The sequence below is a fragment of the Thermococcus sp. EP1 genome, assembly GCF_001317345.1.
Lineage (GTDB): Archaea > Methanobacteriota_B > Thermococci > Thermococcales > Thermococcaceae > Thermococcus_A.
This window is the reverse complement of the sequence record NZ_JXCG01000007.1, coordinates 1-55639: the sequence shown is the minus strand read 5'-3', so window position 1 is coordinate 55639 and position 55639 is coordinate 1. Positions and strand designations below refer to the sequence as shown.

At 40.2% G+C, this 55639-nt stretch carries 62 protein-coding genes (1 of these 62 cut by a window edge); 20 read left to right on the top strand and 42 right to left on the bottom strand.

What is annotated here, in order from left to right; genetic code table 11:
• Positions 1-306, top strand: the final stretch of a protein-coding gene (locus tag EP1X_RS06920) for a VIT1/CCC1 transporter family protein (RefSeq protein ID WP_055283013.1). Its footprint begins 783 nt before the window's first position; only the last 306 of its 1089 coding nucleotides appear in the window; its start codon lies beyond the left edge, outside the window; it ends in the stop codon at positions 304-306.
• Between the two features lie 7 nt (positions 307-313).
• On the opposite strand, the gene EP1X_RS06915 is transcribed toward EP1X_RS06920, so the two are convergent.
• The 4 genes from EP1X_RS06915 to EP1X_RS06900 are packed head-to-tail and all read right to left on the bottom strand — an operon-like array spanning position 314 to position 3948.
• Positions 314-1078, bottom strand: a complete 765-nt coding sequence (locus EP1X_RS06915; protein WP_055283011.1) for an ABC transporter ATP-binding protein — start codon at positions 1076-1078, stop codon at positions 314-316.
• On the bottom strand, positions 1075-2109 hold the full coding sequence (locus EP1X_RS06910; RefSeq protein ID WP_055283009.1) for an iron ABC transporter permease: 1035 nt from the start codon (positions 2107-2109) through the stop codon (positions 1075-1077). The genes EP1X_RS06915 and EP1X_RS06910 overlap by 4 nt, the downstream gene beginning before the upstream one ends.
• A gap of 5 nt (positions 2110-2114) precedes the next feature.
• Complete coding sequence (locus tag EP1X_RS06905) at positions 2115-3248, bottom strand: iron ABC transporter substrate-binding protein (protein ID WP_055283150.1); 1134 nt, start codon at positions 3246-3248, stop codon at positions 2115-2117.
• A gap of 4 nt (positions 3249-3252) precedes the next feature.
• Positions 3253-3948, bottom strand: a complete 696-nt coding sequence (locus EP1X_RS06900) for an FmdE family protein (RefSeq protein WP_055283007.1) — start codon at positions 3946-3948, stop codon at positions 3253-3255.
• Between the two features lie 137 nt (positions 3949-4085).
• Between EP1X_RS06900 and EP1X_RS06895 the strand changes: the two genes are divergently transcribed.
• Positions 4086-4487, top strand: a complete 402-nt coding sequence (locus EP1X_RS06895) for a NifB/NifX family molybdenum-iron cluster-binding protein (RefSeq protein WP_055283005.1) — start codon at positions 4086-4088, stop codon at positions 4485-4487.
• A 92-nt stretch (positions 4488-4579) separates the two neighbouring features.
• Here EP1X_RS06895 and EP1X_RS06890 read toward each other — a convergent pair whose 3' ends face one another.
• The gene (locus EP1X_RS06890) at positions 4580-6496 is read right to left on the bottom strand and encodes a PD40 domain-containing protein (protein WP_055283002.1); all 1917 of its coding nucleotides are present in this window, start codon (positions 6494-6496) and stop codon (positions 4580-4582) included.
• 64 nt (positions 6497-6560) lie between these two features.
• Between EP1X_RS06890 and EP1X_RS06885 the strand changes: the two genes are divergently transcribed.
• Positions 6561-7472, top strand: a complete 912-nt coding sequence (locus EP1X_RS06885; RefSeq protein WP_156300723.1) for a hypothetical protein — start codon at positions 6561-6563, stop codon at positions 7470-7472.
• Positions 7473-7502: 30 nt separating this feature from the next.
• Here the strand turns inward: EP1X_RS06885 and EP1X_RS06880 are convergent, their stop codons facing one another.
• The 3 genes from EP1X_RS06880 to EP1X_RS06870 all read right to left on the bottom strand — a co-directional run bounded on the left by EP1X_RS06880 (position 7503) and on the right by EP1X_RS06870 (position 10662).
• Positions 7503-7865, bottom strand: coding sequence for a hypothetical protein (locus EP1X_RS06880; protein WP_055282998.1), 363 nt, complete (start codon positions 7863-7865; stop codon positions 7503-7505).
• A 68-nt stretch (positions 7866-7933) separates the two neighbouring features.
• A complete protein-coding gene (locus EP1X_RS06875) occupies positions 7934-8245 on the bottom strand; it encodes a thioredoxin family protein (RefSeq protein ID WP_055282996.1) in 312 nt (103 codons plus the stop codon).
• An 11-nt stretch (positions 8246-8256) separates the two neighbouring features.
• Positions 8257-10662, bottom strand: a complete 2406-nt coding sequence (locus EP1X_RS06870) for a heavy metal translocating P-type ATPase (protein ID WP_055282994.1) — start codon at positions 10660-10662, stop codon at positions 8257-8259.
• A gap of 132 nt (positions 10663-10794) precedes the next feature.
• On the opposite strand from EP1X_RS06870, the gene EP1X_RS06865 reads away from it, so the two are divergent.
• A complete protein-coding gene (locus EP1X_RS06865; protein WP_055282992.1) occupies positions 10795-11415 on the top strand; it encodes a TRASH domain-containing protein in 621 nt (206 codons plus the stop codon).
• Here EP1X_RS06865 and EP1X_RS06860 read toward each other — a convergent pair.
• Genes EP1X_RS06860 through EP1X_RS06850 form a run of 3 tightly spaced genes read right to left on the bottom strand, consistent with a single transcriptional unit; the run spans position 11356 to position 12880 of the window.
• Positions 11356-12099: a cytochrome C biogenesis protein gene (locus tag EP1X_RS06860; protein ID WP_253276555.1), complete on the bottom strand. Its 744-nt coding sequence runs from the start codon at positions 12097-12099 to the stop codon at positions 11356-11358. The two genes, EP1X_RS06865 and EP1X_RS06860, sit on opposite strands and share 60 nt — an antisense overlap.
• Positions 12100-12143: 44 nt before the next feature.
• Positions 12144-12497: a hypothetical protein gene (locus tag EP1X_RS06855; RefSeq protein ID WP_055282990.1), complete on the bottom strand. Its 354-nt coding sequence runs from the start codon at positions 12495-12497 to the stop codon at positions 12144-12146.
• 47 nt (positions 12498-12544) lie between these two features.
• The gene (locus EP1X_RS06850; protein ID WP_055282988.1) at positions 12545-12880 is read right to left on the bottom strand and encodes a hypothetical protein; all 336 of its coding nucleotides are present in this window, start codon (positions 12878-12880) and stop codon (positions 12545-12547) included.
• A gap of 154 nt (positions 12881-13034) precedes the next feature.
• Here EP1X_RS06850 and EP1X_RS06845 point away from each other — a divergent pair, with 154 nt between their 5' ends.
• The 4 genes from EP1X_RS06845 (at position 13035) to EP1X_RS06830 (ending at position 16912) form a co-directional block, all read left to right on the top strand.
• Entirely contained in the window at positions 13035-13652 is a 618-nt protein-coding gene (locus EP1X_RS06845) for a class I SAM-dependent methyltransferase (protein ID WP_055282986.1), read from the top strand.
• 193 nt (positions 13653-13845) lie between these two features.
• Complete coding sequence (locus EP1X_RS06840) at positions 13846-15030, top strand: PLP-dependent cysteine synthase family protein (protein WP_253276554.1); 1185 nt, start codon at positions 13846-13848, stop codon at positions 15028-15030.
• Complete coding sequence (locus EP1X_RS06835; RefSeq protein ID WP_055282982.1) at positions 15027-16184, top strand: cystathionine gamma-synthase; 1158 nt, start codon at positions 15027-15029, stop codon at positions 16182-16184. Before EP1X_RS06840 ends, EP1X_RS06835 begins: the two co-directional genes overlap by 4 nt.
• The gene (locus tag EP1X_RS06830) at positions 16181-16912 is read left to right on the top strand and encodes a class I SAM-dependent methyltransferase (RefSeq protein WP_055282980.1); all 732 of its coding nucleotides are present in this window, start codon (positions 16181-16183) and stop codon (positions 16910-16912) included. Before EP1X_RS06835 ends, EP1X_RS06830 begins: the two co-directional genes overlap by 4 nt.
• On the opposite strand, the gene EP1X_RS06825 is transcribed toward EP1X_RS06830, so the two are convergent.
• From EP1X_RS06825 to EP1X_RS06770, 12 genes are all read right to left on the bottom strand, one after another.
• Positions 16913-17461, bottom strand: a complete 549-nt coding sequence (locus EP1X_RS06825; RefSeq protein ID WP_055282978.1) for an SRPBCC family protein — start codon at positions 17459-17461, stop codon at positions 16913-16915.
• Positions 17462-17558: 97 nt separating this feature from the next.
• A complete protein-coding gene (locus tag EP1X_RS06820) occupies positions 17559-17858 on the bottom strand; it encodes an SHOCT domain-containing protein (RefSeq protein ID WP_055282976.1) in 300 nt (99 codons plus the stop codon).
• 190 nt (positions 17859-18048) lie between these two features.
• The gene (locus EP1X_RS06815) at positions 18049-18612 is read right to left on the bottom strand and encodes a TetR/AcrR family transcriptional regulator (RefSeq protein WP_055282974.1); all 564 of its coding nucleotides are present in this window, start codon (positions 18610-18612) and stop codon (positions 18049-18051) included.
• A gap of 90 nt (positions 18613-18702) precedes the next feature.
• The gene (locus tag EP1X_RS06810) at positions 18703-21108 is read right to left on the bottom strand and encodes an RND family transporter (protein ID WP_055282972.1); all 2406 of its coding nucleotides are present in this window, start codon (positions 21106-21108) and stop codon (positions 18703-18705) included.
• Between the two features lie 107 nt (positions 21109-21215).
• Positions 21216-23264 (bottom strand): heavy metal translocating P-type ATPase, encoded by a 2049-nt coding sequence (locus EP1X_RS06805; RefSeq protein WP_055283147.1) that lies wholly within the window; start codon positions 23262-23264, stop codon positions 21216-21218.
• A 161-nt stretch (positions 23265-23425) separates the two neighbouring features.
• Positions 23426-23884 carry a DUF302 domain-containing protein gene (locus tag EP1X_RS06800; protein WP_253276552.1) on the bottom strand — a complete coding sequence of 153 codons (459 nt, stop codon included), beginning with the start codon at positions 23882-23884 and terminating at the stop codon, positions 23426-23428.
• 109 nt (positions 23885-23993) lie between these two features.
• On the bottom strand, positions 23994-24836 hold the full coding sequence (locus EP1X_RS06795) for a hypothetical protein (protein WP_055282970.1): 843 nt from the start codon (positions 24834-24836) through the stop codon (positions 23994-23996).
• A 181-nt stretch (positions 24837-25017) separates the two neighbouring features.
• Positions 25018-26160, bottom strand: coding sequence for an HgcAB-like fusion protein (locus tag EP1X_RS06790; RefSeq protein ID WP_055282969.1), 1143 nt, complete (start codon positions 26158-26160; stop codon positions 25018-25020).
• Positions 26161-26164: 4 nt separating this feature from the next.
• Positions 26165-26824: a corrinoid protein-associated methyltransferase CpaM gene (gene cpaM / locus EP1X_RS06785; protein WP_253276550.1), complete on the bottom strand. Its 660-nt coding sequence runs from the start codon at positions 26822-26824 to the stop codon at positions 26165-26167.
• 53 nt (positions 26825-26877) lie between these two features.
• Entirely contained in the window at positions 26878-27438 is a 561-nt protein-coding gene (locus EP1X_RS06780) for an isoprenylcysteine carboxylmethyltransferase family protein (RefSeq protein ID WP_055282967.1), read from the bottom strand.
• A 5-nt stretch (positions 27439-27443) separates the two neighbouring features.
• Positions 27444-29534, bottom strand: a complete 2091-nt coding sequence (locus tag EP1X_RS06775) for a heavy metal translocating P-type ATPase (protein ID WP_055282966.1) — start codon at positions 29532-29534, stop codon at positions 27444-27446.
• Between the two features lie 2 nt (positions 29535-29536).
• Positions 29537-29884: a helix-turn-helix transcriptional regulator gene (locus tag EP1X_RS06770; protein ID WP_055282965.1), complete on the bottom strand. Its 348-nt coding sequence runs from the start codon at positions 29882-29884 to the stop codon at positions 29537-29539.
• Positions 29885-30121: 237 nt separating this feature from the next.
• Between EP1X_RS06770 and EP1X_RS06765 the strand changes: the two genes are divergently transcribed.
• Both EP1X_RS06765 and EP1X_RS06760 read left to right on the top strand, forming a co-directional pair.
• Positions 30122-31483 carry a hypothetical protein gene (locus EP1X_RS06765; protein WP_055282963.1) on the top strand — a complete coding sequence of 454 codons (1362 nt, stop codon included), beginning with the start codon at positions 30122-30124 and terminating at the stop codon, positions 31481-31483.
• Between the two features lie 21 nt (positions 31484-31504).
• Positions 31505-32401: a MarR family transcriptional regulator gene (locus tag EP1X_RS06760; RefSeq protein WP_055282961.1), complete on the top strand. Its 897-nt coding sequence runs from the start codon at positions 31505-31507 to the stop codon at positions 32399-32401.
• A 19-nt stretch (positions 32402-32420) separates the two neighbouring features.
• Here EP1X_RS06760 and EP1X_RS06755 read toward each other — a convergent pair whose 3' ends face one another.
• The 8 genes from EP1X_RS06755 to EP1X_RS06720 form a co-directional block, all read right to left on the bottom strand.
• Positions 32421-33011 (bottom strand): SagB/ThcOx family dehydrogenase, encoded by a 591-nt coding sequence (locus tag EP1X_RS06755; RefSeq protein ID WP_055282959.1) that lies wholly within the window; start codon positions 33009-33011, stop codon positions 32421-32423.
• 48 nt (positions 33012-33059) lie between these two features.
• Complete coding sequence (locus tag EP1X_RS06750; RefSeq protein ID WP_055282957.1) at positions 33060-33962, bottom strand: DMT family transporter; 903 nt, start codon at positions 33960-33962, stop codon at positions 33060-33062.
• A gap of 179 nt (positions 33963-34141) precedes the next feature.
• Positions 34142-34360, bottom strand: coding sequence for a YHS domain-containing protein (locus EP1X_RS06745; protein WP_055282956.1), 219 nt, complete (start codon positions 34358-34360; stop codon positions 34142-34144).
• A 1-nt stretch (position 34361) separates the two neighbouring features.
• Entirely contained in the window at positions 34362-34568 is a 207-nt protein-coding gene (locus EP1X_RS06740) for a heavy-metal-associated domain-containing protein (RefSeq protein WP_055282953.1), read from the bottom strand.
• Between the two features lie 140 nt (positions 34569-34708).
• Positions 34709-35083 carry a DUF302 domain-containing protein gene (locus EP1X_RS06735; RefSeq protein WP_055282951.1) on the bottom strand — a complete coding sequence of 125 codons (375 nt, stop codon included), beginning with the start codon at positions 35081-35083 and terminating at the stop codon, positions 34709-34711.
• A gap of 2 nt (positions 35084-35085) precedes the next feature.
• Positions 35086-35478, bottom strand: coding sequence for a CoA-binding protein (locus EP1X_RS06730; protein WP_055282949.1), 393 nt, complete (start codon positions 35476-35478; stop codon positions 35086-35088).
• Positions 35479-35549: 71 nt separating this feature from the next.
• Positions 35550-36404 carry an FTR1 family protein gene (locus EP1X_RS06725; RefSeq protein ID WP_055282948.1) on the bottom strand — a complete coding sequence of 285 codons (855 nt, stop codon included), beginning with the start codon at positions 36402-36404 and terminating at the stop codon, positions 35550-35552.
• Positions 36405-36673: 269 nt separating this feature from the next.
• Positions 36674-37243, bottom strand: a complete 570-nt coding sequence (locus EP1X_RS06720; RefSeq protein WP_055282947.1) for a peroxiredoxin — start codon at positions 37241-37243, stop codon at positions 36674-36676.
• A gap of 138 nt (positions 37244-37381) precedes the next feature.
• On the opposite strand from EP1X_RS06720, the gene EP1X_RS06715 reads away from it, so the two are divergent.
• The gene (locus tag EP1X_RS06715; protein ID WP_055282945.1) at positions 37382-37579 is read left to right on the top strand and encodes a hypothetical protein; all 198 of its coding nucleotides are present in this window, start codon (positions 37382-37384) and stop codon (positions 37577-37579) included.
• A 112-nt stretch (positions 37580-37691) separates the two neighbouring features.
• Here the strand turns inward: EP1X_RS06715 and EP1X_RS06710 are convergent, their stop codons facing one another.
• The 4 genes from EP1X_RS06710 to EP1X_RS06695 form a co-directional block, all read right to left on the bottom strand.
• Positions 37692-38807, bottom strand: coding sequence for a SufD family Fe-S cluster assembly protein (locus EP1X_RS06710; RefSeq protein ID WP_055282943.1), 1116 nt, complete (start codon positions 38805-38807; stop codon positions 37692-37694).
• Positions 38807-40234 (bottom strand): Fe-S cluster assembly protein SufB, encoded by a 1428-nt coding sequence (sufB, locus tag EP1X_RS06705; RefSeq protein WP_055282941.1) that lies wholly within the window; start codon positions 40232-40234, stop codon positions 38807-38809. The genes EP1X_RS06710 and sufB overlap by 1 nt, the downstream gene beginning before the upstream one ends.
• Positions 40231-40956, bottom strand: a complete 726-nt coding sequence (gene sufC / locus EP1X_RS06700) for a Fe-S cluster assembly ATPase SufC (protein ID WP_055282939.1) — start codon at positions 40954-40956, stop codon at positions 40231-40233. The genes sufB and sufC overlap by 4 nt, the downstream gene beginning before the upstream one ends.
• 152 nt (positions 40957-41108) lie before the next feature.
• Positions 41109-41633: a ferritin gene (locus tag EP1X_RS06695; protein WP_055282937.1), complete on the bottom strand. Its 525-nt coding sequence runs from the start codon at positions 41631-41633 to the stop codon at positions 41109-41111.
• Positions 41634-41792: 159 nt separating this feature from the next.
• Between EP1X_RS06695 and EP1X_RS06690 the strand changes: the two genes are divergently transcribed.
• Entirely contained in the window at positions 41793-43103 is a 1311-nt protein-coding gene (locus tag EP1X_RS06690) for an RNA-guided endonuclease InsQ/TnpB family protein (RefSeq protein ID WP_371180446.1), read from the top strand.
• Positions 43104-43145: 42 nt separating this feature from the next.
• On the opposite strand, the gene thiI is transcribed toward EP1X_RS06690, so the two are convergent.
• Positions 43146-44237, bottom strand: a complete 1092-nt coding sequence (gene thiI / locus EP1X_RS06685) for a tRNA uracil 4-sulfurtransferase ThiI (RefSeq protein WP_055282935.1) — start codon at positions 44235-44237, stop codon at positions 43146-43148.
• A gap of 1 nt (position 44238) precedes the next feature.
• Complete coding sequence (locus tag EP1X_RS06680) at positions 44239-45198, bottom strand: ThiF family adenylyltransferase (RefSeq protein ID WP_055282933.1); 960 nt, start codon at positions 45196-45198, stop codon at positions 44239-44241.
• Positions 45199-45483: 285 nt separating this feature from the next.
• On the opposite strand from EP1X_RS06680, the gene EP1X_RS06675 reads away from it, so the two are divergent.
• Genes EP1X_RS06675 through EP1X_RS06655 form a run of 5 tightly spaced genes read left to right on the top strand, consistent with a single transcriptional unit; the run spans position 45484 to position 48586 of the window.
• Positions 45484-45690 (top strand): hypothetical protein, encoded by a 207-nt coding sequence (locus tag EP1X_RS06675; protein WP_055282930.1) that lies wholly within the window; start codon positions 45484-45486, stop codon positions 45688-45690.
• Positions 45691-45692: 2 nt separating this feature from the next.
• A complete protein-coding gene (locus EP1X_RS06670; RefSeq protein ID WP_055282929.1) occupies positions 45693-46022 on the top strand; it encodes a hypothetical protein in 330 nt (109 codons plus the stop codon).
• Positions 46023-46082: 60 nt separating this feature from the next.
• Positions 46083-47348, top strand: a complete 1266-nt coding sequence (locus EP1X_RS06665; RefSeq protein ID WP_055282927.1) for a cytochrome c biogenesis protein CcdA — start codon at positions 46083-46085, stop codon at positions 47346-47348.
• Between the two features lie 12 nt (positions 47349-47360).
• Positions 47361-47714, top strand: a complete 354-nt coding sequence (locus tag EP1X_RS06660) for a DUF302 domain-containing protein (protein ID WP_055282925.1) — start codon at positions 47361-47363, stop codon at positions 47712-47714.
• 56 nt (positions 47715-47770) lie between these two features.
• Positions 47771-48586, top strand: a complete 816-nt coding sequence (locus tag EP1X_RS06655; RefSeq protein WP_055282923.1) for a hypothetical protein — start codon at positions 47771-47773, stop codon at positions 48584-48586.
• 3 nt (positions 48587-48589) lie between these two features.
• On the opposite strand, the gene EP1X_RS06650 is transcribed toward EP1X_RS06655, so the two are convergent.
• The 4 genes from EP1X_RS06650 to hcp all read right to left on the bottom strand — a co-directional run bounded on the left by EP1X_RS06650 (position 48590) and on the right by hcp (position 52978).
• Positions 48590-49660 carry a Xaa-Pro peptidase family protein gene (locus EP1X_RS06650; RefSeq protein WP_253276549.1) on the bottom strand — a complete coding sequence of 357 codons (1071 nt, stop codon included), beginning with the start codon at positions 49658-49660 and terminating at the stop codon, positions 48590-48592.
• Positions 49661-49852: 192 nt separating this feature from the next.
• Positions 49853-50161, bottom strand: a complete 309-nt coding sequence (locus EP1X_RS06645) for a cupin domain-containing protein (RefSeq protein WP_371180447.1) — start codon at positions 50159-50161, stop codon at positions 49853-49855.
• Between the two features lie 4 nt (positions 50162-50165).
• Positions 50166-51500: a DUF438 domain-containing protein gene (locus EP1X_RS06640; protein WP_055282917.1), complete on the bottom strand. Its 1335-nt coding sequence runs from the start codon at positions 51498-51500 to the stop codon at positions 50166-50168.
• A 107-nt stretch (positions 51501-51607) separates the two neighbouring features.
• Positions 51608-52978 carry a hydroxylamine reductase gene (gene hcp / locus EP1X_RS06635; RefSeq protein ID WP_055282915.1) on the bottom strand — a complete coding sequence of 457 codons (1371 nt, stop codon included), beginning with the start codon at positions 52976-52978 and terminating at the stop codon, positions 51608-51610.
• A gap of 336 nt (positions 52979-53314) precedes the next feature.
• Here hcp and EP1X_RS06630 point away from each other — a divergent pair, with 336 nt between their 5' ends.
• The 3 genes from EP1X_RS06630 (at position 53315) to EP1X_RS06620 (ending at position 55066) form a co-directional block, all read left to right on the top strand.
• Complete coding sequence (locus EP1X_RS06630) at positions 53315-53701, top strand: transcriptional regulator (RefSeq protein ID WP_055282913.1); 387 nt, start codon at positions 53315-53317, stop codon at positions 53699-53701.
• Positions 53702-53894: 193 nt separating this feature from the next.
• Entirely contained in the window at positions 53895-54251 is a 357-nt protein-coding gene (locus EP1X_RS06625) for a thioredoxin family protein (RefSeq protein WP_055282911.1), read from the top strand.
• Between the two features lie 221 nt (positions 54252-54472).
• Entirely contained in the window at positions 54473-55066 is a 594-nt protein-coding gene (locus tag EP1X_RS06620) for a hypothetical protein (RefSeq protein ID WP_055282909.1), read from the top strand.
• A 10-nt stretch (positions 55067-55076) separates the two neighbouring features.
• On the opposite strand, the gene EP1X_RS06615 is transcribed toward EP1X_RS06620, so the two are convergent.
• On the bottom strand, positions 55077-55639 hold a 563-nt coding region (locus EP1X_RS06615; RefSeq protein ID WP_305809543.1), incomplete at its 5' end, for a TCP-1/cpn60 chaperonin family protein.

Here is a 55639-nt window from a genome sequence, read left to right as displayed (position 1 = left end):
CTTGTGCAGGGAGGAGAAGAAAATGAAATCCGTTCCGCCATTTATACGGGTTTAGCATATCTAACCGGGGTTGCTTTCCCAGTACTTCCTTATTTTCTCGCTTCATCCTCTCTCATGGCATTGCCATTCTCAATCCTATTAGCTGGTACAGCGTTAGCTCTTGTTGCAACTGCAATCTCAATACTTTCAGGAATTTCAATAAGAAAAAAGATAGGAGAGATGGTAACAACTGGATTGGGAGCAGCGTTTTTGAGTTATCTCTTCGGAAGATTAATGGAGAGCATGTTCCACATCTCAACCCTTTAAATCTTTCCTATGGCAGAGAATGTTTATGAAGTGGAACAACCACTGGGACACCAGAGACTTCGTGAATAACCACCTTTACTTCATAAACTTCTTCAAAGAGTCTTGGTTTGAGAATCTCTTTACCCCCATCGGCTACTATTTCCCCATTTTTCATAAAAATAAATCTCTCAGCAAAACGAAGAGCTAGGTTTACATCATGCATAACGATTATTGATGTTCCACCAGATGACACAAAATTTTTTGCTATTTCCATGACATCTAATTGGCTTTTTAAGTCAAGATTGTTAGTTGGTTCATCCATTAGAAGGATTTTCGGTTCTTGAGCCAAGGCCCTCGCTATACTTACTTTTTGGAGCTCTCCACCACTTAACCTATTGCTATGTTTTAAAGCAAGATGTGAGATGTCGAGCTTTTTGAGGGTTCTATTCACCACCTCTATATCTCTTCTAGAAGGTCTAAGACCCATATATGGTCTTCTACCTAGAAGAACCATATCAAAAACTGTCATAAACCCAGGAATAGTCCTCTGTGGGACGTATGCAAGAAGTTTTGCCAGCTCATCTCTAGAATATTCTTGAATAGGTCTCTCCAAGACTTCAACTCCAGAACAGTGAAGAAGCCCTGCAATGCACTTTAATAGAGTACTTTTTCCAGCACCATTAGGCCCAAGGATAGCAACAAATTCTCCTTCCTCAACCTCAAGAGTTATCCCCTTTAACACCTCAGAACCATTGTATGTGAAATAAAGTCCCTCAACTTTCACGGCTTTCATCGCCGTCCCTCCATCCTTATAAGAAGATAAATGAACGTGGGGGCACCAAGAAAAGACGTTACAACACCAACAGGCAAAGTCATTGGTGAAAAGACTAATCTTGCAACAGTATCAGCCACAAGGAGAAGAAGACCTCCTGCTAGAGCCGATAATGGAATTAAAAAGCGATAATCCCCTCCGACTAATAGTCTAATAGCATGTGGGGCTATCAATCCCACAAATCCTATAACTCCCACAAAAGCCACACTCACTGCCGTAATCAGAGCTGCAAGGAAGGTAGAGATTAATCTAACTCTCTCAACATCAACACCGACTGATTTGGCCACATCATCCCCCACAGCAGAGGCATTTAAATCCCAACGTTTGATAATGAAGTACATGAATACGGGAATAAAAACAGCTAAAAGTATCATATCTTCTTGCCATGTTGCTCTACCAAGGTCCCCAAAGCTCCAATAAACCATGGCAGCAAGTTGCAACTCATTAGCAAAGTACTGGACAAGTGTTGTCAGGGCAATAAAAAGGGAACTCATAGCAACCCCGGCTAGAATTATTGCCTCAGGACTAAGATCTTTTAGCTTAGCAAGAGCTAGAATAACTATTGTAGCACTTATTGCCCCAAAGAAAGCAAAGAGAACAACTGTATAAGGGTTATCTAGAATTATCCTGCCTGAACTCTCCGCATAACCTGCCCCCAATAATATAGCAAAGGATGCGCCAAACATAGCCCCATGAGAAACTCCCATTGTGAATGGAGTCGCCAAAGGGTTTCTAAGAAAGCCCTGCATAACTGCTCCTGCTATGGCTAGAGAGGCTCCTACAATAATTCCTGCGATCACCCTAGGAAGACGAATATTCCAAATGACAAGATGGGCACTTTCACTCCCTACTCCAACGAGTGCATTGAAAACCTCTTCTAAGGAAAGTCTATAACCACCACGCGCTATGGAATAAAGACTAACCAAAACAAGAAGAAGAGAAAGAAAAATACCAAGCAACACTTTTCTAGCAATGTAATGCTCGTAGTCCATATGCATCACGGTGAAGTGGGTAGAGAATATTCAACAGTCCCATTTGCCAATTCAATTCTACCAAATCCGCCAAATTGAGTGGCCATTTCTTTGTAGACTGGTTTTCCAACTAGGAATGTATATATCTCATCAGCCTTTTTTACTGGGTCTACATCCTCAAAACGCTCCGGGTATAGGATTTTCCCAATGAAATACGTGTCTGCTAGAGCGGTCCCTATATTGGTTGTGTAAAAGTTGTATGGTAGGATACCATAGATGTTACCCTCTTTTACAGCAGTTAATGAGTTATAGAATTCTGGATTCTTGTTGTAGTCATCAAGCACGAGGCTTAAGCCCCCTTCATCAAGAAATAGATAGTCTGGGTCCCACTCAAGAAGCTTTTCTTTGTCGATAAACTTATGACCTTCACCAAGCTCATCGGCAACATTATTGGCATGCAATACAACGAAAGGCGGGTATTTGGCTTCGGTGCTCTCTATCCCATGTGCTCCCTTATAACCTATACCCCCAATGTAGACACTGGGGCTTTTAGCGTTCTCAGTACGCTTTATGAGGTCTTCCTGTATAGCCCTAATAAAGTTCAGAACGTCTTCAGCACGCTTCTCATTTTCAAGGATCTTACCTGCCAATTCAATAGATCTAAATAGCTCTTCATCTTCAAATGTGGTCAATTGGCCATAACTAAGGACAATGACTGGGATACCGGTCTTCTCCTGTATTTCATCGGCTGTTTTGCTATCAACATAGGTTATGAATATAACATCTGGTTTGAGACTAATCAATGCTTCAAGATCAGGAAGCTTCCCTGGTCCCCCTGGTCCTATAATGGGAAGCTCCTTAAGCTCTGGATGAGCCATTATATAGGGCCTCCCATAAGAATAACGCTTCTCAAACTCTTCGACACCTACCACCTTATCAGTAGCATTTAGGTAAACCACCAGTCTTAAAGCACCAGGTCCTGTCGCAACAACCTTAGTGACCTCTGATGGAACCTCAACGCTTCTTCCCAGCAAATCAGTGACAGTGATGTATTGAGTGCTTGTAGAAGTGCTGCTAGTTATTGAGCTTTGTGAGCTATTTATACATCCACTGATTAAAAGAATCAGCAGCACACCGAGCAAAAATGGAATCTTCTTCATTTTACTACCTCCTAAAGCCATTAACCTCCACTATCCCCCTTCCGATTACAGCATAGTATCTTTCTCCCGCGCATCTCAAACAAACTTGCTCACCATCAAAAGATACTGTCCTTGTGGACATTACGAGCTCATTGCACTTAGCACAGCGAACGCTTTCAAATATTGGAGCTTGTTCCACTGGCGAAACCCTAACTTTTTCAATTTTAAATTCATCTTTTGGAAGTTTTAACATGGTCCTTGCCGCCTCTTCCCAAAGTTCCCAAAGGCGTTTTCTTTCCTCAGGTGTTCCTTTCCTTTCTCTAACAACTTTAGTGAAGAGTTCCACAGCGTCCGAGGGATAGTGCTTTCTCAATTTTTCTGCGTCAGCATAAACTCTAACTCCTTCCCAGGTTGAGCGTTTGACAAGCGTGAGAGCAGTTTTTCCGAGATCCCAGTATATAAGAGAATTGTTTCCCAATGTACAACCTGTTGTCACTTGAACACCATCTGTGAAGCAACTATTAATCTCAACTATTGCCAAGATGCTTTCATCAACACTTTCAGAATGATCAACTCTTCCAACGCCAAGCTCTTCCATAGCTATTAATGAAGCCCTAATGCCAAGAGCAAGATACGGGCAGACATGTCCATGAAATTGTCTAGCATATTCAAGGATTTCTTCAACTTTTCCTTCCTTAATAAGTTGATTGATCATAAGCATGGTATCACCAAGAGCCATTATAGTAACACATTTTTAATATTTTTTAAATATTAGTGTTACTAACCAAAGGTTCACAAAAAATGTGCATATGCACAAAGTTTATATTTGAAACCTCTTTCATTATTTTGGTGATGGAAATGAGAATAGCAATACCTGCTGAGGATGACAAAGGTCTAGAAAGCAACGTAAGTGCGCATTTTGGAAGAGCTAAATACTTTGTTTTTATTGATGTTGAAAATGGTAAAATTAAAAATACTGAAGTTGTGGAGGTGCCTTTTGATAAACATGGACCTGGAGACTTGCCAAATTTCATCAAAGAGCACGACAGCAAAGTAGTTTTAGCTTATGGAATGGGAAGGAGAGCAATAGAATATTTCAACAACCTCGGTATTGAAGTTATTACTGGAGCCCATGGCAAAATCAAAGATATAGTTGAGGCATTTATTCACCAAGTTCTTGAAATTGATCCTTACTGGAAAAAGAAGATTGAAGAAGACAAAAAGAGAGAAGGACACCATGAACACAGTTCTCATTCCTAACCTTCCCTCTACCTAAATAAACATACTTTGAAACAGAGGCCCTCATAGTACTATTGGGACAAAAATACAGGGGAAGAAAAGTTCAATGGGTTTCACTTTTTATAAGCCACATAAATATCTGCTTCTATGATTTTCATATCTTTTGTGACATAATGATGCACAAAATATAAGTTCCCCTGCGCATCCAGCACCGGCTCCCCAGCAAAGTTAGAAACTATTTCCTCTGGCTCACTCCACCCATCTTTTGTTTTCAAAGATCTAAATATTGCAGGGCCGGGATATCCAAGCCGACTTTGCCCGGTGAACCATAATTCATTGCCATCTGGAGTTATGAAAGGCTGATCCTCATTAAGTTCGCTATTTATATTCGGGACCTTTCTCGGATTCACCCATGATCCGTTTACATAATCCATCATGCATATGTCCCCACCACATCCATAATACATCGTCTTCCCGTCTGGACTGGTACACAGCTCCCCCACATCATAGACGGCATTCAAAAGCTCTCCTGCATTCTTAACATCCGTCCATCTTCCATTTCTAAATTTTGCTGTATATATGTCAACTTCTCCATAATTTCCGCGCCTAACAGAGGCGAACCACATGGTGTCGTTTAAAATAAAAACTGCTCCATCAAGGGATTCACTGCTCCCCAATACAATCCTCATGGGTTTGCTCCATTTTCCATTGATTTTCTTTGACCACCATATGCCAGTAACACCGTCAATGAGCTGTTTTTGCGGAGGTACATTGACATCCGGAGTGAAGAAAAAGTAGAGATTCTTTCCATCTGGTGTCACAAATGGAGAATCCTCTGCTCCGGCTGTGTTTATTGGTCCCTCTAAAGGCACAGGTTTGCTCCACTCGTCAGAATGGAGAATGGGTGGGAATACATCCATTTCTGGCATTATTTTAATGGCATTTTTAGGGATAGTATCTTCTCGAATTGTCGGCATCGCCCTCTTTCCTAGCCGTGATATGCTCGCCCAAACATTATAAGCTAGTTTTTCTCTACCATCTTTGGTTATAAGACCAAGATGGTCATTTTCATTCAAATCATGGAGCCATGCCCAACCAAGCAGGTGCAAATTGATCCCCTGCTCTTCGGTAAGACGACCTGTTACCTCGAGTATAAAATCAGCTTGCCCCTGTTCACCTCCAAATGCCTCAATTGATGGCCATCCAATCTCAATCAAACCAAATGGTTTTCCCGGCATATATTTGAGTGCGCGGGAGTAGTAGTCATCTGGGATATCACAGGGCCGGTTTATGCCCCTGACAGCATAAGGATAGCTCGTAAAGACGAGAAGATCCATCTTATCTGGATTAAAAAGTGAAAGAACTTCAAGATTCGCTTCTCTATTTTCAGATACAATCTCTCGAGCAAATGTGCAGAAAACTTTGGTCTCAGGTGATAGCTCTTTTACGGCATCGTATATCTCCTCATAAAGGCTAACATAGTGCTGAAAGCCATTAGGATCTCCCTCTTTGACCCCATATTTTTCGTACCATCTATTAACTTCATTACCTAAAGAGAGATAAAGAGGCCTTGAGATTTTTACTACATCAAGGACTGCCTTTTTATATGCCTCTCTCCACTTGGGGTCGCTTAGAGTTGCATTTTTCATATTTGGGGGTGTTATGAGCGTTATGTTTGGCCCTATAAATGAAACATGGATAATTGGGAACATGCCGTTTTTTCTTATGTAGCCCTCCACAAACGTTTGCCCCCAGTCTCCAGAGAGCTCACTTGCAAGGGAATAAAATGGAGTTGGCCTCCCCCACACAGGGGAAAACTCGACATATTCAGCTGCCTGTGAGTATGCTTCCTCAAAAGTTTGTCCTTCTGCAGGAGTTGGGAGAACTCCCATGAAAAATCCTCTCTCAGGAAGTTCTGGAGAGTCTAACGGGATTATCGTTTGTTCTGCAGGTAAAGTTTTATTAACACAACCAGAAACGAGTATTAAAACTATGATACTTATTATAATAAAGGACAAAGCTTTCCCCATATACTCACCTGATCATTATTTTATAAACAGTACCTATAAATATCTTTGTTGTCACTTTTAATATATGGAGAAGAAAATCAAGCTTGCACTACTCCTCTCACTATTATCCCCTTTCTTTGGAGAAGTAATGAGTGGATCAACTCCCCCTCTGGAAATTATAAATCCATTCAGTTTCCTCTTTTTATGGGCCTTTTATGGAGGGGGTGTTCTTTTAATTAGAGAAGCATGGATACGATGGGGCAGAGGTTATCTCCGACTTATGCTCCTTGGAATTACATATGGCATCATAGAAGAAGGCTTGGCCGTTAAATCGTTTTTTGACCCAAACTGGATGGATTTAGGAGTTTTGGCAACCTATGGTAGGATCTTCGAGACGAATATGGTATGGGCAGTTTGGCTCTCCATTTTTCATGCAGTCTTCAGCATTTCCATCCCAATCCTCTTACTCGAAATTTTCTATCCAGAGTTTAAAGAAAAATCTTTGTTAGCAAAAAGAGGATTGAAAATAACGCTTATAGCTTTTATATCTGCTCTTATAATAACATTTTTCCTGCTAAACCCTTATTCTCCTCCATTGTTTCAGTATCTCCTAACTTTTCTGCTTGCTCTTTTTTTGATTTTCGAGGTAAAAAGAATAAGAAAAGACTTATCCATAGAAGGGGAGTTTGTCCAAAGACACCCGATGTTATATGGAACATTCTTTACTATTTCCCTTTTTATCCTCTATTTGATCATGCCAAATACAAAAATTCCTTTTGTAATCTCATTGCTTTTGGGCCCCGCAATCACTGTCCATTTATATGGCCAAATGAGGAATTTAAACACGAAACAACTACTTGCGCTTGTGCTGGGAATCCTAGGCCCATTTCTTCTTTTTTATGACATAGTACTAGAATTCAATGGAATTTTTGGTATGTCCATTGTTGGTATTGGAACATTCTTAATTTTGCTCAAAAAATACCTAGAGTTGAAATAGGGGTTAAAAAAGGATAAGAGGAGCAAGTTCTCACTCCAATTCAGAAGCTTCATAAAGTGCTACTTCCTCACTTTCATCAATGAATTTTGCCTCATACGTTTTAGTTTCCCCATTAGTTATAACTTCCATAATAACCCTCTTAGGGGAGAGTTTCTCCTCAGTGGTGACTTCCTTAGTTTCTATGGCTTGTGTGAAGAAATCCCCTTTTCTTTCAAATTTAAAAACAAGAGTATCTTCTCGCATTTCATAACCATTATAAATAGCCCCTCCCATTCGAAAGGTAGCTTTAAGTTTTATTATTCTTTCTCTATTTTCCCTAGAAGAATTCTGGAAATACACTAAACCTGCAACTGCAATGAAAATTAAAATTAAAATGACAATTGGCTTTCTCATAATGTTCACCAAATTAAGATTCGTTTAAAAATATAAAAGCTTGGCGAAAGGTTCAAACTCGTTTGAAGTTAAACTTTGAGTAGCTTTTTTAGTCTTTCTTCTACTTCCTCTTTTCTCCTCACTAAGTTTTGCCTGTCGACTTCTCCACCTTTCTTTAGATAAACCAACGTTGGAACATTTAATATCTCAAAAGTCTGAGCCACTCTGGGATATTTTTCTATATCGACTTCCCAAAATTCCACTTCCTTATACCTCTCACTAAGCTCATGCATAAATGGTTCAATCATCTTGCATGGAGGGCAGCCGGGAGAAGAAAACCAAAGGAGGGCATGTTTAGCCCTCTTGATCACTTCAAAATCTCCATCAAATTCTTTAATCATTCTTAACCACCTCAAATCCTAGTCCTCTTTAATAAGAGGGAGTTACTCACAACGCTCACACTACTTAATGACATTGCACCTGCAGCCCACTCTGGCTGGAACTGGATTCCAAGTAAGATATAACCCAGTCCTGCAGCTATTGGAATTAGGATTAAGTTGTATATCATTGCCCAGAAGAAATTCTGCTTGATCTTTGAAAGGGTTTTTTGACTAAGCTTTATTGCCTTGACGACATCCCTTATGTCATTTTTCATAAGGACTATCTCACCACTTTCCATTGCTATATCAGTTCCTGAACTTACTGCTATACCTATGTCCGCTTGAGCTAAAGCAGGGGCATCATTAATTCCATCTCCAACGAAGATGACCACTTCTCCCTTTTCTTGGAGCTTTCTAACCTCATTGGCCTTATCTTGAGGCAGGACTTCAGCTAGGACATAGTCAACTCCTAATTGCTTTGCTATTGCATTCGCAGTCCTCTTATTGTCCCCAGTAATCATGCCTACTTTCTTACCCATTTTGTGCAGTTCCTCAATAGCTTCCTTTGCATGCTCCTTTATTGTGTCCGCAATTCCGATGACGCCGACTATCTCGCCATCTATAGCTATTATTATAGCCGTTTTCGCCTCATCTTCGAGCTTGTGAAGCGTCTTTTCAATGCGTTCTATTGAATACCCGTTCTCTCTTAACAGCTTTCTATTCCCCGCTAGGACTTCCCTTCCACGCACCTTAGCCTTAACACCTTTTCCAGTGATTGCCTCAAACTGCTCAGGCTCTTCCAACTCCAAGCCAAGCTCTTGGGCTTTTCTAACTATTGCTTCTCCCAAGGGGTGCTCTGAGCGCTTTTCGGCAGATGCCACCAATTCTAAAAGCTCCTTCTCGTCTATGCCAAAAGTCACTACATCCGTAACCTCTGGCTTTCCTTTAGTTAGGGTTCCCGTCTTGTCAAAGAGCACTACTGTGGCCTTTCTAGCTATTTCAAGCACTTCACCGTTTTTAATTAAAATTCCCATCTCAGCCCCTTTACCCATTCCCACAGTTAGAGCAGTAGGTGTTGCTAGTCCAAAGGCACATGGGCATGCTATCACTAAGACGCTGATCAGCGTGGTGAATGCAAAGATGAGGGGTTGCTTTGCTATGAATCCCCAATATGCAAAGGAGATTAAGCCTATTGTCAATACTACAGGAATAAAGTAAGTCACTATCCTATCAGCTATCCTTTGTATTGGTGGTCTAGTGTTCTGAGCTTCCTCAACGAGTTTAATTATTTGAGCTAAAACCGTGTCTCCTCCAACTCTTTTTGCCTCAATCTTTAAAACGGAGTTCTTGTTTATGGTTCCGCCGATTACCTCATCGCCTTTCCTCTTTAAGTTTGGAATCGGCTCTCCTGTAATCATTGACTCGTCAACATAGCTTTCCCCTTCAAGGACTATACCATCAACCGGTATTTTCTCTCCAGGCTTGACAATCACAATATCTCCAACTTTAACTTGACTTACAGGTATCTCAATTTCCTTTCCATCCCTGATTACAGTTGCTTTCTTGGCCTGCAGACCCATAAGCTTCTTAATTGCCTCACTAGTTCTGCCTTTTGCTACGTGTTCCAGATATCTACCCAAAAGCAAGAATGCCAATAAGAGCACGCTCGCTTCATAGAAGTTGTATTCCGTGGGCAAAATACCAACTGTTGCAAGCACGCTAGCAATGTATGCTGAGCCTACACCCATTGAGTACATCACATCCATGTTGAGTGTCTTATGTCTCAAAGACCTAACGGCTTTTAAGAACATTTCTTTTCCTGAATACGCTATGACTGGCGTCGCTAAGGCAAACTGTATCCAGAGCATGTAGGGAATCTCAAAGTCAAAGCCCAAAAGCCATCTATAAGTCATTAGAGTTATAATTCCACCGAATGTCCAAGCAACAATAAGTTTTTTCTTCATATCTTTTAGATGTCTTTCTCTTGCTTCTTTTTCAATATCCACACTCTCTTCCCCTTCAACGCCCAAAAATTGATAACCAAACTCTTCTATGGTCTTTTGAATATCTTCCATATCCACTAATGTTGGATCATAACTGACAGTTGCCTTCTCAGTGGCAAGGTTTACTTTAACGTCCAGTACTCCCGGTAACTCTTTTAGGGCAACTTCTATCGTTTTTACACATGATGCACAGGTCATGCCGCCGATTTTAATTATTGCATCCCTCTTTTCTCTAACGACACCATAGCCAACACTCTCTATTGCTCTAATGATTTGAGTTATATTAACCATAGATTCGTCGAATTTAACGTATGCACTTTCTGTCGCTAAGTTTACTTTAACATCCTTTATACCCTCTAATTCTCTAAGAGCTACCTCTATAGTTTTAGCACAGGAAGCGCAACTCATTCCAGTAATTTTAATATTCACGTCCATGAGATTCACCTCTGTTATATAGTCTATTAGAAGAATTATTGAAGTTATTTCTTAACAAAATGTAAAATAACATAGGAAAATTTTTATAGTTTGATAACCATGATAAATGTGAATACCTGTAGGAGGGTCTAAATGGTAAAGCTTGATGAAATTGACTTAAAACTCATATATCTACTGAGAGACAACTCAAGGCTTAGCATCTCTGAATTAGCAGAGATTTTAGGAGTAAGCAGACCTACTGTAAGAGCAAGAATAGAAAAATTAGAAAAAGAGAGAATAATCAGAGGATATACAATAAAAATTTCCCCAGAACTTGAGAGAGCTGAGAATATAGTAATAATGATCATCAAAACCGACACTCCCGAAAAACTTGAAGAATTTGATGAGATCATCGAGATTAATAAGTTTACAAGTAAAAAGTATATTATAAAGATTGCAGTAGAAAACATGGAGCAGCTTAGACAAGTTGTTGAGAAGGCTGGGTTTGAAGTAATTGAGATAATGCCAGTACTAGAGATGAGAGAGCGAGAGAGACCAATAAAGATAAGAGTCCCATTTAAATGTGATTATTGTGGAAAGGACATTGTCGAGGAACCTATAGTATATAAGTATCGCAACAAAGTGTATTTCTTCTGCTGCGAAACCTGTTTTAGAGAGTTTAAAAAAGCGAGAGAGAATTTAGAGAAGGTTAGACTATCCAAGGAACAAAAGGTAAAGAATACTCACAGTCACCAAGATCACACCCATAGCTAGGTCCCCTCTTCCACTCATTTTTGAGAGTTTGTCGACTGCCACTCCAAGTTTTGTATACTTATTGCCGTAATGAAATCCTAGAGTGACCAAGACCAGAGGAAAAACCGATATTCCAACAAATATAGCCAAAAGAGCCACTCTAACACCTAATGAAAATCCATCCGAAAGGAGAGAAGTCACTAAGAGGTATGAAGGAAGAACACATGAAAGTGAGAAGAAAGACATGAGACCTCCTACTAAAAAAGCACTAGACGGCGAAGTCGCTTTTTCTAGTATCCTATTACTTTTTTCTCTCAAAGGATTGTTAGGAGAGATTTTCACATATCCAAGTGAAGAAAGTATTTTATAAATTCCCACTATAATTCCAAAAGCTACTACAAAATACCTTAAAAACAGGAATTTTCCGTGAAGATTCATCAAAGCAGAAGCTATTATGGTATAACCTAGAAAGGCACCTGCAGTAAAGGAAAGGCCCACTTTAAGTATTTTATTTTCATCCAGTAGAGCTATCATTGATAGGAGAAATACTATCATCAAGAAAACAGAAGGCCTAAATGCATTTAGAATCCCAAGTGCTATTACTGAAAAGGTTGTTAGGCTGGTAAACTCATTAACAGTCTCTGCTAGAGCACCTTTTCCCATACCCAATATACTAAACAATATTAAAATAGCTCTATTTTTCATTTTTTCCACACTCCTTAAAGAGTAATTTTAGATTAGTGGGTAATTTAGTGCTCCATTGAGGGTTTACCTACACGTATGAGCCTTAGTGTTGAATCCCCCTCTATAGATATATTAACCTTATCCCCTCTTGAGAGGCATGGTACATCAATAGGGTGGGTGTAACGTACTTTCAGAATTTCTCTCCCAATATCAATTATCGCAGTGCACGTAAGAGTCGTATAATCTTTATCAGGTATACAATCAGTGTCAGCAAGAACTATGGCATTTTGAACCTCTACGGGTTTTCCTTCAACCACATATCCAGAAAAAATATCCTGCTCCTTAGAAACTATACTGTAGTATGAGAGAGATAGAATTAATATTGCTGAAATTAAAATCCCAAAAAGGGCCTTTCTCATGATCTTTCCTCCTAAAAAAGGTTACAAAAATAAAAATGCTAATCAATTCACTCATCTTCTGAATCTTCCTCTATACCCATAAACCTTTCACAGTATTCATGCATCTCTTTCCAGTCTTCACTCATGTACTCCTCCATCTCTTCTTCCATTTCCTCGTGCATTTCAGCAAAGTTGCCTGTCTCCATGTATTCCTCCATCTCCTCATGTTCATCCATCATGCCGTGTCCCATCATTCCACCATGCATAGGGCCTATCATTGGTCCAAATTCATTCCAAAAACTGTCCCTCTCATCTCCATCAAATGCTCCTGAATGAGCTAAACCATAAGGAAGTGCTATGAGCGCTCCAATTATAAACCCGATTAATACTGACTTCCATTCCATTTCTACATCACCTTTTTATATCTTCACACTCAGATAAGATGGCGATGGATAATAGGCTTATTATTTGCATTATGAGAATTAACGATGGCAAAGTTTACCAAATCGAAGGAATAAACTTAATTGAAAGTTTGCAGAAATACAAACTGTGAAGAAAATGAATACTCCAGCAAAAAAATATGATCGGTTTTCAAAAATTTACGATCTTTTTGAGAGTCCTATGGAAATGAGAGCATTTTCGAAATATAGAAAGAAAGCTTTAAGCTTAGCTAAAGGCAAAGTTCTTGAGATTGGTATTGGAACTGGAAAAAACCTTCCATATTATCCAGAAGGGGTTGAAGTAATAGGTATAGATTTCAGTCGAGGAATGCTTGAAAAAGCTGAAAAAAGAAAGAAAGAACTTGGATTAGAGAATGTTAAGTTGCTCTACATGGACGCTCAAAATATGGAATTCGATGACAATACCTTTGATACTGTTGTAAGCACCTTTGTTTTTTGTACAGTTCCTGACCCAATTAAAGGACTGAAAGAAGCATATAGGGTCCTGAAACCCGGAGGAACTGCCATATTTTTGGAACATATGAAAAGCAATTCGAGACTTTTAAATATCCCCCTCTACCTCATGGAACCTTTCATCAAAACACTTCTTGGCACTTCAATGCTCAGGGAAACTCAAAAAAATATTGAAAAAGCAGGTTTTAAGATAGAGAAGGTCGAGAATTTATTCTTTGATATTGTGAGGCTTATAATTGCCACAAAACCTACAGACGAATAATCAAGTTGGCATCTTATGCACCATTTTACAATATTGTTTTTAGGATGAATAGCATTTCTTCATTCTACATTTGTGTCCAAAACTTTTTATTCCAAACCTTTTGTTAAATCTGGCTGAAATATTTTCGATTTTTCGAAAAACAGCTTTGCCACAACCGAAAGATATATATGCATTTTTATTCATCAATGGGTAGGTGAGGGTTAAGATGGTAGAAAATTACACAAAATTGAGTATTTATGATGACATCGTACAAACTATCGGAGAGACCCCCTTAGTCAGGCTTAAAAAGATAGAGAAGTACTTCAACGTCAAGAATGAGTTATATGCCAAAGTAGAGTTTTTCAACCCTGGAGGAAGTATAAAAGACAGAATAGGCAAATACATGATTGAAGGCGCTAAAAAAGAAGGAAAAATAGTTGAAGGCGGAGTTATAATAGAGCCTACTTCAGGAAACACTGGCTTGGGTCTAGCCCTGGTAGCTGCTGATGAAGGATACTTAACAGTTTTCACGATGCCAGATAAAATGAGTCTTGAAAAGGAGTTTCTTCTCAAAGCCCTAGGAGCTTTCGTGATCAGAACACCTACTGCTGTTGCCCCAAGTGATCCAAACTCTTACTACAAGGTAGCTGAGGCTGTAAGAAACCTCATCTGGAAGAAAAAAAGACCAGTGACTCGAGAAGAACTTAAAGAAATAGTGGAATATGTGCAAAAGCTTGTAAAAGAGGAGAAGATTGATGAACTTAGGGCAATCCTAGATGAAAGAGTTGAAGAAACACCTTACGCTTACATTCCCAACCAGTACTTCAACAAATACAACCCTTTGGCACACTATGAGACCACAGCGAGAGAGATCTGGAAACAAACAAAAGGGAGCATAAACTATCTATTCGCTGGCATAGGTACCGGTGGAACAATCACTGGCATCGGACGCTACATAAAAGAAAAGAGAAGGGACGTGAAGATAATAGGGGTTGATCCTGTCGGTTCAATATACAATCTCGTAAAGAAGGGGATGAGCCTAGAAGAGGCTGTGAAAAAAGCCCATCCATATTTGGTAGAAGGAATTGGAGAAGACATTCTCCCAGAGACTGTTGATTTGAACCTAGTTGATGATATAGTTGTCGTCAATGATCAGGAAGCCTTTGCAATGACGCGCTTCTTGGCGAGGAAAGAAGGTATCTTAGTTGGTGGCTCTTCAGGAGCTGCTTTATATGGGACAATAAAATATCTCAAAGAAAATGGAGTAAAAGGAAAAAGGGTCGTTATAATATTCCCAGACACTGGAAGGAACTACTTAACAAAGATATTCAACGATAAATGGCTTCTTGAGAACGGTTTTGAAACTGATGATGAAAAAGTTCTGGAGGGATTAAGATGAAGTTTTCAACCAAAGCTATTCACATCGGTGAAGAGCCGGAAAACATGCAGTACGGCGACGTTGTCTCCCCCATTCATCTCTCGACAACCTTCGCAAAGAAGAGCATAAGGGAAGTTGAGGAAGGTTATGTTTACTCCAGAAGCGGCAACCCCACAAGGGATAACCTTGAGAAAAAATTAGCGGCACTTGAAAACGCTAACTATGGGTTGGCTTTTTCCTCGGGGTTAGCCGCTGAGTCCACAATACTCCTAGCTTTACTAAAGAAAGGAGATCATATCATAGCTTTTGATGACCTTTACGGCGGCACTAAGAGGCTGTTCAATCAAGTTATGGAACGCTTTGGGATTGAGTTTACTTACGTGGATGCAAGGGAACCGGAAAACGCCAAAAGTGCAATAAAAGAGAACACAAAGATGATTTGGCTCGAAACTCCCACAAATCCCCTCTTAAAGCTCGCTGACATCAAGGCGATATCTGAGATTGCTCATGAGAGAGATTTAGTCATGGTTGTGGACAACACATTTGCAAGTCCCTACTTCCAAAATCCCCTTGACTTAGGTGCTGACATAGTTCTCCACAGCGTCACTAAATACCTAGGAGGTCACTCCGACGTTGTCGGAGGGGCCGTGATGGTAAATGACGATGAGATCTATGAAAAGTTGAAGTTCCATCAAAACGCAGTCGGTGCAATTTTGTCCCCCTTTGACTCCTGGCTCGTTATGAGAGGCATTAAAACGCTTGCTGTTAGGATGGAGAGGCACGAGAAGAACGCTATGAGGATTGCAAAGTATCTAGAAGAGCACCCATTGATTGAGAGAGTTTACTATCCGGGCTTGCCTTCCCATCCGCAGCACGAGCTCGCAAGAAGGCAAATGCGCGGCTTTGGGGGAATGCTCTCATTCGAGCTTAAAGGAGGATTGAAGGAGGCAGTGAAATTCGTCGAGAGCTTGAAGATTTTTGCACTGGCTGAAAGCTTGGGAGGAGTGGAATCACTAATTGAGCTCCCGGCTTTGATGACCCACGCCTCTCTTCCAAAGGAGGAAAGGGAGAAAGTTGGCATAAAAGACTCCCTTATCAGAGTTTCGGTTGGAATAGAAGACGTTGAGGATCTCATTGAAGATCTGGAGAGGGGCTTTGAGGCGGTGAGAAAATGATACCAAGCATGGATGAGGTTAAAGAATTCTTGAAAAAGCTCGGCTTTGACAAGAAGTCAGCGAAAGATCTCGTTGAGCAAATAGAGTACTTTGAAGAAGAAGCCCCCCAGAGGGATGATATCGTGAGAGACTACCTCAGAGAGGAGTGCATAGAAACAATAGTTAACGATATCGCTAAAGAAATTCTGAAGCTAAACAAGGAAAGCATTAAGCTCTTAGACGTTGCAGCTGGCTCAGGGTTTTTCACAGAGAGAATCAAGAGGAAGCTCGAAGATAGAGGAGTCAAAGCAGATGTGTATGCTTTAGATATAACTCCAAGCATGCTGAAAAGGCTTAATGAAAAAGGGATAGCACCCATTTGGGGAGTTGCCGAGAAAATTAGGGAATCCATTGAGATTGCCAATAAACACTACGGCATAAATGTTCCAAAAGAATTCGACATCGTGCTCTCCACCCTGGCGTTCCATCACTTCCTGAATCCTGACAGAGTACTAGAGAGCATGAAGAGCGTTTTAAACGAAAGCGGTAAGGTGATAATAGTTGACGTCCTCAAACACGAGCATGAGGAGCTCAAGGAAACTTTGAAAGACACTCACCTTGGCTTTTCATTAGAGGAAATAAAAGAGATGGGCTCAAAGATATTCAAGGAAGTGAAAACCAGCTATATGGATGTGTACTGTGAAGTCGGTGACATCATAGTCGGGCTTTATAAGGCAGTGTTTGCTTAACTAGAGCTCTTTTTCTGCCACTTCTTTTAGCTTTAAGTGAGCTTTTAAAAGCCTCTTTTTGATGATACGCTCTGCTATGAAGAGGTTCAAGATTTTCCCCAGAAAACCATAGCGAAGGGTGTAGTACACACACTCAATACTTATAGTCATGTTATCCACAGGGATGAAATAGTGTTCATATCGCAATTTTTTAAAAAATGGATCGTTCCCTATCATTTCTCCGGAATAAAAAGAGTTTTCGTTGAAATCTGCAATTCGATATTTTACCCACTTTTCTGCTCCTTTTTCACGGATGTAGTATATTAACCCTTTCTTCAATTCCCCATCGTCTTCAGATTTAAACTCATATTCCGGCCAGAATAATCTATGATTATTAATGTTGGATACGAGAGAAAAAACTTCCTCAACTCTCGCATCAATAAGCACTGCTATCCTGACACAATGAGAGAAACTTCGCGATGGTTTGCACTCTAAAAACTTAACCTGTGTATTTTTAAGCCTCTTGACAATTAAGTGAATTTTCTGCTGGTCGTATTTTTTCGAATTCATTTTCCACCGCCTTCATTCATCAAGCAGTTGCTTATATTCTTTAAAATTGGGTAATAACATAAAAATATTAAAAAATCTGAAAACAGATGAAAAAGTACTAACCTTCTAGAAGCTTCCTTTTTCTTCTTTCGTATTCCTCGTCATCTATTTCTCCCCTTGCATATTTCTCGTCAAGTATTTCAAGTGCTCGATTTTTTGATGTCTTTGTGGTCCCGCTTGAGCTCTGCTCGATTATCCACTTAATGAACCATACTACTGCAACTATTATTGCAACCCAGAATAAGAGCATGAATATTGCTCCGACGATTCCAAAGTAGCCAAATCCCATCATGTCATGCCACCCCCATTCAAATTCTCCCATGTGAACGAGATAGTTTCCAAAATTTTCAAACATCATTTTTGCTCGCCTCACTTATTACTTATCTATAAAGAGTTATATCTCTTATTTTTACCAAAGTGTAAAAATAGCAATCCCCAATTTCGCAAAAAATAAAGTAATGTAAGTTTTCTACTTTCATTCTATGATCCTTTACTCTCTCCCCCTCTTTTTAAGTCCACTATCCTTAATGTATATGAACATCAAGCCTTCAGTCCTTTCTCCCAGCAAGAAAGATTTCAAGAATTTCCTTTTTCAGGTCTCTGATATCAAAATATTCCCCCGCCATTAGATAATGAATGGCCAAACCATCCAAAAGAGCTCCAAAAAGTATTGCCCTTACCCTTGGATTTAAGACTCCAAGTTCCTCAAAAATACTACCGAAGAGCTCTAAATACTCCTCATAAAATCCCTTCCACTGTTCCAATCCGTTTCCATGTTTGATGCTCTCTTCATAAACCTCTAAGAAAAAACGCGAAAGTTTTGGGTTATCCAAAATAAACTCAAATGAATAATCAATCAGCGCTTTAAACTTATCTTCCGGCGACTTTGCACTTAGAATTTTAGGGAATATTGCCTTAGCCCACTGCTCAAATCCATAAAACAACGCTTCTTTAGCAAGCTCATACTTTGAGGAAAAGTGATAGAAGAGCCCTCCTTTTGAGAGTCCAACTTTTTTCGCAATTTCCTCCATTGAAACATCATCATAAGCTCTCTCGCTAAAAAGTTCAAGGGCAACCTCTAAAATCCTCTCTTTAGTTTCTTTCCTCCTCATTTTCAGCAACCTCCTCCATGTGAATAAAAACAATTAACTACCCTTTTCAATACGTTTTAAATCCAATACTCCTCTATGACCTTCACCACTTCAATCACTCCTGTGCCAAAATGACCTCAAGAGAAGTGGCAAAGTTAGTACTGCCCCAACAAAACTGTATATCAACCCAAAAAGCGTTGTAATGGCGAATTGGGCAATTACTGGTATTGGTATAAGAATAAAAACTCCAAAGGCAACAAGAGTCGTTAGAGCAGAGTACAGCACCTCCTTTCCTGTGCTAGATAGAGAAATTGCATAACACTCCTCCAGAGTTTTACCTTCTTTTCTTTCAAGTGCCCACCGATTTGCTATGTGAATTGGATAATCTATTCCTATACCAACTATTATTGCTCCAACCATTGCAGTCATCATATTTAGTGGAATTCCCAAGAACTTCATTGTCATGAAGAGCCATCCAATGGTTATGAACGGAGGAAGAGCCGTTAGGAATCCTAACAATGGAGAACGGTGGAAAAGACCAAACGCTATTGGAAGCACTATGAAAGCAAATGCTAAGCATAGGAAAATAGAGTTTGCCATCGAATCCCTAATGTCGTCCAACCCTCTGGCCCAGATTATTGGCATCCCCGTAAAGCTTACATTCGCGTTAACGGCCTTAAAGTCCTCTTTAAGCTCTTCCAAAAGCTTTTTGCCATGGTAACCAAGCTTTGTCCTCGTTGCAACCCTTATTATTAAGCCATCAAAGTTTCCATTTTCATCCTTGTGGAGATAATACTTCCCCATCGGAGCCTCATAAAGAGCGCTTAAGAAAGCTTTTAGCTCTGCAGGAGTTACATCCCTATCGATTTTACCATCCCTATTTTTATCCACTAAGATGTAAGCGCCTGCAACTCTTTGATCTTCCATTATGAAGAATGGGAGTAGGCTTAAAATCCATTCCACACGGGCTTTTTCACCATAAACAACTATATATTTGTCATCATTCATATTTTCAATAGCTTTTTCAAGCTCGTCCCAGAATTTTGGGTCTGTTAACTTGCCATCAACCCGTATGAAAACAGTCTCCGTGCCAACATCGAATTCTTCATTTAAGATATCATAGGCTTTGGTTATGTCCAAATCTGTAGCTAACTCCCCTGTTGGATCATATGAAGCCTTCATTCCAAAGCCCAAAGCCCAGCCGGGCAGAGCTACACCAAAAATTATGATAAGAAAGATAACCACTATCGAAGGCTTCTTAATGAGCCAGAGAAGCCTTTTGATTACACCATTTTTAACGAGTTCTCTTTGTTTAAAGGTTTCAAACTGCCTTTTGGCTTTTCTTAAATCCAACAGCTCTCTCATGGCAGGAACAAATGTTAAGTTTAGCACAAAAATCGCCAGAATTGAAAAAGCCGAAAGAAATCCAAAATGCCTCATGCTTGGAATTTTAGAAATTCCATTCGATGAAAAGCCTACAACAGTTGTAACCATCGCCAAAAGAAGAGCAATTCCAACTGTGGAGAGCACTAAATAAGCGGACTTCTTAGGATCGGAAGTTTCCTTAAGCTTCTCCCTGTAGTTCATGAGCACGTGAAAAGAGAAGTCTATGCCCAAACCAAGAATTAATATGGGCACCATGCCAGCCATTACATCAATTTTCCATTCTAAAAGCCCAGCTAGACCAAAAGTCCAAAGCATTGCCAAAAAGAGCGTTGTTAGCGAGATCGCAACATCACTTAAGCGCCTAAAGTTAAGTATCATCAAAGCTAGAATTAAAATCAATGCAATCAAAAATGCAGGAATTAAACGCTCCTCCGTTTTTACATAATAGTAGTTCAGGAGCTTGAAGCCGTAAGTTAGAGTTTTTGCATCAATGCTTTTGGCCGTGCTCTCAATTCTAAGCTCAATCTTCTCAAGTTCACCATTCGAGAGGGCAGCGTCTAACGAGATGTAAATCACCATCTTATCGCTTTTCATAGCCTCTCTATCAAAAGTCTTCGGCAGAAAAACGAGAACATAATCTTTCATAACTTGAGGAACATTTGGATCCTCCAGAAAAGCATTAAAAGTTCTGATTATCTCGTCTTTTGATGCAAAAGAGCGTATTTCTTCCAAAACCTGTTCTTTGGAAGGATTAAAATTTCCTTTCAGCGAAAGCCGATAGATAGCCAAAAATTCAGGAAGAGAGGTTATACTCTCATCTTTGGGCTCCATTAAAGCAGAGTTAATGATAGTATCTTTCCAAATCTTCTCTGTGATATCTGCTGTTTTCTTGAAATATTCTGGCGTTAAGACATCTTCCCCCTGAATAAGTATTATCACCGGTTCCTGATTTCCAAAATCATTTTGTATATCCTCCATTATTCCAACTTCGGGATAATTAGGAAACAGGCTCTCTAAGCTAGTTTCCTCCTGTAGATTAGCAGTGAAAGAAGTAAAGATAATTGTAATGACTAAAACTAGTGCTATAGCACTTTTTGGATGAAAAGCAATCCATTTGGCTATTTTTTGCATTCTCAATCACCTCTTACCTACCGACCAGTCGGTCATTATACTATTTAAACTTAACCCTTAGAAAACAAAACAATGGTAAAAAACAGAGAAAATCTAATGTGACTACACTAGACTTTCAAGAACCTCGCATTTATTGCCACTATAACTGTGCTTAAGCTCATTAACAAAGCACCAACTGCTGGACTTAATAGTATTCCATAGCTGTAAAGTGTCCCCGCTGCCAAAGGAATTGCAAACGTATTATATCCTGTAGCCCATGCTAAGTTCTGCACCATCTTTCCATAGGTTGCCCTTGCAAGATGTATCGCTGTTATAACGTCTCTTGGATCGTTTTTAACTAAAATTATATCTGCACTTTCTATTGCCACGTCGGTTCCAGCTCCAATGGCAATCCCTACATCAGCTTGAATTAAAGCTGGAGCATCGTTTATTCCGTCTCCGACCATTGCAACAATTAAACCCTCTTTCTGGAGTTCTTGTACTTTTTCAGATTTCTGATGAGGCAAGACCTCAGCGAAGAATCCATCTAAGCCAAGCTCTTCTGCCACCCATTTCGCAACTTTGGCGTTGTCACCTGTAAGCATGTATGCCTTAATTCCCATCTCGTGGAGCCTCTTCACAGCTTCTCGGGATTCTGGTCTTATTCTGTCGGCTAGAGCCAAAGCACCTACGAGCCTACCATCAATAAGCAAGAATACCACTGTCTTGCCCTGCTCGAGAACTTTGTTAACACGTTCATCATCTTTCCAAAGGCCTTTCTCCTTTAGAAAGCCTGGGCTCACGACGAACACTTCTTTACCATTAATAATCCCCTGAACGCCCTTACCTGGAAGAACTTTGGATTCTTCTATATCATAGAACTCAATACCAAGCTCTTTAGCTTTTTCTACTATTCCCTGGGCTATTGGGTGAGAGGAATGACTTTCTAAAGTAGCAGCATATTTTATTAACTCTTCCTCCTCAAATTCATCAAGTGAAATAACGTCAGTTACCTCAAATTTTCCCTCGGTGAGTGTTCCTGTCTTGTCAAATACAACCACTTGAACATCCTTTGCTCTTTCAAAGGCCTCTCTGTTCCTAATAAGAATTCCCTTCTTCGCTGAAATTGATGTGGAGACCGAAACCACTAAAGGAACTGCCAGTCCAAGCGCATGCGGGCAGGTTATAACCATGACGGTGACCATTCTTTCAAGGGCAAAAACAAATGGCATTCCTAAGTAAAGCCAACTACCAAGAGTTATGCTTCCTGCAGTTATCGCTATAAGAGTAAGCCAAAAAGCTGCTCTATTTGCTAAGTCTTGAGTCCGTGATCTCGTCTCTTGGGCCTGTCTTACAAGTTCAACCACCTGCATTAGATATGTATCCTTTCCAGTTTTTTCTATCCTAACTTTTATAGCCCCTTCAAGATTTATTGAACCACCTATTACACCATCTCCTACCTTCTTATAAACTGGCTTTGACTCACCTGTGAGCATTGCCTCGTTTACACTTGTTTCCCCCTCTATTATAATACCATCTGAAGGTATTTTTTCACCAGGCTTGACAAGAACAATGTCTCCCTTCTTCAATTCACTAACTGGGATATCTTTAACTCCTTCAGGAGTTATTAAGTGAGCTTCAGTTGGCATCAACTTTATTAGTTCCTCTAATGCTCTCGATGCACCAAGAACAGAACGCATCTCTATGTAATGGCCCAGAAGCATGATGTCAATAAGTGTTGCAAGCTCCCAATAGAAAGTCTTTCCAGGAAGCCCAAATGTTACGGCAACACTATAGGAGAATGCCACTGTAATTGCTAGGGCTATGAGCGTCATCATTCCAGGTAATTTTTTCTTGAGCTCGTCTATCATGCCGTTAAGGAATGGCCAGCCTCCGTAGAAGTACACTATTGCCGAAAGTGTAAAGAGGACATAATGGTCTCCCTTAAATGTGAATGTAAATCCTAAAAACTTCTGAATTAACGGGGAGAGAAGTAATATGGGAATTGTGAGTATTGCAGAAACTATAAACCTCTTCTTGAAATCTTCCATCATCATTTTGTGATGTTCTGCATGTGAATGTTTGTGCTCTCCATGTTCATGCATCTCGTGCTCTTCGTGAGCGTGCATTTCATGTCCTCCATGTTCTACTTCTTCATGCGTGCTCTCATGTTCCATGTGCATATGATCTTTTTCATGTCTCTCATGGTTCATTTCTATATGATTTTCCATATTTCCGTGTTTCTCATCCATTTTTTTCTCCTTCATATTGACCACCATATATTTCATAGCTATAATTTAGATCCTTAATAACACTTTTAATTAATAACAGTAAAAAATTAAACTTTGTCAACAACATTCTTCAAAATTCTTTCAACTTGCTCTGATACTTTTAGCAACTCTTCATTTCCTGTGATTTTCATAGCTTTAGTCGGCAACATTGCACTCACATATGTTTTCTTGTCTTTGACATACACCAGTATGTTACATGGGAGAAATGCACCGCTGTTGACGTCAATACTTATGAGTTGACTTGAGTAGTTCGGATTGCAGACCCCTAGGATGATATACGGCTCTATTTCAAGGCTTATTTTTTCTTTAAACAACTTATCCACACGTATCTCACTGAGCACACCGAAACTTTCTTTTTTAAGTTCCTCTTTAACCCTCTCTACAGCGTCCTCAAAATGTAACTCCACTTCTTTCACATAAGTGTACTCACTTTCCAAGTCTTCCACCACAGACATTCCATGAACATGCTTTATTTTCTTTTCATGAGCTTTGCATTCACCTTTCATTTTTGTATCACCTTTTTTATTTTCAATATTCTTATCAATTCGAAAGGTTAATAGGATTATCATTATCAGAAACAAAATTTTCATTAAGCAAATTTTACAAAATGAAAAGTCAAATTCGCAAGGCCTTATAAATAGCTTTCAGAAAGATGAAAATCCCCACACTGGAGGTTGTGAGGGCAACAAGAACGTTCACCTCAAGCCAAACCTCCCTAAAAAATGCATACACTATTACTGCCGAGAGGGGCATGAAAAGGAGCATGACATATCTGCGAGGATTTACCCTAAAGAACCGAAAAAGAATACTCTCTCTTCCACTGAGCTTTTTGAGAGCATAGAACGAGACCCCAAGAAGTGGCAAAAGCACAAGAGGCGAAAATGGGATTGCCACAACTGTGGATAGAGCAAAAAACGCCAGAACCCCACTAAAAATCCATGTTTCTGCTTTGGTCGGCTCAAAAGTTCTAGGGCGAACCAAGCTAAAGACTATATACGATGCCATCAGAGCAATACCCGTCGAGAATGCATAAACTGCAAATTCAGCTGTGGTTATGGCATAACCATCCTCAAACTTCCAGTAGATTGCCCATACTCCCCAAAAAGCCCCAAGAAGTGCAAAAAAAGCTGCTGCTTTTTTGAACTTCCATTCACTTAAAGCATTCCCAACAAAGTAGAGACCAATAAGGACAGATATCAGCGCATGCCACGCTAGAGGAGTCCATACGAGCTGGAAAGGAAAGGCCTCATAGGCCGTCTGAACGACAACTCCTTCGACGAGCCAACCAAATACTGCCCCGAGGAGAAAGATCGAATAAATGTCATCCACACAAAAACGTTCAAAAAAGAGGAGCACGAAGAATGCCAGAACAGAATAAATAAACCACGTCATCAAAAGGCCCGAAATAGTATCCTCCGGCCTCCAACGCGCCCAGAACATCATTTCAGAGTAGAACATCAGAATGAAACCTAGTGAAAAAACTGCAAGGATTCTCTTGGAAATTCCCTCATGATTACCCCCTTAAACATTGGACGATTCACTAATTAAACTTTTACATTTTTTAAGCCTCTCCCTTCAGGAGGAAGAGAATGCCGGCTTCCAGAAACTTCCTCATAAGTGTGCTTCAGGAACACATCAGTTATATCCTCACAAGCCTCTTGCCCATAAGGTTGAGCTTAAACTTTCTGGTAACTTCGGGCGGTATTGTCCTACCATCGGGACTCACAAAGTAAAGGGCATCAAAGGGACACTGGACGATACACGCACCACACTGGACACATCTCTCCGCTTGGGGCATCATGGCGACTCGCTCGATTTCATAGCAGTTCCCTGGGCACACCTGCACACAGATTCCACAACCCGTGCATTTTTCTTCATCCAGGACCACCCTCAAAAGACGTTCCTCATGCAGGCCGCTCTTATAGATCGGGGTGCTACCCATTAAATCTATGCTTACGAGCAGAATTATGATGAACGACACAAAACCCCAGCGGAGAAGGAATTCAAAACTTAGATGTCCTGTGAAAAAGCCATACACAATGAGGAGGAAAATAAAGACTCCCTCCAGAATTAGAGGAACTCTACCAAAATCAAAGATAACAGTGTATCTACTCACGCCAATGCCATTCTTTCTTAGATTTAAAAACTTGGAATATAGAGGGAACGAGATAAAAATCATGAGGGGCAGCAACCAGGTGAGAGCAAATAGTGGTAGCACAGCACTGCGCCATAAGAGAAATGTCAAAAAAGTCACTATTATTGAAAAAGGAAAAGCCCACATAACCGCCATTTCAATGCGGTGCAACAGAGGGAACTTAACCTCTCGCATTTCTGGAGGTTTTTTGTAGCCATTCTTAATAAACCCGGGGATGTCTTTTGCATAGACGGGCCCCCATATTATATTCCACCCGGTTTTTTCCTTTACCTTTCTTGCCTCAACGCCTGCCGCGGCAAGCTGAGGAAGTACAACATTTCTGTGCTTTACAAGTTTTTCAATTCCGCTCGTTTTTAAAGCTGATATGACTTCGTGATGAGTAAGATACCCTCCCGCAGCAGAACACCACACATTAATACCTTTGCTGTTGGCCACTAGAAGGTAGCAGTCTATAGCACTCTTTTCAAGAACCCTTTTTACCCGCTCAACCGTTACACAGTAGTTGGCAGTCAGAAAGACAGGTGAATCTTCATCAGGATTTCCTATTTTAATCAAGCCTGTCCTGCAGGGCATTGGAAACCCCCTTAGAAGGGTCCCCACGATGTTTACAATAATATATCTAAGCATATCCTCATCTCCCGGGATTTCTTGCAACTATCTCTACGAAATCTCCCATCCAACTCCACCTGATTGATTCAATTATAAATCCTTCTTCCTCCACCCTTCTGGGAAGATCCTTTATCGTCCTTGTCGTGGTCTGGGTAAGAAGATAGGTAACCACCACAAGGGGCAATCTGACCAACAGATTAATAATCCTCTTCAGAGGATTCTGGGGCACAGTTTCATCGGCAATCAGCAAAAGTCCCCCGGGCTTCAGTATTCTCTTTATCTCCTTCAGGGCATAGCTTAGCTCATCCTCACTCAGTTCAGAGAAGCACAGCCCTGCCATCACTACATCATAGCTCCCCGTCGATTCAGTATTAAGCTCCGCAACCCCCATCTCGCACAGCTCAACCCTGTGCGTAAGTTTCACCTTCTCCACCTTTTTCTGTGCAATTTCAAGCATTTGAGGGTTGATGTCGATAGCTTTAACCTCCGCACCCTTCATAGCGGCCCGTATCGTGAGTGCTCCCGTCCCGCACCCTACATCAAGCACCCTCTGGCCTGGTTTTATAAAAGCGGTCAACCGGTCGTATGCTTCATCGAGCTTTCCGAGTGTAAGAATCTGAATGCCCCTATCATACCTGCTTGGGGCGGATTCAAGAAGTTTCATTAAGATGTATGCACCCATTCACATCTCCTAATGATAATTTACTCTGCACTGCTTTTAAACCTCTCCCATACTCAGCGAACTTTCCTTGGGAATCCAAAATATCTTGGAGTGCTCTTTTTGTATTTCGAGTACTCCTCTCCAAATACACGCTCCAGATAGGGCTCCTCAAGCTTAACATTATACAAGTGAATTCCAATGATGAGTGCTATCGTAAGCAAAAGCGCAAGGAGAGAACGCCCCGCAATTGAGATTCCCAAAAGCGCTAGAAACCATCCGACATACTGCGGATTTCTACTGTATCTGTAGATCCCTGATGTTATTAGCCTTGATGAGTCCATACCAGACATTCTCTTAAATGAGCGGAACTCCAGCATGCCGAGGAGCATTATTGCGACTCCAAGAACTGCCATAGTTATCCCACCCACCAAAGCAACTGTTTTGTTAATCGGCATCAGCCAGAATTCCTTTAATGACGCCCAAAGAACCAAGAAAAAGTGGATTGTATCACCCGCCCATATAGCAACTGCAACATTTGTAGCTAGAGTATTTCCTTTCTCATAAGCCTTCTTTATCCCAAACCATGAATACAAGGATAGAAAAATAAATAAAATAATACCGAGCACATAGAGCATCTATATCACCTCAAAATCCTCATCGCGTTGAAGACTGCTATCAGCGCAACGCCGACGTCTGCAAAGACTGCCTCCCACATGGTTGCTTCCCCAAGGATTCCAAGGCTTATAAAAGCCAGCTTAACCCCGAGGGCAAAGACTATGTTCTGCCACACTATTCTCTGTGTCTTCCTGGCTATCCTGATACCGTTTGGCAGCTTTGCTGGCTTGTCGTCCATTATAACTACGTCCGCCGTCTCTATCGCTGCATCACTCCCGAGTGCTCCCATCGCAACTCCCACATCGGCCCTCGCAAGCACCGGGGCGTCGTTAATACCATCACCAACAAAGACTATCTTGTCGTTCGGTGCCTTTTCTTTCTCAAGCTCCTCAATGATCTTTACCTTATCCTCCGGCAAGAGCTCGGCGTAGAAGCTGTCAAGGCCAAGTTGCTTCGCTATTTCTGCCGCAACCTCCCGGTTATCTCCGGTAACCATGACGACCCTTTTAACTCCGAGTCTCTTGAGATCTCTCACTGCAATAGGTGCGTCCTCCTTTATCTCGTCGGAGATTATGATGTAACCGGCATACTTGCCATTTATCACGACGTGAGCGACCGTTCCTTTAACGCGACATGTGTCATGTTCAATGTTAAAGCGATGCAACAGCCTGTCATTGCCTACCATCACCTCGACACCGTCTATTCTAGCTTTAACTCCGTGTCCAGCTATATTCTCATGCTCCTTTATCTGGGCTTCGTTGATTTCTTTTCCATAGGCTTCCTTTATCGCCTTGGCTATCGGGTGGTTCGAATGGGCCTCTGCCAAAGCAGCGAACTTTATTATTTCTTCCTTGCTGAAGCCGTTTCTCGTTTCTATCTTTGTAACTTTAAAGACGCCCTTTGTTAACGTTCCGGTTTTGTCAAAGGCAACAATCGTGACCCTGCTTAGAGCATCAAGGAAGTTTGATCCCTTAACTAGTATTCCCTCTCTCGCTGCCCTTCCAATACCTCCAAAGTAGCCGAGGGGTATTGAAAGTACAAGGGCACATGGACATGAAATCACCAAGAGAACTAAAGCCCTGTAAAGCCATTTAGAGAAGGGTTCCCCAAAAGCTAATGGGGGGATTATAGCAACGAGTGCAGCTAATCCCACAACTGCTGGAGTATAATAATGGGCAAAACGCGTGATAAACTTCTCTGTTTTAGCCTTTCTTGCACTTGCATTCTCAACAAGCTCCAAAATTCTTGAAATAGTTGACTCTCTAAGCTCTTTTGTAACTTTGACTGTCAAAAGAGCGCTTAAGTTGACCATTCCTGAGAGGATCTCATCTCCTTCTTTTACTGTCCTTGGTACGCTTTCGCCGGTTAATGCAGAAGTATCTACATTTGAAGCACCCTCCATGATGATTCCATCAACTGGAACCCTTTCACCGGGCTTGATAACAATTATATCTCCAACTTTAAGTTCCTCCGGCTTGACTCTAATTAGTTTATCACCAATTTTCAAGTTTGCATATTCAGCTTTTAAAGCTAACAAAGCTTTAATTGAACGTCTTGACCTGTTAATGGCTAAATCTTGGAAAAACTCGCCGACGATGTAGAACAGCATAACTCCCACAGCTTCAGGGTATTCTCGAATTGCAAATGCTCCTAATGTGGCTATAGCTATGAGAAAGTTCTCATCAAAAACATTCCCATGCACAGAGTTAAGAAAAGCGTTTCTTAGCACTTTCCAGCCTACTAAAAAGTAACTCATAACGAATATTCCAAGCACAACGGCATTGTCATAATTATAATAGTATCTAAGGAGCATTCCAAGTGTGAAGAGCATGAGCGAAGGTATTATGAAATAGAGCATCTTTCTTGGATTTTCGTCATGATCATGGTGATGGCCGTGATCATGGCCGTGATGATGCTCTTCTTTCTCGATTATCTTAACCCCCGGCTCGACCTTTTTCACTATTTCTTTAGCTTTCTCGATATCTCCCTCAATAACCAGCTCACTAGTCGTGAAGTTCACTACCGCAAACTCAAAACCTTCCTTTTTCAACGCTTCCTCAATTTCATAAGCACAGCTAGCACACTCGAGGCCTTCAAGTTTAAGTTTTTTTGGCATCTTCACTCCTCCATGTGCTTTAATGCAACATTCAGTATCTCTTTAACATGTTCATCATCTAGACGATAGAAGACGTTCTTCCCATCTTTCCTATAAGCAACAATTTTCCTGTCCTTTAGAATTCTAAGCTGATGTGATATTGCGGATACAGAGAGACCTGTAATGTTTGAAAGATCACATGTGCATAATTCCTCCTCCAAAAGTGCGAAAAGTATTTTTAACCTAGTTGGATTGCCTAAGGCATCAAAAAAGTCCGCAACATCCAAGAGTAACTCCTCCTCTGGTAGCTTCTTTTTAGCTTCCAATATTTTGTCTAGGTGTTCTTCATACACCTTACATATCTCTGTCATTTCTATCACCTCTACATTTGAACAATTGTGCAAATATTTATAAACCTTATCATTAACCTCTCCACGTGGAAACAATAGAGTTGAGTTATGAAGGATAACCCTACAAGTCTAATTCAAAATCCAGAAGAAAAGAATAATTCCATTTACTCAAAGGAACCCAACGGAACTCAATGAAACCTTTAAATTCCACCGTTTCCCTAAAATATAAAAGAGTCTAATCAAAATACGGGTGATACAATGAAGGTATCAAAGAAAGTAATTAGTCTTCCAATATTCGCTCTGTTGTTGCTCGGGAGTATAGGACTAGCAAGTAATGTTACTTTATCAAACGAGACAACGTCATTTAATGGGGAAACAGAGATAATTGGAAACATCACTATGAACATGACTCTGAACGTGAGCATGCAAGAGAAAGCATATGGATTGCTACTCATCATTGAGAGACTCTCAAACTACACCAGTATTATGATCAATGTCACAGTTAATATAGACAATGAAATACTCTTGAAGTTCAACGAGACAGAAGGCCTCAAAGAAAACGCGTGGGAGGCATATAACAGCACAGATTACCAACTTGCAATAGAGCTAGCAATGGAAGCTATGGAGGGCTACAAAGAAATTATCGAAGAATTAATACCTGAAGAGGAAAAGGAGACAATTAAGAATGAAACAGAAAAACATGAAAAACTCCTAGTTGAAGCTCAAGAAGAGCTTAGACGGGCTCAAGAATATCTCTCCTATGTTGAAGAAATCTTAACCGAAGCCTCAGAGCTCGGAATAGACGTCTCAGCTCTCTTTGGACTATACAACCAAACAGTGAAAGCATATGAGAAAGTAGCAATTGACATAGCCAATGAAAACCTAACAGTGTTAAAACAGGATCTTGAGATTGCCGAAGATCTCAAAGAGCAATTAAGTGAAGCGATTGAAGAAGAATTAATTCCTCAAATGCTTTCAATAAAAGCTGACGAAATAGCCTTAATGTTTGTGTTTAAATTAAATGTGCAACTAAACAAGACCATTGAGCTTATGAACGTAATTGAAAACTTGACCCTTATTTCCAATGTTACGTATCCACCTGGATATGAAGAGGAGATCAAAGAAATCTTAGAGGATTACAACGAAGAGCTTAGAGAGATCACGAGAGAAGTAAATGTCCTTATTGAAGAAGGTGAGTATGAACAGGCATTAGAGCTAATAAGTGAACTTAATAAGGAGCTAAAGGATATCATAAAAGAGATCAGAGAAGTCCAAGAGGAATTTTATGAAGAATACCTAGAAGAATACTGTGAGGAGTACAAAGAACATCATGAAGGAGAAGATCACGAAGACGCATATTATAAGCGATACTGTGAACATGAGGAATGGAAGCCCAAAGAAGAGCACAAAGAAAAGCAAGAATATGCCGAGGAACATGAATGGGAAGAAGAGAGAAGTGAACACCACGAAGGAAACTACACAGAAAAATGGGATGAAGATGAAAGAGAATATGAAGACAAAAGTGAAGATTATGAAAATAATTATACTGAGGAATGGGAAAACGAAAGTGAGAGAGATAATCCCACAAAGAATGACGACTCTGACGAAGAAGAGGACTAATAGTGTTTGGAGGGATTTCGAGTGAGCAGAAAACTTGAGATCAGCATACTTCTATTATTCCTCTTTTTACCTTCTGCCCTAGCTCAGTATACAACAGAAACCTTAGAACTTACCATATATGAGGATGGTTACACTAAAGTTACTCAAATAATAATCCCTGATGAATATACAGTAGTTGTAGATATCCCCTTAATGGGAAAAAACATCAAAGGTTTAATGATTAGAGATGAAAACAATAAGCCTCTCCTATACAAGTTAAATAACTCTCTCTTATCCGTATATTTTGAAAACGTCTCCACCATAATGGTGGTTTATTATACTCCTGATTTAACATCTAAAGAGAGAGCTGTGTGGAGTGTTAATTTAACCTCTGATGTTCCAGTAACAGTAAACTTCCCAGAAAATGCGGTAATAATAGGATTAAATACAGTTCCACTTAAAATCGATAAAAATAAACTCATGATGCCCCCAGGAAACATCAGCATCTCCTATATAATCGAAAGTGACTTCCCATTAACTGCTTCAGATTCAGGAGGACCAAGTACCTCCCCCACCACCCCACCCCAACAGGGCACGCGATGGTTCTTCTATACAATACCCATCCTGACAATATTGATTGTTGGGGGATATTTGCTATTCAGGAGACAACCTTCTGAGAGCACTAAGAAAGGTGTGAATCTCCCATTAACCAGAGAAGAATTCCAAAAAAAGATCGAGGAGATGGATCTCTCAAGAGATGAGATACGGGTTCTCCTGTACCTTTATGATAGGGGTGGCAAAGCTCCCCAAGCAGAAATCAAAGATGTCTTGAGAATTCCAAAAACCACTGCCTGGCGGATGTTTAAACGGCTAGAAGAGAAGAAACTAATCAAAATATACAAGAGGAAAAGAGAGAATTGGGTTGAGCTCCTCTTTTAATTTCTTTTCTGAGTTCTTTTTATTCCGCAGGCCTTCCAAGGGGGAAGATATACAATGGATCTCCTTCAACATCAATTACCTTCTTGACTTCCTCATCTCGAAAAGCTCCAACTGCAACAGTTCCAAGGCCTAAAGCCGTTGCTTGGAGGTAAATATTTTGCCCCATATGTCCCGCATCTATATGCACATATCTTATTCCCCTCTCACCATACCTAGTCGTGGTTCTTTCATAATGAGCAACTATTACAATGTTCACTGGAGCGGTAGCAACACACTTCTGCCTGAGACATGCACGAGCAAGCTTTTCTCTTAAATCCTCCTTTCGAACAAGCTTTAGAACATGCTCCTTTCCATCATAATGGTACAGCCCCGGCTCAAGACCCTCAACACTGCTCACAACGGTGTATACTTCAAAGGGATACCTTGCACCTGCACTTGGGGATGTTCTCTTTCCCCAGATATTCATACCATAAGCCGCCCAGAGAACTTGGGAGAGCTCGCCAAGGGTTAATGGTTCTGAGGCATATCTTCTAATGCTCTTTCTCTTGTATATTGCCTCTTCAAGACTCACTTCCCCTTTAATTTTTGGTTCTGGTAGTTTGACCTCCATACCATCACCCACAAATTAATGAGCGTTTTTTCACATAAGACTTTGGGTTTACTCCAAAGAAAGCAAATACACTCCAGCAAACATTAAAACGCCAAAAAATGCTTTAATTATTGTAAAACTTTCTCCAAGGACTAAAAAAGCAAAGAAAGCGCCGATTAGTGAAGAAGTTGAAAAAATTGCTCCCGTTTTCATGGCCCCAATTTCCCTTAAGGCGAATAGAAATAGTACGATAGAAAAGCCTATGCTAAATGCACCAACAGTTAAAATATATGGAAGACTTTGAAATGGAATGTAGAACGGAATTCCCATTAGAAAAGCCAAGATTAGCAGAGCACTCCCTCCAAACAGCCCTTTTAGTGAAGTTACCAAAAGTAGATCCTTCTTAACGCTTAGTAGCTTGCTCAAATTATTGTCTATCGCCCATGAGAGACCTGCCAATAGTATTAAAATATTTCCGACAATACCCTTGCTCAGCTCTACTTCCTTAAAGTTCTCTGTCGAGATCACAACAGCCCCAATTAAGATTAGGAAAATTCCAATAATGCTTCTTCTTGAGGCTTTTTCTTTGAAGACTATAACCGCTATTAAAACAGTGAATAACGTCTCGGTGTTGAGTAAGAGGGATGCATTAACGGCTGTTGTCTTATTCAAGCCGAACATGAATGAAAGAGGGGCCAAGAAGGAGCCAAAAAGCACTATAAAAGTCAATAGCAGAAGGTCTCGCCTTGAGAAGAACTCTTGAGTTTTAACCTTAAATTCAAGCCTTTCGATGATTTTATCCTTAAGCGGTGTAAAGCGAAGAAGCATTAAAACTATTCCTGCCGTTAAATAGATACTTCCCGCTATTATCATTGGATGAACATTTCTAAGTGCGATTTTATTTAGTGTCGAGCTTATTCCAAAGAGCAAGGCGGCTAAAACTGCACTCACATAACCGTAGTGATGGGTCATGGAGATAAGTTAAATTTAGGAATTTATAAGGATAGTTCACACAAAAAGAAGAAAAATAACACAAAGTTACACTTTTCCAAGATTATTCACAAAGCTAAAACATGCCATCTTTAAGATTTTGCATTTCTCTAAAATTTTTGCTAAAATGTTTATCATAATAAATAATTAAAGTAAAGTGATCAATGGCAACACCCATGCCTTTTGTGGCCGTGCTTGTGCTCGTGAGAGTGCATTCCATGCTCGTGCTTCATTCCCTCTTCCTTAACGTATTTTTCAGGATTTGATTCAAATTGAGCTTTGCAGTGTGGAGAGCAGAAGTAGTAGACTTTTCCATTATACTCCATCTTAAGTTCCGTTTCTTCGCTAACTTCCATTCCACAGACTGGATCAATAGGCATTTCAAGCCACCTCCGCTTCATAGCCAAACTTTGCAATAGCACTAATTAAATCCTCAACTGTAAGCTTTGACTCGTCGTACTCAACAACAGCTTTCTTCTCTTTCAAGCTGACTTCTGTCTTTGCCCCAATTTTCTCTAAAGCTCTTTTAATTGTCATTACACAGTGCTGACAGCTCATATTTTTGATATTCAAAACTACTTTCGCCATATCACATCACCAAGGTAACATATAATTGAAAGTTTATTGAACTTATTATTCTCAAAATGGAAAAAAGCTAAGGGGGTAAGTTAGAAAAGAGGAAAATTGATGTACTCTAATGCTAGAAGCAAGTTAAAAGGTTAAAAAGACTATAGAGAGTCAATTATTGCCTTCACTCTCTCCTCCATGGGCCTCATTAGTTTTGTAATCTCATCACCAGCGATTTTCCACGCTACACTCGGTAGAGTAACCCCCAAATAGTTACCATCTTCCCTCCTATATCCAAAGCCTGTACATGGTAAGAGGGCTCCTATGTTGGGGTCTATCTTTACCAGCTCTGCAACAAGCTCCTTATCACATATGAAAAGTAAGTGATAATCCGCCACGATTCCGTCTTCTCTTTCTACAATTGCCACCGGGATCCTCTCTCCAATGAGTAGAAAACCCTCCTCCTCCAATCTTTTCTTAAAGCGTTCCCATAGGAAGTCAAGATCCTCCTCAAATTTCTTTACATAATAGAACACTTTCACACCTCCAAAAACATTCTCTTCTCACCTGTCTCTACCATTATACATTTTTTAAAACTATATTCAACGTTTTGGTCTTCCAAAAACTTTTTAATCTCTTCACTCTCAGCTCCTGGCTGAAACCACAGCTTTCTAAAGCCTGCTTCTACAGCATCCTTTGCTATTTGGAGGCCGATTTTAGGCGGAACTACAAAGACTATAACATCAACATCTTTGGGGAGGTCCCTCACGGTTTTATAACATTTTACATTCTCAATTTCCTCATACTTTGGATTCACTGGTAACACTTCAAAACCTTTTCCAAGAAGATCCCTAAGGATTATATTCCCATACTTAGTGGGATTCGGAGTTGCACCAACCAATGCTATCTTTTTGAACTCTTTCACGTTCATTTCTCTCACCAAACCTGAATAGTGATTCACCCTTTTTATGCCTTGCTGGACAAAAATGAATAAAGAGAGAATCAAGCAGAGCTCTTGAGTCTTTCATTTCTCATGCTTGCTACTGGTTCTTTCCCATATGCCTTAAACACTAGATATAAAGCAAGTAGTAGATATCCAAACTGCACAAGGACTCTTCCCCATTCCATACTTGTTGAATAGCCAAAAAGGACAGCAAACACTGATCCTATAACTCCTTTATGAGACCACACACTATCCTTTGGAATTCCAAGGTCATATGCTGTCTCCTCAAAGAAGCCTAATGAGACTCCCTCTTCTTCTGCCCACTCTATGAGTTCATGAGTTCCATAGCCTGCTAAACCTGCAGCTACAAATACAAGAAGTATTGAACTATAATAGAAGAAAGTCCTAAGGTTTATTCTCATCCCAACACCATAAATCAAGTACGCTAAAGCCAAGGCTCCAACAAGGCCACTTATTAAACCTATCAAAGTACCACTAAAATCCTGCGTAACAAAGGGCGTGAGAAACAGAACAGTTTCTAAGCCCTCTCTGAAAACCACTATAAACGTGAAACTAATTAAAGCCAGGGGGCTTATTGCTTTGCTGACTTTATTCTCTATTTCCATCTTAATATTCTTCCCCTTTGTGGCCATCCAGTATATCATGCTAGTAAGCACTATCACAGCTAGATAGGAGGCTATCCCTTCAAAAAGTTCTTTTTCTTCTAGGCCCCCATAGATCTTGAGAATTATTGCCCCTAGTAATACACTAGCCAATATTGAAAGACCAGCCCCTATCCAAACATCTTTAACCTGATTTCCCCTCTTGGTTCGTTTAAGATACGCAATAATAATTGCTACTATTATGGCAGCTTCAAGTGCTTCTCTAAATGTTATCAGGAACTGACCTATCATCCATTTCACCTCCACTTTTAGGCCAGTCTAAAATATCTCGGCAAGCTTATGAATTTTACCTTTACCAAATTGGAGAGTTTAGACTTATAATGATAAAATCCCAACATAACAATACAAATGGGCCATATATCAGATATATCAGTTTCGAGATAAGAACTTCTAATTAAAGAATTTCAAAGAAGTTCCACAAAAATGTGCGATCCCTAAAACTGTACCCTTCAAAACTCAATGAAAAGCCTTGTTGAAATTTTCAAAATAAAAAGAATGTATCAGATTTTGCCTACTAAATCGAGGCTGACCTCCAGTGTTTCCTTGCCTGGTTCCCAGCTTGCTGGACACACCTGCCCGGGGTGCTCCCTGACATATTTAGAAGCCCTCAACCTTCTGAGTATCTCCCTCGCGCTCCTGCCTATGCTGAGGTCGTGCATCTCCATGTGGACGACCTTTCCGTCGGGGTCTATTATGAAGGTCGCCCTCCAAGAAACGCCCTCGTCCTCTATGTAAGTTCCAAAGAGACGGCTTATCTTCCCAGCCGGGTCAGCGAGCATTGGATAGCGTATCTTCTTTATAGCAGGGGAAGTGTCGTGCCAGGCCTTGTGGACGTAGGCTGTATCCGTTGATACGCTCAGGATTTCAGCACCTTCCTTCTTGAACTCCTCATAATAATCGGCCAGCTCCTCAAGCTCGGTCGGGCAGACGAAGGTAAAGTCTGCCGGATAGAACGCCAAGACAACCCATTTGCCCCGGTAGTCCGAGAGCTTGACCTTTCCGATGTCGTCCTTCTCCGGAAGGTATGCATCGGCCTCGAAGTCCGGAACTATTTCTCCAACCTTCACCATTTTTTCACCTCACCCACAATTAGGTCGGCCTAATTTATATGGGTTTGCCTAACAAAATGAAAAGTTCCAAAATAGGATACATTTCATTTTGAAGAGCAAATTTAAATGTCTCCAAAGCGAACTTATTTTGGTGATAAAGTGAAGGTTAAGATAATTCTCGGAACGACAATTGGCCAACTAATACTTAAAAGCCTCGACCTTCAGGGCGAGGAGGAGGTCGGACCTATTCATGAAACAAAAAGAAAAAGAAGAGCCCACTTTTTCATTTCTCCAGTCAGAAAGACTACTATCCCAACGTTTGTAGTTTTCAGAACCCCAATCCCTCTTTACGAGTAGGCAGAACGGTTCTTCCATCAGGCATGTATAAACACTATATGATCTCCGAAACTTCTGAACAAAGGATGGCAGTATTAAACAATCCTGAGATAAAAATTAAAATATCAAATAATCAAAGCACTCCTTCAATGAGCTCCACTACGTTGCTTCTCGCTTTACCTTTGAGCCTCTCAAGATGACCACTCAACGCCTCCCCTATACCATGTACAAAAAGATCTAGTGCCTCCTCTCCATTCAAACCTCTAGATCGCAGATAAAACAGCGCATCCTCATCAAACTGATGAATGGCTGAAGAATGCGAAGCTTCCTCAATCTCCCCTGTATCTACCTCAAGCATTGGGACACTTACTCCAAGAGAACCTTCATCCATGACAGTTATGGTGGAAATAACCTTACTGGAAGAGTGTTTAGCACTCTCAAAGACCTTCGCAGTTCCCCTATGTACAAGCCAACCTTCCTTATAAGAAAAACCATGAACTCTAGTTTCACTCTCAGTTCTTTCCCCATGCTGAAGAACGTTAGTAAGATAATCCACAGCAGAGTTTATCGCTATCGGCATTCCGCGTAGGATAAGTTCGCTACCTCTTCCTTCTAGTGAATAGTCTTCCCTATGATGACTCATTTCTCCGCCACTAATAACAGTGAAAGCTTTAACTTTAGCATTAACACCGAGACTCGCCCTTAGCAGATAGTGAGAAATACTTTTGTGCTTCCCTACGGTGAGTATCTCAAGTTCACTATCTCTGGTCTTTAACTCAACTACAAAAGACTTAGTACCCTTTTCAGCTAGATCATAAATAATTATAGGTACCTTGACATTATCTGCCTCTATACTAAGATGGTGGCTTATAAAAGCTCTTTCTGAAAGATGAGAAACTATTATGAGCGGTTTTATTAGATCTCTAGTTATCTTCAAACGATATGACTTTTTTAAAGCATAAAAGTGAAAACCTAGTATTCGAGACTCCTCTGGATGTGAAAGGCCCAATTTTCCTTCAGCAAGTTCAACACCCTCCGGTAAGTTGAAGAAGGCCTCACTTCCAGAAAGCAACACATGAGGACTCACCATGACGCTTCCAGCTTTCGCTTCAGTTGGAAGCTTTAAGGGGGAATTCTCCTCAAAAAGTTCCCACTTGGTATAGCTTCTTATTGTTGGACTATCCCCGTATTTCTGGTACTCAAGGTTTTCGAGATTTATGCGTTCATTAGGAAATTCCTTAGCGACCATCAACCAACACCCCCTACTTCACCGAATTCAAGCTCTATGACTTTCTTTAGAACCTCCACATATTCAAAGGGCAGTCCTTCAAGTATTTCGCTGATGAAACCAAGAACTATGAGGCTCTTCGCTTCTTCCTCTTTTATGCCCCTTGCATTTAAGTAGAAAAGTTTGTCCTCACTAAGTTTTCCAGTAGTTGCCTCGTGAATTATGCTGGCTGTCGGCTCGTCATTCTGGTTATGCGGATATGTATAAGCCTTGCTCTCCTCATCCAATATTAGTGAATCACATGAGACTGTTGCTGTTGAGTTTTTTGCCCCCTTAACTATCCTTACAAGGCCTCTGTAGATGTTTATACCTCCATTAGCACTTATACTCTTGGAAACTATCTTTGAACTGGTATTCTTACCTACATGAAAACTTTTTGCACCAGTATCTTTCATAAATGGACCATTGCTAAGTGAGACAACATACTGAGCAGTTCTCGAATAATCACCTTTGAGAACGCTGGAAGGATACGTATATGTTATCATGCTCCCAATACTCCCTTCAATCCACTCTACGTAAGCATTCTCCTCAATTATCGCTCTCTTATTATTGAAGTTTATAACATTACGGCTCCAGTTTTGTATGGTGGTGAATTTGACCGTGGCGTTTTTGTGAGCATAAATCTCAACCATCCCATCGTGGAAGGAGAAGCCCTTATACATCGGTGCAGAACATCCTTCGATAAAGTGGACATAACTTCCCTCATCTGCAACGACAAGAGTATGTTCAAACTGGCCCTCTAAAGCCGAGCCTATGACAAAGAATGCCTCAATAGGAAATGGAACACGAACTCCTTTGGGGATATAAACAAAAGCTCCCCCACTCCAGAGAGCGTGGTGTAACGCAGAGAACTTGTGCTCTCTTGCAGGGAATATCTTACCAAAATAACGTTTCACTACATCCGGGTATTTTCTAACAGCTTCCTCCATAGGAAGCATAACTATTCCTTTTTTTTCAAATTCGTCTTTAAGCTGGGAATAAACACTCTCACTGTCAAAAACTGCCGTTAAACCAGAAAGAAACCTTTTCTCTATCTCAGGAATATTCAGCCTCTCAAAGGTTTTTCTTATGTTTTCCGGTAAATCTTCCCAATCTTTAACTTCCTTCTCAAGTTCAGGTTTCGTGTACAGGACAAGGTTCTCAAGATCAAGCTCTTCAATACCTACAACCCACTTTGGCATAGGCAATTTTTCAAAGAGTTCTAATGCTCTAAGTCTATGTCTAAACATCCACTCTGGCTCATTTTTTATTTTTGAAAGTTCTTCAATAATACTCCTACTTATTTTCCCTTTGAGCTCAATTTCTTTAGGGTAAGGCACTGCAGTTCCAAGAATCTCCTCTAACGAACCAGCTTTTAGAATTTCTTCGAGTCTTGATCGCTCGCTCATAATGCTTCCACCGCCGCAAAACCCTTCTCTTCGATAGTCTTAACCAGTTCAATCCCTCCAGATGCAACTATTTTTCCGTCCTTAATCACGTGCACTCTGTGGGGCTTTAAATGCTCCAAAATCCTACCATAATGTGTTATAAGTAAAATTGCAGTCCCTTCTTCGTGAAGTTTATTTATAATCCCTGCAATAACCTTAAGAGAATCAACATCAACTCCACTATCTGGCTCATCAAGAATAAGAAGTTTTGGTCTCACAAGATAAGCTTGTAGCATCTCCAACTTTTTCCTTTCTCCACCAGAAAATCCAACATTTAAGAATCGTGTGAGCATTGAATCGTCCAACCCAAGTTCCTGAACTGCAGCAAAAATAATTTCATAAGCTTGGATTTCATCAAGGTTTTTGAGATTCTTCAATACCCTCTGCAAGAATTGAATAACCTTCACTCCCTCTACTTCAACAGGATGCTGAAAACTCAAGAAAATGCCTCTTCTAACCCTTTCCTCAGGGGGCAAGTTAGTTATATCCTCTCCATCAAAAATAATTTTCCCATTTATCACCTGATACTTGGGATGACCAGCTATTGTTAAGGCTAGTGTTGATTTCCCGCTCCCATTAGGACCCATTACAACATGAAGCTCTCCATCATCAACGATGAGATTAATACCTTTGAGAATTTCCTTGTCCTCCACTTTTACCTTTAGATTTTCAGCTTTTAACATGACCATCACCGTCCATTATCGGTACATTTTTGTGTAAGAGAAAGTACTTTTAAAAGTTTTCTACTCAAAAATGAGCAATAACAAGAGAGACAAGAGGGACTTAAAACTTTGCTCAGAAACAAAAATTAGAAATAAAATGAAGATGATAAACTTCATTCCTCTCCTTGCATTAAAAGAGTCGGTAACTTTGGCCCTCTAGATGCAAGTTCTCTATCTAACATAAACAGTATCTGAGGACTATTTTCCGCAAATCTCAGCTTATCAAGAATTTTCTTTACATTAGCTTCTTCTTCAACTTGTTCATTAATAAACCACTCAAGAAAAGACCTAGTTGAATAGTCCTTCTCTTCTTCTGCTAGTGCAGCCAATTCATTTATGCACTTGCTTATGAACTGCTCATGCTCATAAGCCGCTTTAAAAGCTTCGATTGGAGATTCCCACTCTTTTGGAGGTTGAGGAATTTCTTTAAGCTCTACTCTCCCATTTCTATCATAGATGTAATTATAAAACCTTAATGCATGCCCAACTTCCTCCTCTGCCTGAGCTTTCATCCAATTAGAAAAGCCCTCGAAGTTTAGATCATCAAAATACGCTGCCATGGCAAAATAGAGGTATGCTGAGTACATTTCTCTATTCAATTGCTCATTCAAGGCCTTTAACATCTTTTCAGTCAACATATTCCATCACCAGAACTAATTTGTTTTCCTAACTATTTAAGTATTTACATTTCTCTTTCCAAAGACTCGTCCTTTAGGACGGGATTGTAGGGACTCTAAAGCAAGCTCTTGTGCAGGAAAGCGAAACTCTTTTAAAGCTTAAAAATAATACTACAATCAATGATAAAATGTACCGTAAGGATAAAACTCCAAGCCTCAAAAGAAGTTGAGAAAATCCTCTTCGAGTTAGCCGACACTGGAGCAAAAATCTGGAACGAAGTGAACTACTCAAGGAGACAACTCTTCTTCAATCATGAAAAAGTGGACTTTAATTCGACAGAAAAGGCCGTTTATGAGAAGTACAAGAGTAAGATTGGCTCTGCGACAGTCCAGCAAATTTGCAGGAAGAACGCCGAAGCGTGGAGAAGTTTCTTCTCCTTGATTAAAAAGCGAAAAGAACTTCCCAAATGGTTAAGGCCAAAACCGCCGAACTACTTGAAAGAAAACGGTAAAAGAAGACCGTTAATAGTTTTGAGGAACGACCAGTACAAGATTGAAGGCAACAAACTAATCCTCAAAGGCCTTGGAAAATTCAAAAGACTGGAAATCCAATTCAAGGGCAGAATTCACTTGAAGGGCAAGCAAGGGAGATTGGAAATCATTTACAATGAAGTTAAACGGAAGTGGTACGCTCACGTTTCAATTTCAAAAGTTGATGAGAAATTTGATGGTAAAAAGTGGGTTAAACTCCCAAGACAACCAACGGGAGGCCTTTCTGCTGGAATAGACTTGGGAGTAAATAATTTAATGGCTGTTTACGTTGAAAATGGCGAGAGTTTCCTCGTAAACGGCAAACCATTGAAGAGTATTGCCTTTTACTGGCAGAAGAGGATTGCTGATTATCAATCTAAAATCAACAAGTCGGGCTGTAAAAAGAGTAGAAAACTCAAAAGAATGCATGAGAAGGCAAAACTTCAAGCGAGACACTACATTAACACTGCAGTCAGGCAAACTGTTGAGAAACTCTACTACTTAGGAGTCTCAAAAATCGTTGTCGGTTATCCAAAAGAAATCGCAAGAGGGCCCAACAAGGGTAAAAAGCAAAACTTCCTCCTCTCCCACGTGTGGAGGTTCAATTACGTTATTAAACGCTTGAGGGAAGTTGCTGAGGAGTATGATATTCAAGTCTTGCTTGTTGGTGAGGCTTTTACTTCAAAGCTTTGCCCCTTCTGCGGGAAGCCCCATGACGGGGCTCGCTTTGTTAGGGGATTATACAAGTGTCCCGCGGAGGGGCTTGTAATGAATGCGGATTTAGTTGGAGCGTTTAATATTTTGAAAAAGGTTGTTAGAATGATAACCCCAAGCCTGCCGGGTTTGACGGCGGGTAGGGGTAACTGGCCGAAGACCCGGCCAGAGGGGTTCGAAGAACCCTTCCCAAGGGTTGTTTTGATGAGAACCCCTCAAACCTCCCCCTCACTGGCGAGGGGTTAACTCGCTGGAACCCTCGCCCTTCAGGGCGGGGAGGAGGTCAGTTCAAATTATTTTTTCCTTTTTCAACTCTTTTCTGATTCTCTCAAATTCTTCAAGTTTACCTTGAGTGACAACCCTCTCTGGCCTGAACGGGCAGTCACAGTAGGGATATTCAAGAAATGCTCCATAAGTCCCTATCTCTCTAGCTATTTCCACAATCTCCTCTTTATCCAAACCAATAAGTGGCCTGTGTATCGGAAAATCCGCACTCATCGTTTCAAAGTAAAGATTTGTTAAAGTTTGCGAGGCAACTTGACCAAGGGAATCCCCTGTAACGATTGCAAGTGCTCCCCTCTCTCTTGCTATTTCCGCCGCTCTTCTTAGCATAGCAACTTTACAAACTACACAAGTCCACTCTCTCCGGCCAAGTTTATTTAAAGTAAGTACATAAGGTTTGAGAATCTCAAAGTGGTTTTCAACTATTAACTCTATAGGGCTTGGGGAGTAATCATTCAAAATTTCCACTACTTTCTCAACAACCTTTCTCGCATTCATTCCTTGGTCAAAATGAACGGCAATTATCTCAGCGCCCCGTTTAAGCATAAGAAAAGCTGCAACAGGAGAATCTATTCCCCCGCTTAAAAGAACAACTACCTTTCCCTGAGTTCCAACGGGAAGACCTCCAACCCCCTTAATCTTCTCAAAGAATACATATACTTTCCCACCAATAATCTCGATTCCAATAACAAGTTCAGGATTCTCCAAATCCACTTTCCAACCAAATTCATTTACAACAAATGCTCCGACTTCTTTATTCACCTCTATAGAGGTCCTTAGAAACGTTTTATCAAGCCTTTGTGTCTCAACTTTGAAACTTCTTGGTGATTTCCCTTTTAAAGCCTCTCTAAGGTAGTTTGGGAGCTCGTTATAATCCATAACCTCCGCTGGAGAAACCGAAACAACACCTGGAACTTTTGCTATAATTTCTGCAGCCTCATTTGGAGCATCAACAAGAATTCTCCCCCGTATAAGTTTAATTTTCCCAGTTATCCCCTTCCTCTCCAAGGCCTTTTCAATGTTCTTTGCGAGTTTTCTCTCAAATTCCTTTCTTTTTCCACGCTTTATTGCTATTTCTCCGTATCTAACTATTATCACTTTAACCACCTAAATAACGCGCAAATAAATTCTTTGCTTCTCTCTCTTCCTCAGCTCCTCTTATGACCATCCTCCCACTTTTAAAGATTAGTATCTCATATTCATCATCTTCAAACTGGAGAAACTGAGAAGTTTTGAGGTACTCTATCCCAAGTTTTTCAAGCCTTCCCGCAAGATCTTCCAAATTTACATTCATTTTCTCTGGAGGTGTAACTTGGATTGAACCATCACAAAGTCTTTCAATTTTCATATGTTTTTCCAAGAATGTAAATTCCCTCTTTACACAAGCTGGACATTCTTCTCTTCTAGGAACTTCAACCCTCTCGAACTCGAGTGTTTTCGTATCAAAGAATATTAACTCACTTTTAATTTCTTCTCCCAAAAGGATTTTTGCAGCAAGACCAACTGCTATAGAAGCAGCTAATGAAGGAACATAACTCATTATCCCAGCGACGGCACATGTTGGCATTGGTCTCTCAGGGAGTTTTGGCATAAAACACCTAAAACAGGCCGTTTTTCCAGGAATTATCGGCATTATATTACCATATGTACTCAGAACTCCCACATAAATCCATGGTTTGTTATTCTTTACGGCATAGTCGTTTATTATCTGGCGAGTATAAATATTATCAGTCCCATCAATTATTAAATCTACTTTCTCAAGAATTCCTATTGTTGCTGGATTTAGATCTTCAAAATACCCCTCAACACCAAACCTCTCTTTTAAAACCTCAACTTTTGGTTTGCCGATGTCTTCTTTAGTATAAATCGTTCTAGGGAGGTCGCTATCATCTACAAAATCCCGATCTACTACAACGATTTTTCCAACCCCAAGTTTATGGAGGAAATAGACTTCCCAGCTCCCCAATGCTCCAGCACCAACTACTCCAACCGTGCTCTCGCTCAGTTTCCTTTGACCCTCTATACCAATGATCGGAAAGTGTCTTGAGAAATCCATCATACCTCTCACCGAAAGGAAATACGAAAAAGGCTTTATGAATTTATTCCTTTCACTACTAAGAACCTCCCAAACTCATGATGCTTGTTGAGAGGAATCACGCTCCAATGAGTTTTGGTGTGAAATAAGAAGAAACCCACTACAAGTACAAAGACCAAAGGGCTTACAAGCGAACTTTCAAGGAAAACTAAGATTTTTCACAATGAAAACTTTTCCTCCCAGACTTTTCTCATGTTGATAAAGGTAAACGCAATAAAATAACCTAAATCATTAAGATTGGTGATGTTCATGGAAGCTAAAATATGTAAGTTCTGTGCCGGGGATAAATTAGATGATATTATTAAGTCCTTAGAAGAGAGAGGCTACAATACCAGTGTTGAAGGATGCATTGGCCTATGTGCTAAGTATGAATGCAGCAACATAAATGTTATAGCAAATGGAAAAGAAATTTCCGTGAAAACCTTCAAAGAGTTTATTAAGGCCCTGGAGGGATAAACGTGGCAAAAGTTTTGGTAATAATCTCAAGCGACGATGAAAAGGCGTTGCCTGGTTTTATGTGGGCAGTAAATGCCCTTAAATACAGATGGGTAGATAATGTTGAAGTAATTCTCTTTGGTCCAATAGAGAGGGCAATAGCTAAAGGAGACGAACGCTTCCTTTCTTGGATAGAAAAGCTAAAAGAATTAGGGAAACTGCCACTTGCATGCAAGAGAGTGGCCGAATTAGAAGGATTCGAAGTCTCACTAGAGAAATATGCAAAAGTTGAATACGTGGGAAAGATAATAGCAGAGTATATTAAAGAAGGCTATGTCGTGATGACATTTTAATGAAAAAAGCTTCAAGAAAAGCCTTTTAATTCATTTTTCTACAATTTTTGAGGTGAAAGTGTGAGAAGGGTTGTTCTGCTTCTCATTGTACTTGTGGCTTTTGGACACTTGGTAGCCGGTGAAGACGTCACTTATGGAAGCTTAAAATTTAAAGCAATTTCAAATGAAAAAGAACTTAATTCTTTAATTTCTGCCCACGAAGGGGAATACTTCCTTATCTTCTACCATTCAGAAAGTTGCTCAGCATGTAATTATATGAAAAACAGTGTATTTCCAACCCAAAAGGCTATAGAAAGTCTAAATGGCATAAATCTAATCTCCATTGATGTGTATAAAGGAAGGGCCCTCACAACACTCCAATATAAAGTCTATGATAAAGTTCTTGTGCTTCAACCCGACAACAGTGGTTATTATACTCCAAAAGAAAAGGGAGAGACAATAGGCGTAGGAGTTCCCGGTACACCAACAATGGTGATCTTCAAAGTTGAAAATGGAGAGAAAGTCCTAAAGGGTCTTGCCATAGGGGCTCTTAGCCCAGATGGTCTTGAGTTTTTTGTAAAAAATAGTATAGAAGACCCTCTGAGGAACAAAACACCAACAGAAGGAAAAGAACATCCCACGGGCAAGTTATCCTTAGCGGTTCTCTTACCAATATTCTCGGCAGGTATTCTTAGCGTATTTTCTCCATGCGTGCTTCCCTTGATAGCAGGCACTTTTTCACTTTTATTTGCAAAAAGAAAAATTGAAATTGTGATAGCAGGGATGGTTGTTTCTTTTGCCATCCTAGGTGCCTTGGCAGGTACTCTGGGCTCTTATGTATCTCAAATTAGAAATGCATTGTACTTCATCGGAGGTTTAGGCTTCATAGTAGTAGGAACATCACTGATAAGCACTACTTTCAATCAAAAGGTTATGAGAGCACTATCTTTTTCTCCATCTAAACTTTCATCAAGTAGTGGCTATATTTCCGACTTTCTCTTAGGTTCTGCCCTCGGGACTACGTGGATAGGGTGTATTGCTCCCTACCTTGGGTTTGCAATTATAACTGCCACTCTAAGTGGGAGTGTCGTAAAAGGCGTGATAGTTATGGGAGTTTATGGAGTAGGAATGGGCCTCACAATATACTTGATTATGAGTTCCAAAGATTTGGCAGAATGGATAAATGAAAAATTCCTCTCAAATAAACTGAGCTTAGATATTCAGCAAAAAGCAAAATGGGAAAAGGTGATAGGAATTGTCATAATTATCCTCGGCGTTCTCATGTTAACGGAACTCACTCCCCTTAAGCTGTGGAGTGCAATTTTTGAGAGCTTATCAAAAATTTAAGGGGGTGATTGGATGTTTAGATACAGAAGGAAGGTTGGAATGCCCCTAAAAGAGGTTGAGGAAAAGTTAAAGGCAGAGTTGGAAAAGAAGGGATACAAGGTTGTACTCGAGTTTACTCCGAGTGAAGTTGTGAAAGCTAAGTTAGGTGTTGAAATGGAGCCTTATAGAATCTTCTACGTCTGCAATCCAAAGCAGTTTTATGAGATGACTAAGGTCGAGTATGAAATTGGTTCATTTGCTCCATGTCCGGTTTTGCTTTATGAAAAAGAAGGAAGTGTATATGTTGCAATAAACGCCGCTGAGGACATCGGTGAGATCATCAAAGAACCTCTTGAAGATGTTAGGGCTGTCATAGATTCTCTCTAACTTCTTTTCCACAATTTTAATAAGGTTAAGATACAAAATTTAATGAGGTGATTTTCATGAAAAGAGCCCTTGTTACTCTTACCCCCACTGAAAGCAAACGCTTGATTGCTAAAGCTATTGTGGCACTTGAAGAAGTACAACATGCCCTTGAAAACGGTTTTGTATATATTGCCACTGGTACAACTGCCGCATATGTGGCAGAGGAAATTTTAGGGGAAAAAATCGAAAAAGAAAAGTGGACAGTAGGAGTCATAAGCAAAGGAAGAACATGTGTAACAGCAAAAAAGACGTGGCCAAAGCATCTTGTTCTTTACAAAGGAAAACCATACGAAGGTGAACCCTTAGAGGCTCTAAAGGAGATGGGCCCAGACGATGTATTTATAAAAGGAGCAAATGCAATAGACCAAAACTGGAATGTAGCTGTTTTTGCAGCTGCTCCTGATGGTGGAACAATAGGAAAAACCTTTGGATGGACAATAACAAAGGGAGTCATCACGATAACCCCAATAAGCCTTGAGAAGTTCACTCCTACACCAGTTGAGGTTAGTGCCAAACTTACAGGCATTTATTCTTTTGATTGGGGAACAGGCCTCTATGCTGCACTAGTCCCAATCCCACATGCCATTCCAGTTACGGAAGTGGAGGCCTATGACATCCTAGCTAACGTTGATGCAATCCCCATAGCCTCTGGAGGAGCCGGGGGCGCAGAAGGAAGCGTTACTCTTGTCCTAGAGGGTGATGACGAAGATATGGAGAGAGCTAAGGAGATTACAAAAGCCATCAAAGGTGAACCTCCTTTAGAACCATACACTGAAGACTGTTCTATATGTCCATTTGCGAAGATCTGTGGAATTGGAACAGGAGTGTTCTAGCTTCTAGTATTTCGTCACATTTTCCAATTTTTTGCCCATTATAAAAGTGTCCTCCTTTTTTACTGCTCCTTCAGGTATCATAAGGGGAGCATGAACCATTGCTAGAACCATTCCTTCTTTTGCTATCATTGCTCTATGGGGAACCACTATTGTGGTTATGGGATCCTCTTCAATTAGCAATCCAACGCCATGGGTATATCCCACTATGTAGTACTTCTCAAGCCCCATCTCATGATAAATTCTTTCAATTTCTTTTTCAACCTTAATGAACTTAATCCCTGGTTTTGTGAGCTCAATACTCGCCCTATAAGCATTTTCCATTGCATCTATTGCCTTTCTACCTCTTTCGCTTATCTCTCCCACCGGAAATGAGCGGGTGATGTTAGCATAATAGTGGTTCCAGTCTGCTCCTATAACCACTGATACTATTCTTCCCTCTTCTACCTTAACATCTCTAAATGGCTCAGCGTGTGCTCTTGGAGTTGCTGCCACGTAAACCTTTGGCTCTTCGCTACCGTTGAGCATGAGTTCTCTGGTTATTTCTGCTGCTATCTGAAGTTCACTTTTTCCAGGTTTTATCTCTTCCTCAGCTACTTTCATGCCTTTTACAGCTATTTTCCCTGCCTTTCTAATGTTCTCAAGTTCCCAATCATCTTTTATCATTCTCAGTTCCATAGAAAGGCCCCTGACATCCATTATTTCCACTTCGGGATTAAGTTTTTTGAACAATTCGAAAAATAAGACGTATGAATCCCTCTCAACGCTAAACTCCATTCCAATCCTTGAGAAGCCATTCTTCTTTATCCATACTGTGACATTTGCCATCAGCTCTTCGGTCTTTTGAAACTCTACAATATTTTCAATCCAGCTTTTCTCTCTGAAAAGCTCTGCTTCTCCTTTAGCCACAATGGCTATAGGTTGGCCTTCGGCAGGTATCAAAAGACTAGGTCTGAGCCACTTTGTACCGGTAAAGTAAACGAAAGTTGAAAGTGTTCTTATGACAGCACCATCAATCTCCTCCCTTTTAAGGAGTTCTTGAAAACGCTCGACTCGTTTTTTAAATATATTCTCCACTGTATACACCCCTTATATCTTAACTACGTTAAAAGATATATAGATTACCCAGCAAAGACTATCTCTTCTCCTACCGTGAACAGTAGGAATTGAAAAAGAAAATAGTCAATTCCAACTATCAACCCAATCATCTCAATTTCTAGCCATGTCTCTGTTACTCACCTGAAAGCCTTCGCCTTTAGGGTGAGGAGGTCAGCCAAGTTTTATCACTAAGAACTTCAATGATAAACCACCCACATTCTTAACCGCGTGTGGAACATCCTTTGGAAGAAAGACCAAAGTATCTTTCTTCACATTTTCTTTTTCTTCTCCAACCTCCACAAGAGCATTTCCTTTTAAAATATAAATAAAAGCATCTACTTGAGTAGTATGCCTTTTAAGCTCTTCTTTCGGGTTTAATGTCACCAACATTACCTTAACGTTTTTCCTTCTCAACAGAGCTCTAACATCCACCCCATGAGGGTTTTCAACCCTCTCAGCCTCTTCAGCTTTAACAACCATCACTTCAATCACCCCAATCAAGAAGCCTTCTTTCACCTTCAATTTCTTTATACCTACTAATATCCATGGTGATCTCCAAAGTCCCAAGGTAGTTGCCCTTTTTGTCTCTTACTGGCACGTAGAGAATATACACATACCTTGGCCCCATTTTAATCCAAAACTCAGCTTTATTTTTCGCGCCTTCCTTAAAAGCTGTGAGGATTCTGTTCACAATATGGACACTCTTCGGTGGATGGCAGAGTTGAACTGGCCTTCCGATCACCGAGGGAGTCCTAGCGAATATCCTCTCTCCACCGGAGAAAAATCTCACCCTATCGTCTTTATCCACGAAAGTTATGTCAATTGGTAAATGCTTAAATATTGCATTCAGCTCTTCTATGCTTAGATAACCGGTTTCTAGTTCGAGATCACCCTTTCGCTTAACCTCTGTTCTATCAACCTCAAGTTTTTGACCTCTAAGAACCATTTGCATTTCTTTGGGTAAGCCCAATATCTGCTCCGCTGTTAACGTAGGATCAATCTCATATGGCTGAAGGGGCTTTTCTTTAGGCCTCCATTCATCACCCGGCTTCACTTTATAGTAACCGATCATATTCTCCTGCTCTTTAATAGCCCTCCATTCTCCTTCACTCAAGAGGGCCTTAAGAGTTGGGTAAAGGATATTATCTTCCCTGAAAACCATGTCTATAATTGCTCTTGACAATTCTTGGGCCTTTTCTTTAACTGTATTTGCAAACTCTTCCCACTGCATTTCATCAACCCTATTTAAGAGCTCAACAAACTGTTTTATCATAACTCTATTTTCATCGTGCTTTCTCCAAAGAACTGTGGGTACTGCCGTTATGCCTCGTCTCTCCAAATAGGGGAATATCAGCATCTCTTCTCTGGTGTAGTGGGTAAAGCCGATGGCTCTTAATTGGTTTGCAAGTCCTTTCAGAACCCCTAGAATCTCTTTTTTCATATTCTCATCCTTTGTAGCCGCCAACGTTGATGCATATAAGTTCACCATCTCGGCATCTTTTGTTATCTCCCTATTCTCTTCATAGAGTGTCCTCAAAGGATGGCCATTTGGAAGTTCCCTCTCTTTTTCCCCGATTCCAGAGACAGCTTCCCTAAAAAGCTCCACGTGAATATCACACATCTTAGCTATCTCATATGCAGAAATGCCTTCCTTAACAAGCTCCTGCTCAATGAGAGGGATCTCTAATGGTGAAATACTTCTCAATAAATCTTTAAACTCTTCCTTGAGTTTCTCTACATCCTCACCTTTGTGAATCTTCTTCAAAAGCTCTTTCATTTTTTCTTTTTTATATTCCCTGTTGTTCAGGAGTTCTGTCATTACATATCACCTTCATGACACATGTCATACTCATTACTTTTAAACCTTTCTACTCATTGTAGGGGAGGTTTGAAATAAAGAGTCAAGAAACAAAAAATTAGAAAAAGTTAATCAAGCTCTTCAGCGAGTGGAGTGTTTTCCTCCACTGTTATTCCCTTATTAAGCATGGCTTGCAAATCTTTCTCTGGATCACTGATAAGTTTAAGGTCAAATTGCTTTCTGAGGATTTCAAAGACGTTCGGTGTTATGAACTCTGGTGGTTTTGGCCCTATATAAATACCCTTTATTCCAAGGTAGAGCAAGGAGTATAGTATGGCTATGGCCTTTTGCTCCATCCAGCTGAGCACTATGCTAACCGGAAGCGAATTTACATCCATTCCAAGCTCACTAGCAAGGGCAACGGCTATTTCAATTATGGAATAAACGTTGTTACACTGTCCAAAGTCAAGGAACCTTGGAATTCCATCAATGGTGCCATAATTTCTTGCATTGTAACGGAACTTACCACAAGCAGCTGAGAGTATAAGGGCATCCTTAGGGATCAGCTCAGTGAGTTTCTCATAGTATCCCATTCCCTTATGAGGAGTATCACATCCACCAACGACGAAAATATGCCTTATTTTACCTTCATTTATGAGTTCAATTAGTTTATCTTTAAGAGCAAGTACGTTGGTGTGATGAAAACCTGTAAGTAGATTTTCTCCCTCAATGTTTTTCATCTTTGGTGTTTTAAGAGCCCTCTCAATCAGAGGTTCAAAGTTATAGTCCTGTATATGAGGAACACCCTCAAGGCCAGCTATTCCAGTAGTAAACATTCTATCTTGATAAGCTTTAGTTGGTTGTTGCACACAGTTACTTGTACCGAGAATCACTCCTGGGAACTCAGCAAATTCTTTCTTCTGATAGAGCCAGCTCCCGCCCCAGTTAGCAACAAGGCTTTTGAATTTCTTAAGCTCAGGATAAGCATGAGCAGGGAACATTTCAGCATGAGTATAAACCTTTAATTCATCTTCGAGGCCTTTTTCCTCTATTTGACTCAGAAGCTCATATAGAGCTCGGTAACTGTGACCAGTCACGAGGATACCATGCCCTTCAAAGCTTCCCGTTGGAACCCAAGTTGGTTCAGGTCTTCCATAAGTCTCCACATAGGCTTTGTCTAAAAGCTTCATTGCCTCAAGATGTACCCTACCATTCTCAAGGATAAGCTCAAGGAAACGATTCTTGTTGAAATTGACGTTAGTAAGCGTTGAATAGAGAGCCTCTCCGAGGAAGTGCCCTATTCTCGGATCGTCGTAACCAACCTCAAGAGCATGGTAGTAATAGGCCGAAGTACCTTTGATTCCATACAATAAGGCCTCTTGTAATGAATTTAGATCGGGGTCCTTTCCACACACGCCCTGAACTGTACAGCCACCAGTTAAACTCATTGAACACTGATTACATAACATCTCATACTCTTTGGGAAGTTTTATTACCATTTATCCCACCTCCAAATTTATGACACTTGTCATATCATTCAGTAGTTCTATGAACTTTCATTCATAAAAAGTTTGCGGTTTCTTAACCTAAAAAGGAATATTTATAAACCACATGTTCTAATTTTTAGTATATATTTTAAGTTTTATGCAACTTTTAGTTACATGCATGTTCTAGATATTGCACAAAGTATCCTCTAAGTTTATTCTGTTTTCATGACATGTGTCATTTACAATGTAATCCTCTAGAATATTTATCTTCATCAAACATTTGGTAGACAAGATTATATAATAACTTGACCAAAATCCTTATATATTCCAAATGTCATAAACAAAATTATGAAAATAAATGCCTTTGAAGCTGCTGCGAAATATGTTTATCCTTCCCTGAGGAGAAGATTAGTGGAGATTTTATATAAAAAAGGCTTGACCCAGGTTCAAGTAGCAGAGCTTCTCCATATTACACAATCCGCTGTTTCTAGATACATAAAAATGAACAGAGGTGCTTTAGTAGAGGTGGAAAAGTTCAAAGACATAGACGAAGAATTAATGGAACTTGCTGATAGAATACTAAAAGAGAGACCCAATGAGTACTACATTCACTCAGAACTCGTGAAAATTGCCTTAAAAATGCTTGGAAAGGGATATGTGTGTTCATTTCACTCTAAAGTTGATCCAGAAGTTGATCCAGCTATGTGTAATATTTGTTTAGATATTTTTGGATAGAGCACTATGAGCCAGTGTCTTTAGGAATAAGAGTTTATTCACAAGATTAAAATCTTGATAATCGTTTTTCCACCCTATGCTGATAGTAGAACGCTCTACTTGGGATTTCTCTACTCAAAAACTAAAAGTTGAAATTCTTTTCATAAATTCATTTTTAAATTTATTCACTTGAAATTATTCCGAGGTGAGAAGGGTGGATGAGCTAGAAATGATCAGAAGAAAGAAGATGTTAGAACTCATGAAAAAAGCCGGAATGATAGAGGTTAAACAAAAGAAACCAAAAGTCATTATAGAAGTCATAACTTCCCCAGGTTGCCCCTATTGTCCAATAGCATGGGCAATGGCCCAAGAAATAGCAAAGAAGTATGACGGAGTTCTAGCAAAAGAAGTTAGTGTTGCCACTCCAGAGGGCCAGAGAAAAGCCATGGAACACAATATAATGGGAACTCCAACTATACTAGTAAACAACAAGGTTGAGTTCATAGGAGTTCCTAATTTTGGAGAGTTTGAACGAAGAGTAAGGCAGTATCTCTCCATCCCAGAAAGATGAGACTTTCAGAAGGTTTATACAAACCTGATCTCCTCCCGTTCTGAAGAGCGAAGCTTTCAAAAGAAAAAGTAATAACAAAAAAGTTCCATTACTTGCTTTTTGTCTTTACTTTTTAGAAAGTTGCAGAGAGGAACATTTTTGAAATTACGGGTTCCAAGCTTTAAAAGGCAAGACTTTCCAAAAAGATAAAATTTAAAAGTTTTCTCTTTGATTTTTCCTCCATGTTTCTATATGAGAAAAATTTTGATCTTCAAAAAAAGAAAGCCTTAGAAAGTCTAAATGAGGCCCTAGAAAAGGGATTAGTAGACAGTGACATAATATCCCTGTTAAATAAAATAAACTCTCTAGAAAACTATTTCACAACGTCCTCATGCTCAGGAAGGATAAGTATCATGCAAATGCCCGATTTGGGGGACAAGCTCAATGCAATATGGCTTGGCAAGTGGCATAGTGAAGTAAAAATCGAAGAAGTGCTCGATGCCATAAATAAACATGACGGGGGAATGTTATGGTTTATGGTCCACAGCCCAATTCTCCACGTTTCAGCAAAGACCTTGGAGGATGCTGTTGAACTCTTAAATCTCGCAATAGCCTGTGGGTTTAAGCACTCAAATATCAAGAGCGTAAGCCACAAAAAGCTTGTAGTGGAGATTCGTTCAACCGAGAGAATGGACGTTCCTTTAGGCAGAGATGGCGAACTGTGGGTGGATGAAAACTATCTTGCGAAAATAGTTTCAATGGCAAATCTCCAACTAAGGAGAGCCAAAGAAAAGCTCAGAAAACTCGAAGATGAAATTCAAAAACTTAAGAAATAAAGAAAGAGCTTCAGAATTCAGTCTCCTCTTCACCCATGCCTTTGCCGCCTTCTTTCTCTTTCTCAAGCTTGCTTGCAGCTATAACATCATCGATTCTAAGGATCATTACTGCAGCTTCACTTGCGCTCTTGATAGCCTGCTTCTTGACTCTCAATGGTTCAATGACTCCTCTTTCCATCATGTCAGCTGGTTCACCAGCGAAGACGTCAACACCGACTGTTGGACCTTTCTCTTTGTGGGCTGCAGTGACCTTCACTAGGACATCAACTGGATCAAGTCCAGCATTCTCTGCAAGTGTCCTTGGTATTACCTTCAATGCGTCAGCAAATGACTCGATGGCAAGTTGCTCTTTTCCACCAACTTCCTTAGCATATTCATCAAGCTTGATGGCAAGCTCAATTTCGCTTGCACCGCCACCAGCAACAATCTTTCCGTCTTCAACGATGTCCTTGACGACTTTTATTGCGTCCTCAAGGGCTCTTTCTACTTCGTCAACGACGTGTTCTGTTCCTCCTCTGATGAGGATTGTAACCGCTTTTGGATTCTTGCATCCTTCAACGAAGATCATGTTTT

What these genes read in the sequence shown, in the direction of transcription:
- EP1X_RS06915 (WP_055283011.1), bottom strand. Translation starts at nt 1,078, where the DNA reads ATGAAAGCCGTGAAAGTTGAGGGACTTTATTTCACATACAATGGTTCT.
- EP1X_RS06910 (WP_055283009.1), bottom strand. Translation starts at nt 2,109, where the DNA reads ATGGACTACGAGCATTACATTGCTAGAAAAGTGTTGCTTGGTATTTTT.
- EP1X_RS06905 (WP_055283150.1), bottom strand. Translation starts at nt 3,248, where the DNA reads ATGAAGAAGATTCCATTTTTGCTCGGTGTGCTGCTGATTCTTTTAATC.
- EP1X_RS06900 (WP_055283007.1), bottom strand. Translation starts at nt 3,948, where the DNA reads ATGCTTATGATCAATCAACTTATTAAGGAAGGAAAAGTTGAAGAAATC.
- EP1X_RS06895 (WP_055283005.1), top strand. Translation starts at nt 4,086, where the DNA reads ATGAGAATAGCAATACCTGCTGAGGATGACAAAGGTCTAGAAAGCAAC.
- EP1X_RS06890 (WP_055283002.1), bottom strand. Translation starts at nt 6,496, where the DNA reads ATGGGGAAAGCTTTGTCCTTTATTATAATAAGTATCATAGTTTTAATA.
- EP1X_RS06885 (WP_156300723.1), top strand. Translation starts at nt 6,561, where the DNA reads ATGGAGAAGAAAATCAAGCTTGCACTACTCCTCTCACTATTATCCCCT.
- EP1X_RS06880 (WP_055282998.1), bottom strand. Translation starts at nt 7,865, where the DNA reads ATGAGAAAGCCAATTGTCATTTTAATTTTAATTTTCATTGCAGTTGCA.
- EP1X_RS06875 (WP_055282996.1), bottom strand. Translation starts at nt 8,245, where the DNA reads ATGATTAAAGAATTTGATGGAGATTTTGAAGTGATCAAGAGGGCTAAA.
- EP1X_RS06870 (WP_055282994.1), bottom strand. Translation starts at nt 10,662, where the DNA reads ATGGACGTGAATATTAAAATTACTGGAATGAGTTGCGCTTCCTGTGCT.
- EP1X_RS06865 (WP_055282992.1), top strand. Translation starts at nt 10,795, where the DNA reads ATGGTAAAGCTTGATGAAATTGACTTAAAACTCATATATCTACTGAGA.
- EP1X_RS06860 (WP_253276555.1), bottom strand. Translation starts at nt 12,099, where the DNA reads ATGAAAAATAGAGCTATTTTAATATTGTTTAGTATATTGGGTATGGGA.
- EP1X_RS06855 (WP_055282990.1), bottom strand. Translation starts at nt 12,497, where the DNA reads ATGAGAAAGGCCCTTTTTGGGATTTTAATTTCAGCAATATTAATTCTA.
- EP1X_RS06850 (WP_055282988.1), bottom strand. Translation starts at nt 12,880, where the DNA reads ATGGAATGGAAGTCAGTATTAATCGGGTTTATAATTGGAGCGCTCATA.
- EP1X_RS06845 (WP_055282986.1), top strand. Translation starts at nt 13,035, where the DNA reads ATGAATACTCCAGCAAAAAAATATGATCGGTTTTCAAAAATTTACGAT.
- EP1X_RS06835 (WP_055282982.1), top strand. Translation starts at nt 15,027, where the DNA reads ATGAAGTTTTCAACCAAAGCTATTCACATCGGTGAAGAGCCGGAAAAC.
- EP1X_RS06830 (WP_055282980.1), top strand. Translation starts at nt 16,181, where the DNA reads ATGATACCAAGCATGGATGAGGTTAAAGAATTCTTGAAAAAGCTCGGC.
- EP1X_RS06825 (WP_055282978.1), bottom strand. Translation starts at nt 17,461, where the DNA reads ATGAATTCGAAAAAATACGACCAGCAGAAAATTCACTTAATTGTCAAG.
- EP1X_RS06820 (WP_055282976.1), bottom strand. Translation starts at nt 17,858, where the DNA reads ATGATGTTTGAAAATTTTGGAAACTATCTCGTTCACATGGGAGAATTT.
- EP1X_RS06815 (WP_055282974.1), bottom strand. Translation starts at nt 18,612, where the DNA reads ATGAGGAGGAAAGAAACTAAAGAGAGGATTTTAGAGGTTGCCCTTGAA.
- EP1X_RS06810 (WP_055282972.1), bottom strand. Translation starts at nt 21,108, where the DNA reads ATGCAAAAAATAGCCAAATGGATTGCTTTTCATCCAAAAAGTGCTATA.
- EP1X_RS06805 (WP_055283147.1), bottom strand. Translation starts at nt 23,264, where the DNA reads ATGGAACATGAGAGCACGCATGAAGAAGTAGAACATGGAGGACATGAA.
- EP1X_RS06800 (WP_253276552.1), bottom strand. Translation starts at nt 23,884, where the DNA reads ATGAAAGGTGAATGCAAAGCTCATGAAAAGAAAATAAAGCATGTTCAT.
- EP1X_RS06795 (WP_055282970.1), bottom strand. Translation starts at nt 24,836, where the DNA reads ATGTTCTACTCTGAAATGATGTTCTGGGCGCGTTGGAGGCCGGAGGAT.
- EP1X_RS06790 (WP_055282969.1), bottom strand. Translation starts at nt 26,160, where the DNA reads ATGCTTAGATATATTATTGTAAACATCGTGGGGACCCTTCTAAGGGGG.
- cpaM (WP_253276550.1), bottom strand. Translation starts at nt 26,824, where the DNA reads ATGGGTGCATACATCTTAATGAAACTTCTTGAATCCGCCCCAAGCAGG.
- EP1X_RS06780 (WP_055282967.1), bottom strand. Translation starts at nt 27,438, where the DNA reads ATGCTCTATGTGCTCGGTATTATTTTATTTATTTTTCTATCCTTGTAT.
- EP1X_RS06775 (WP_055282966.1), bottom strand. Translation starts at nt 29,534, where the DNA reads ATGCCAAAAAAACTTAAACTTGAAGGCCTCGAGTGTGCTAGCTGTGCT.
- EP1X_RS06770 (WP_055282965.1), bottom strand. Translation starts at nt 29,884, where the DNA reads ATGACAGAGATATGTAAGGTGTATGAAGAACACCTAGACAAAATATTG.
- EP1X_RS06765 (WP_055282963.1), top strand. Translation starts at nt 30,122, where the DNA reads ATGAAGGTATCAAAGAAAGTAATTAGTCTTCCAATATTCGCTCTGTTG.
- EP1X_RS06755 (WP_055282959.1), bottom strand. Translation starts at nt 33,011, where the DNA reads ATGGAGGTCAAACTACCAGAACCAAAAATTAAAGGGGAAGTGAGTCTT.
- EP1X_RS06750 (WP_055282957.1), bottom strand. Translation starts at nt 33,962, where the DNA reads ATGACCCATCACTACGGTTATGTGAGTGCAGTTTTAGCCGCCTTGCTC.
- EP1X_RS06745 (WP_055282956.1), bottom strand. Translation starts at nt 34,360, where the DNA reads ATGCCTATTGATCCAGTCTGTGGAATGGAAGTTAGCGAAGAAACGGAA.
- EP1X_RS06740 (WP_055282953.1), bottom strand. Translation starts at nt 34,568, where the DNA reads ATGGCGAAAGTAGTTTTGAATATCAAAAATATGAGCTGTCAGCACTGT.
- EP1X_RS06730 (WP_055282949.1), bottom strand. Translation starts at nt 35,478, where the DNA reads ATGAACGTGAAAGAGTTCAAAAAGATAGCATTGGTTGGTGCAACTCCG.
- EP1X_RS06725 (WP_055282948.1), bottom strand. Translation starts at nt 36,404, where the DNA reads ATGATAGGTCAGTTCCTGATAACATTTAGAGAAGCACTTGAAGCTGCC.
- EP1X_RS06720 (WP_055282947.1), bottom strand. Translation starts at nt 37,243, where the DNA reads ATGGTGAAGGTTGGAGAAATAGTTCCGGACTTCGAGGCCGATGCATAC.
- EP1X_RS06710 (WP_055282943.1), bottom strand. Translation starts at nt 38,807, where the DNA reads ATGGTCGCTAAGGAATTTCCTAATGAACGCATAAATCTCGAAAACCTT.
- sufB (WP_055282941.1), bottom strand. Translation starts at nt 40,234, where the DNA reads ATGAGCGAGCGATCAAGACTCGAAGAAATTCTAAAAGCTGGTTCGTTA.
- sufC (WP_055282939.1), bottom strand. Translation starts at nt 40,956, where the DNA reads ATGTTAAAAGCTGAAAATCTAAAGGTAAAAGTGGAGGACAAGGAAATT.
- EP1X_RS06695 (WP_055282937.1), bottom strand. Translation starts at nt 41,633, where the DNA reads ATGTTGACTGAAAAGATGTTAAAGGCCTTGAATGAGCAATTGAATAGA.
- EP1X_RS06690 (WP_371180446.1), top strand. Translation starts at nt 41,793, where the DNA reads ATGATAAAATGTACCGTAAGGATAAAACTCCAAGCCTCAAAAGAAGTT.
- EP1X_RS06680 (WP_055282933.1), bottom strand. Translation starts at nt 45,198, where the DNA reads ATGATGGATTTCTCAAGACACTTTCCGATCATTGGTATAGAGGGTCAA.
- EP1X_RS06675 (WP_055282930.1), top strand. Translation starts at nt 45,484, where the DNA reads ATGGAAGCTAAAATATGTAAGTTCTGTGCCGGGGATAAATTAGATGAT.
- EP1X_RS06660 (WP_055282925.1), top strand. Translation starts at nt 47,361, where the DNA reads ATGTTTAGATACAGAAGGAAGGTTGGAATGCCCCTAAAAGAGGTTGAG.
- EP1X_RS06655 (WP_055282923.1), top strand. Translation starts at nt 47,771, where the DNA reads ATGAAAAGAGCCCTTGTTACTCTTACCCCCACTGAAAGCAAACGCTTG.
- EP1X_RS06645 (WP_371180447.1), bottom strand. Translation starts at nt 50,161, where the DNA reads ATGGTTGTTAAAGCTGAAGAGGCTGAGAGGGTTGAAAACCCTCATGGG.
- EP1X_RS06640 (WP_055282917.1), bottom strand. Translation starts at nt 51,500, where the DNA reads ATGACAGAACTCCTGAACAACAGGGAATATAAAAAAGAAAAAATGAAA.
- hcp (WP_055282915.1), bottom strand. Translation starts at nt 52,978, where the DNA reads ATGGTAATAAAACTTCCCAAAGAGTATGAGATGTTATGTAATCAGTGT.
- EP1X_RS06630 (WP_055282913.1), top strand. Translation starts at nt 53,315, where the DNA reads ATGAAAATAAATGCCTTTGAAGCTGCTGCGAAATATGTTTATCCTTCC.
- EP1X_RS06620 (WP_055282909.1), top strand. Translation starts at nt 54,473, where the DNA reads ATGTTTCTATATGAGAAAAATTTTGATCTTCAAAAAAAGAAAGCCTTA.